Genomic DNA, 48,927 nt, shown 5'->3' with positions numbered 1-48,927 from the left:
ATTGCATTCAGTCAGCTAATCAATCGTCGCTGATGGTGATCAATCACTACACCGGGCGGATTCTGGAGATGGATGGCGGGTTGCGCATCTAGCAGCGTCACCACAAAACCACTGTGGGAGCGGGCTTGCTCGCGAAGGCGGCGGATCAGACAACTGATGGGTTGAATGACGCACCGCATTCGCGAGCAAGCCCGCTCCCACAATGGATTGCATTCAGTCAGCTAATCAATCGTCGCTGATGGTGATATTCGGCATCGCCGGCGTCGCCGCTTCCTGCAACACAATCCGCGCGCCGACATGGCGGGCCAGTTCCTGGTAGACCATGGCGATCTGGCTGTCCGGCTCGGCGATCACCGTCGGCTTGCCGCCATCGGCCTGTTCGCGGATCAGCATCGACAGCGGCAGCGAGGCCAGCAGTTCGACGCCGTACTGAGTCGCCAGCTTCTCACCACCGCCCTCACCGAACAGATGCTCGGCATGACCGCAGTTCGAGCAGATGTGCACCGCCATGTTTTCCACCACGCCCAGCACCGGAATGTTGACCTTGCGGAACATTTCCACGCCTTTGCGTGCGTCCAGCAACGCCAGATCCTGCGGGGTGGTGACGATCACGGCGCCGGCCACCGGGACTTTCTGCGCCAGGGTCAGTTGGATGTCGCCGGTGCCTGGCGGCATGTCGATCACCAGATAGTCCAGATCGCCCCACGCGGTTTGCGTGACCAGTTGCAGCAACGCGCCGGAGACCATCGGCCCACGCCAGACCATCGGCGTGTTGTCGTCGGTCAGGAACGCCATCGACATGACTTCGACACCGTGGGCCTTGAGCGGCACGAACCACTTCTGGTCCTTGACCTCAGGACGGGTGCGCTCGGGGATGCCGAACATGATGCCCTGGCTCGGGCCATAGATATCGGCATCGAGAATCCCCACCTTGGCGCCTTCGCGGGCCAGGGCCAGCGCGAGGTTGGCGGCGGTGGTCGACTTGCCCACACCACCCTTGCCGGACGCCACGGCGACCACGTTCTTGACGTTGGCCAGCCCCGGAATCTGCGCCTGGGCCTTGTGCGCGGCGATCACGCTATTGACCTCGACCTTGGCAATGACCACGCCATCGATATTCTCGATGGCCAGTTGCAGCAATTGCGCCCAGCCGCTCTTGAACAGACCGGCGGCGTAGCCGATTTCCAGCTGAACCTTGACGCGGTCGCCATCGATCTCGATGTTCTTCACGCATCCGGCGCTGACCGGGTCCTGGTTCAGGTAAGGGTCGGTGTATTGGCTGAGGACGGCTTCCACCGCTGCGCGAGTGACGGCGCTCATGGGCAACTCCGATAACAAGACTGGGAAAAGATGGCGGGTATCGTACGCTGGACGCAGATTTGTGGCGAACTGATTACTTGAGCCCGTTAACCCCTGTGGCGAGGGGATTTATCCCCGATCAGCTGCGAAGCAGTCGCAAAACCATCACCCGCGGTGTGTCTGATAGGCCCTGATATCTGGTTTGGGGGCGGCTTCGCCACCCATCGGGGATGAATCCCCTCGCCACAAATGCTCTCAAAGTAGGCAGCGGCACAGGGGTGAAAAATATGCGCCGGCGCTTTATAGTGGCCGACCTCCGTTTCATCAAGTAGCGAAGCCCCACATGTCCGAACCACGCAAGATCCTCGTCACCAGCGCCCTGCCCTACGCCAACGGTTCGATTCACCTTGGCCATATGCTGGAATACATCCAGACCGATATGTGGGTGCGCTTCCAGAAGCATCGCGGCAACCAGTGCATCTATGTCTGCGCCGACGACGCCCACGGTTCGGCGATCATGCTGCGCGCGGAAAAAGAAGGCATCACCCCGGAACAACTGATCGCCAACGTGCAGGCTGAACACAGCGCCGACTTTGCCGAGTTCCTCGTTGATTTCGACAACTTCCACTCCACTCACGCTGAAGAAAACCGTGAGCTGTCGAGTCAGATCTACCTCAAGCTGCGTGACGCCGGGCACATCGCCCAGCGCTCGATCACCCAGTATTTCGACCCGGAAAAGAAAATGTTCCTGGCCGACCGCTTCATCAAGGGCACCTGCCCGAAATGCGGCACCGAAGACCAGTACGGCGACAACTGCGAAAAATGCGGCGCGACCTACGCCCCGACCGATCTGAAGGATCCGAAGTCGGCCATCTCCGGCGCCACCCCGGTGCTCAAGGATTCCCAGCACTTCTTCTTCAAGCTCCCGGACTTCCAGCAGATGCTGCAGACCTGGACCCGCAGCGGCACCCTGCAGGACGCCGTTGCCAACAAGATCGCCGAGTGGCTGGATGCCGGCCTGCAGCAGTGGGACATCTCCCGCGATGCGCCGTACTTCGGTTTCGAGATCCCGGACGAGCCGGGCAAGTATTTCTACGTGTGGCTGGACGCGCCGATCGGCTACATGGCGAGCTTCAAGAACCTGTGCAACCGCACGCCGGAGCTGGACTTCGACGCGTTCTGGGGCAAGGACTCCACCGCCGAGCTGTACCACTTCATCGGCAAGGACATCGTCAACTTCCACGCCCTGTTCTGGCCAGCCATGCTCGAAGGCGCCGGCTTCCGCAAGCCTACCGGGATCAACGTGCACGGCTACCTGACGGTCAACGGCCAGAAGATGTCCAAGTCCCGCGGTACTTTCATCAAGGCCCGTACTTACCTGGATCACCTGTCGCCGGAATACCTGCGCTACTACTACGCGGCCAAACTGGGCCGTGGCGTCGATGACCTCGACCTGAACCTCGAAGACTTCGTGCAGAAGGTCAACTCCGACCTGGTCGGCAAAGTGGTCAACATCGCCAGCCGTTGCGCCGGTTTCATCCAGAAAGGTAACGGCGGCCTGCTGGTCGACAACAATGCCGCGCCAGAGTTGACCGAGGCTTTCCTCGCGGCTGCGCCAGGCATTGCCGACGCCTATGAAGCCCGCGACTTTGCCCGCGCCATGCGTGAAACCATGGCCCTGGCCGACCGCGCCAACGCGTGGATCGCCGACAAGGCCCCATGGTCGTTGAACAAGCAGGAAGGCAAACAGGATGAAGTCCAGGCGATCTGTGCCACCGCCATCAACCTGTTCCGCCAACTGGTGATCTTCCTCAAACCGGTGCTGCCGCTGCTGGCCGCCGATGCGGAGGCGTTCCTCAACGTCGCCCCGCTGACCTGGAACGACCACACCACGCTGCTGGCCAACCACCAGTTGAACGAATTCAAGCCGTTGATGACCCGCATCGACCCGGTAAAAGTACAAGCCATGAGCGACGCCTCGAAAGAAGACCTGACCGCCAGCCAGACCGACACCGGCGCTGCCGCACCTGCGGGCAACGGCGAACTGGCCAAGGATCCGCTGTCGCCGGAAATCGACTTCGACGCTTTTGCCGCCATCGACCTGCGCGTCGCCCTGATCGTCAAGGCCGAGCACGTGGAAGGCGCCGACAAGCTGCTGCGCCTGACGCTGGACATCGGTGACGAGCAACGCAACGTGTTCTCCGGGATCAAGAGCGCTTACCCGGACCCGTCCAAGCTCGACGGTCGCCTGACCATGATGATCGCCAACCTCAAGCCACGAAAAATGAAGTTCGGCATCTCCGAAGGCATGGTGATGGCCGCCGGTCCCGGCGGTGAAGAAATCTACCTGCTGAGCCCGGACAGCGGCGCCAAGCCGGGTCAACGCATCAAGTAAGGCCCAGCGGTAAAACGATCCCACAGGCATGTTCCGCAGGCCTGTGGGATTTTTCATATCTGGCCGGATAATGCCTAACCTTAAGAGACACTCGCCCGTTTCGCTGGCAGAACCATGACCGAACTTGCGCTTACGCTGATCAGTGCCGCCCTGCTCAACAACTTCGTGTTGCACTGGCCGCTGGGCGTCGATCCGTTGTTGGCCGGCAGCCGCCGCCAGGTGCATGCGTTGGGGCTGGCGACATCGTGCCTGATGCTGGTGACGGGCGTTACCGGTCACGCGATCTGGCATTGGCTGCTGGTGCCGTTGCAACTGCAGGCACTGCACCTGTTTGTGTTCCTGCCGCTCAGCGTGTTGCTGATCGCGCCGATGCTGAAACTGCTGGCGCGCTGGCTGCCTGACTGGCCCTTCGACGGACTGTGGCCGCTGTTGCTGGGCAATGCCGGCGTGCTGGGCCTGGCCTTGATCAATGCGCAAAATGATCGAGGCTTGTTGCAGGCAACGGCGCTGAGCATCGGCGCCGGGCTGGGTTTCTGGCTGGTGCTGAGCCTGTTCCGCGATTTGCGTGAGCGCACGGCCGACAACGACATTCCCCTGCCCTTTCGCGGCCTGCCGATCGATCTGATCGGCGCCGGACTGATCGCAGTGATTTTTCTCGGATTCAGTGGACTGATCAAAACATGAGTCTGATTCAACTCATCGATGCCCTCCTGCCGCAGACCCAATGCGGCAAATGCGGTCACCCCGGCTGCAAGCCCTATGCGCAAGGCATCGTCGACGGCGAACCGATCAACAAATGCCCACCGGGCGGCGACGAAACCATTGCCGCCCTGGCTGAGCTGTTGAATGTGCCGGTGCTGGAGCTGGACATCAGCCGGGGTTCGGCACCGCCACAAGTAGCCTACATCCGCGAAGCCGAGTGCATCGGCTGCACCAAGTGCATTCAGGCCTGCCCGATCGATGCCATCGTCGGCGCCGCGAAACTGATGCACACCGTGCTGATCGACGAATGTACCGGTTGCGACCTGTGCGTGGCGCCCTGCCCGGTCGATTGCATCGAGATGCATCCGCTGCCGCTCGGCACCTTGCCGGTGGTCGGCGGTCTGGCGTCCAGCCTGGAAGAGCAACGCGCGCGCACCGCCAAACGTGACCATGCTCGCCAGCGCTTCGAACGACGCAACGCCCGCCTGCAACGCGAAGAACAACAGAAACAGGCTGAGCGCGAAGCCCGGGCGCAACGTGCAGCGCAACCGGCTGTGGCAACCCTCGATCCGGTGCAGGCGGCCCTGGAACGCGTGCGCGCGCAGAAAGCCGCGACCGCCGACGCGGCGCTGAAAAAAGCCAGGATTGATGTCGCCATGAGCCGCGCGCAGTTGCACAAATCGCTGAAAGCCTTCGGCCATCCACCGACGTTCGAACAGCAGTCGCAACTGATTGTATTGCAACAGCAGTTCGAAGCTGCCGAACAGGCGTTGGCAAAACTCGAAGGCAGCGCCACCAGCGCACCAGCAACTGCGACCCCGCCCCCGGCGAAAGACGCGGACCTGAAACGAGCAAAAATCCAGCTGGCCATGCGCCGCGCCGAACTGAAAAAGGCCCAGACCGCCGAGGCGCCGCCGGAGCAGATCGCCACGCTGGAACAGGCCTTGCGTGACGCCGAGCAGGCGCTTCACGCTGCCGAAGCCGCCAGTGAGCAGCCGGCGCCTGACCTCATGCGCGTGGAAAAACGTCCGATCGACAGCCAACTGCGCCAGTTGAAAACCGAACTGGCCTACGCCCGCGCCGACCTGAGCAAACTCGAACACCGCGCCGACACACCGAGCGAAGTCCTCGACAAGGCCCGCGCCCGTCTGCACGACGCCGAGCGTCAGGTACACGACCATGTCGCCCCGTGACTCACCGGATGATCGCCTGCAACAGGCGATGAAACAGGTGCTGCTCGCCACGCTGCCGGGGCTGCTGGCGTTGTTCTGGCTGTACGGCTGGGGCGTGTTGATCAATCTGCTTCTGGCGGCGAGCACCGCGCTACTCGTCGAGGCAGGCGTCACCCGCCTGCGCCGACAGCCGCTGCAACCGACGCTGAGCGACGGCAGCGCACTGGTCAGCGCCACCCTGTTGGCGGCGGCCCTGCCGCCTTATTGCCCGTGGTGGTTGACCGTTATCGCGATCGCTTCGGGCCTGCTGTTCGGCAAACACCTGTACGGTGGCATCGGCAAGAATCCGTTCAATCCGGCCATGCTCGGCTTTGCGCTGGTGATGGTGCTGTTCCCGCAACCGATGACGCACTGGCCCGCGCACGGCATGAATCTGCTGGCAGCGTTTGAACAGGTTTTCAACCCGGGTCAGGCGCCGGACGCCTGGGTCCAGGCCACGGCGCTGGACAGCCTGCGCATCAACAAAAGCCTGACGATGGATGAGCTGTTCGCCGCCAGCCCGGCGTTCGGGCATTTCGGCGGACGCGGCGTTGAGTGGGCCAATCTGGCGTTTCTCGCCGGGGGGCTGTTGCTGTTGCAACGCCGGGTGATTGGCTGGCAAGCACCCGTCGGCATGTTGGTCAGCCTGTTTGTCGTCAGCCTGCTCTTTTGGAACGGCTCGGGTTCCGACTCCCATGGCTCGCCGCTGTTTCATCTGCTGAGTGGCGCGACCATGCTCGGCGCGTTCTTCATCATTACCGAACCGGTGTCCGGCGCAAAAAGCCCGTTGGCCCGACTGCTGTTCGGCGTCGGTGTCGGCTTGCTGACCTACCTGATCCGCACATGGGGCGGCTACCCGGACGGCGTTGCGTTTGCCGTGTTGCTGATGAATCTCTGTGTGCCGGCGCTGGAACGCTTCGCCGCTGCCCGCCAGGCACGGGTGACCCCATGAACCGCGCGACCTCGGTCATCACGCTGGCGCTGATAGCCGCTGCCGGTCTCGGCCTGGTCTATGGGGTGCAACGCGCCAGTGCGCCGCAGATTGCCATCGAGCAACACCTGCTCGACAGTCGCAAACTGCTGGATGTACTCACCGCCGACGCTTACGACAATCAGCCCCTGGAGCAACCGCTGGCGTTGGTTGACACGACGTTGCGCCGCAGCACGCTGCTGGGTGCTTACCGCGCCAGCAAAGCCGGGCAACCGGTGGCGGTGTTGTTGCGCACGCAGACCGAGGGGTATGCCGGCGCTATCGAATTGCTGATCGCCATTGATACCAATGGCAGACTGCTGGGCGTTAAAACCCTGCGGCAAAACGAAACGCCGGCGCTCGGCGGGCACGTCGGCGACTGGCCGAACAACTGGCTGGCAGGTTTTTCCGGAAAATCTGGCAGTGCACCCGATGATGCGGGCTGGGCATTGAAAAAGGATCAGGGACAGTTCGACCAGTTGGCGGGCGCAACCATCACTTCCCGTGCCACCGTCGATGCCATCCATGACGCCCTGCGCTACTTTGATGAGCACCGGTCAACCTTGCTGGGGATCGCACCATGAAGCGGCCGACGAATCCGGGCAACGCCTTGATGCTGGCGCTGTTGTTGGGCACCAGCACCACACTGGCCGGCGCGCTGGGGATGCTGTTGATGTCGAGCGTTGTCGTGACGGTTTACGCGGTGTGTATCGCTCCACTGCGTTCAAGACTGCACGACAGCGCTGCGTTGCTGGCCAGCTTGCTGCTGGCCGCCACCCTGACCAGTTGCGCGAATATCCTCGCGCAGCGCTGGGCGTTGCAGTGGCACCAGACACTCGGCCTCTATGCCGGGCTGATCGCCTTGCAGTGCGTGGTGCTGGAATACAATGGATTCTTTCGTCAGGCGCTAACCGAACGCCTGAAGTTTTTTGGCCTGTCGAGTGGACTGCTACTGATGCTGGCGGTTTTGCGTGAGCTGTTCGGTCAGGGCCATCTCGGTCGTGGTCTGTCAGAGCACTGGCAAGGTCTGATCCTGTTCAACGAAGGGCTGCACCTGGTCACACTGGTTCCCGGCGCGCTCATATTACTGGGACTGCTGCTGGCTGCCCGCCAGGCATGGACTCGCTCGAACGCTCTCTCCAAGGAAACACATCACCCATGAATGCCGCAAAACGCCTTGAGATTTTTCGTCGACTGCATGAAGACAATCCCGAGCCGAAAACCGAACTGGCCTACTCCTCGCCCTTCGAATTGCTGATAGCGGTGATTCTGTCGGCGCAGTCGACTGACGTGGGCGTCAACAAGGCCACGGCCAAACTGTTCCCGGTTGCCAATACCCCGGCAGCGATCCATGCGCTGGGCGTCGAAGGGCTGTCCGAATACATCAAGACCATCGGCCTCTACAACAGCAAAGCCAAGAACGTGATCGAGACCTGCCGCATGCTGGTCGAGTTGCACAATGGTGAGATCCCGCAAACCCGTGAAGAGCTGGAAGCCCTGCCCGGTGTGGGCCGCAAGACCGCCAACGTGGTGCTCAACACCGCGTTTCGCCAGTTGACCATGGCGGTCGACACGCACATTTTTCGCGTGAGCAACCGCACCGGCATCGCCCCTGGTAAAAATGTGGTCGAGGTGGAAAAGAAGTTGATGAAGTTTGTTCCTAAAGACTACCTGCTGGATTCTCACCACTGGTTGATTCTGCACGGTCGCTACGTGTGCCTCGCCCGCAAGCCGCGCTGTGGCAGCTGCCGGATCGAAGATTTGTGTGAGTACAAACACAAAACCTCGGACGATTGAGTGGCTATTGGAATTATTGATTCGTCGATTGAAAAAATCTTTTTTACCCGCAGCAGGAATATCGATATAAGGAGCGCCAAAGGCAGTCTTAGCCTGGAGTTCACCTTATGACTGACAGCAAAGAACAACTGGATGTAGATGAGGATTTCACCGCTGCAGAAACCGACGACGCCGAACCGGTGGTCGAAGTCGCCAAGACCAACCTGAGCAAACGCCGCACCATCGATAACCTGCTTGAGGAGCGCCGACTGCAAAAGCAATTGGCCGATTACGATTTTGATCTCTGACACTTGAAAGCCTCCCGAACCGGAGGCTTTTTACTGTCTGAAGAACCTGCCACCGGGCATCCCATGATCCTTCGGCAGTCCGGACCATCAGACAAGCCCGTTGCGTTGTGCCAGCTCGATCAGGTCCACCAGCGACCGGGCGTTGAGCTTCAATAACAGACGAGTCTTGTAGGTACTGACGGTCTTGTTGCTGAGAAACATGCCATCGGCAATTTCCTTGTTGGTCTTGCCACGTGCCAATTGCTGCAACACCATCATTTCGCGCCCCGAAAGACGGTCCACCATATCGGACTCACTGGCATTCCCCAGGCTGGTACGCACGGTATGCAGGGCCTGGTTCGGAAAATAGCTGTAACCGGACAGCACAGCTTTGATCGCACTGAGCAACTCTGTCAGATCCTGTTGTTTACAGACATCCCCCGCCGCACCCGACTGCATGCAGCGCATCGAAAAGTGCCCAGGCGCCTGCGAAGTCAGTACCAGAACTTTCAAGGGCATGGCTGTCGCGTTCAAGCGTGCAATAACTTCCAGACCATCCAGTTTCGGGATTCCAATATCCAGAATGACGATATCCGGCATCTGGTCGCGTGCAAGTTGTAACGCATCCACACCGTTATCTGTTTCGGCAATAACTTCGTAGCCATGACGTTCCATCAGCATACGCACAGCAAGACGAATGACGGGGTGATCATCCACGATCAGCACTTTATTCATGGGCAAGTCCAGTTTCGCTGTTCGAATTTTTAGAGCACGCACAATAGCGTAGTCGTCTACTGGGTGGCACATCAGAGCGATCCGGCACTTGCAGCGAAAGACATCCCCTACAAGCATTGAGGATTAATCCTACAAAAAACCTCTAGTTTGCTTGTGCGATTGAAAAAATATTCTCAACCTTCTCATTTCGCCGAGAAAATTTGCCGCGAAGTGTTTAAAGAACAGCCCCCTTCCACTCAAACTTCAACTTGATTAAACACTTCCGACACCCAAGTCATCCAGCTGCGCCCCACAGCCTGCCTTGAGGGTTGCCATCTGTACTCACGGCACGAAACCCATAGCAACTTCATAATTTACAGTCAGAACATTACAAAACTTCTAACCAGTAACTTTACTTGCTATAAACACCCACAAGACTTACAACAAAAATTCTTCACCAAACACCCCACTAAACCTTCACTCGAAAGAATGAGCAAACTATAAGCATGCTGAAACTCAAAAGAAAAATCACTAATCCAATGACAGTCATCGCCATATTTGCGGTTATATCCGAAACCTCTGCGGCGGTATCCCTACCCTTTCTCGCCAACAAGGAGCGTGAAATCTACGTCTGGTTTTTGATCAGTTTCCCGGTTTATCTATTGTTTCTTTTTTTTGTCACGCTGAACTTCAATTACCGGTCCCTTTATGCGCCCTCTGATTTCGGCAAAGACAAGAACTTTCTCAAGGCCGGAAAAGGGAGCCTCGACAAGCGCCATCCCGGCAATAAATCGCATCACGAGGATAAAGCATCACAAGGCGGTGCAATCTACCGGCGCACACAGCCGCAAGCCCCAGGCCATGGTGGTGACATGCGGCGCCCTCATAGCGTGCCTGATCCTCCAGAACCCGACGCACTGCCCCATGCCATCCTTCAACACCTGATTCACTTGCCGGCCTCAAAGAGTGATTTGTGTTTTATCGATGCACGCCAGACAACGCTCAAGAGCGATCTTGCCGCCATTCTGGCAAACACCGGTTCCCCGCATAAGAGAGCGACACGGGTCATCGTGTTGCTGTCCTGCCACACGTCGAACGAGTTGCTCAAACGCCATGTGGCCCGGCAACTCAAACAGCCAAGGAAAGGCACGATCACAACGCTCTGTATTATTTACAACGTGTGTTCGCAGGAACTGACGATACTGTGAAAACGCTGACGCCAACCTGTATCTGTGAGCAGAACGATTGAAAACCGATAAGCCGTATCGACCAAACAACGCAAAAAAAATGGCGGCCTGTTCGAAAACAGAGCCGCCATTTCTTAATGCGCCTGACGGTATCAGAACAACTTGCGACCCTTGTTGGCAGCAATACGCATGCGCAGCGCGTTGAGCTTGATAAAGCCCGCCGCGTCGGCCTGGTTGTAAGCGCCACCGTCTTCTTCGAAGGTCGCGATGTTGGCGTCGAACAGCGAATCGTCGGACTTGCGGCCGGTCACGATCACGTTGCCCTTGTACAGCTTCAGGCGAACCACGCCGTTCACGTTGACCTGCGAAGCATCGATCATCTGTTGCAGCATCAGACGCTCCGGGCTCCACCAGTAACCGGTGTAGATCAGGCTGGCGTATTTCGGCATCAGCTCGTCTTTGAGGTGAGCGACTTCACGGTCCAGAGTGATCGATTCAATGGCGCGGTGAGCGCGCAGCATGATGGTGCCGCCCGGGGTTTCGTAGCAGCCACGGGACTTCATGCCGACGTAACGGTTCTCGACGATGTCGAGACGGCCGATACCATGAGCACCACCGATCTTGTTCAGCGTCGCCAGTACGGTGGCCGGGGTCATTTCGACGCCGTCCAGCGCAACGATGTCGCCGTTACGGTAGGTCAGTTCCAGATACTGCGGCTTGTCAGGAGCGTTCTCTGGCGAGACGGTCCAGCGCCACATGTCTTCTTCGTGCTCGGTCCAGGTGTCTTCCAGCACGCCACCTTCATAGGAGATGTGCAGCAGGTTGGCATCCATCGAGTACGGGGATTTTTTCTTGCCGTGACGCTCGATAGGGATCGCGTGCTTCTCGGCGTAGTCCATCAGCTTCTCGCGGGACAGCAGGTCCCACTCGCGCCATGGAGCAATCACTTTCACGCCTGGCTTGAGTGCGTAGGCACCCAGTTCGAAACGCACCTGGTCGTTGCCTTTGCCGGTAGCGCCATGGGAAATGGCGTCGGCGCCGGTTTCGTTGGCGATTTCGATCAGGCGTTTGGCGATCAGCGGACGTGCGATGGAAGTACCCAGCAGGTACTCGCCTTCGTAAACGGTGTTGGCGCGGAACATCGGGAACACGAAATCGCGCACGAATTCTTCGCGCAGGTCATCGATGTAGATTTCTTTGACGCCCATGGCCTGAGCCTTGGCGCGAGCCGGCTCGACCTCTTCGCCCTGACCCAGGTCAGCAGTGAAGGTCACCACTTCACAGTTATAAGTATCCTGCAGCCACTTGAGGATCACCGAAGTGTCCAGGCCGCCGGAATACGCCAGAACGACCTTGTTTACGTCCGCCATGCCATCACTCCACGGGGTTCTACGGAAAGCCGAGGAGTCTACCGCTCAAATGCGATAATTTACAGAGGCGCGACAGCTTAAGACGACAAAGCGACAGAATCTGTCGAGAGCGCGACGATGACCGGCGAGTCAGGAAGTCGCCGCAGCATTGGCAGGCGTACTGGCTTGCGGCGCTGGAGCGGTGGTCGGTGCCACCCGAGCCAGCTTCACGCTGACCCGACGATTCTTCGCCCGGTTGGCCGCGCTGGTGTTCGGAACCAGCGGGTATTGCTCGCCATGGAAGCGCACGGTGATCTGCGATTCAGCGATGCCGTTGGCCTTGAAGAAGTCGACTACCGCCAGTGCGCGGCGACGCGACAGTTCGCGGTTGGTCAGCCGGTTGCCGCTGTTGTCGGAATGGCCGTCGAGTTCGATGTGATTGACCGTCGGATCGGCCTTCATGTACTCGAGCATCACTTGCAGCCTGGCCTTGGCGTCGGCATCCAGATCGGTGCCTTCGCCAGGGAAGCCTATCTGCGACTGTTTGACCTGATCGAAATTCTGCGGCAGCAATTTCGCCACACACGTCTGGTATTCGTTGAAAGCCTTGCTGAACTTGACGGGCAACAGGCGCACTTCAGACACCCTGCCATCCCCGGAAGCACGGCGCACCACCGGGCTGCGACCGTCGAGCAAACCGCTGATCAAGCCACCGGCCTGAGATTGCGAACTGTTGAACAGCACATTGCCGGTGCCGATCCTGACACTGCCCAGATTGATATCGTTGCGTCCTGGCTGCCATGGCGCCGCCGCCGCGAGCAAGGTCGCCGAACCACCGCCGAGCATGGCGTTGAACGCGTTCAGGCGAAAAGTCGCCTGCTCGCCGGCCTTGCGCACGAACTGGCCCGAGCCGAAATCGGTGATCGGCTGGGTCAGACGGCACTCGAACTTGTCGCCCTCGACCGTCCACTCAATGTTCTCCAGACGAGTCTGGTAGGTCAGCGCCATCGCGGGGAGGCTGGCAAACACACTGAGCAAGGCTAAATATCGCTGGCGCACGGGAGGCTCCATTGGCTTCTGTAACACAAAGACCGATTCACACTATGTTTACGGCATACCTACGGGATATCGGAAGGTTCCTGCAAAACTTGATAGCGAGTGCCTGCAAGAGTCTTTTCCGGTAGCATTCCCCTCAGTTTGACCCGCCTGGAATCCCCTCATGTCCGACCGCCTGACCCTGCTGCGTCCCGACGACTGGCACATTCATCTTCGCGATGGTGCCGTGTTGACCAATACCGTTGCCGATGTTGCGCGCACCTTTGGCCGCGCCATCATCATGCCCAACCTGGTACCACCGGTGCGCAACGCCGCCGAAGCCGACGGCTATCGCCAGCGGATTCTCGCTGCCCGCCCGGCCGGCAGTCGCTTCGAACCGCTGATGGTGCTGTACCTCACCGACCGCACCCAGCCCGAAGAAATTCGTGAGGCCAAGGCCAGCGGTTTCGTGCACGCTGCCAAACTGTACCCGGCCGGCGCCACCACCAACTCCGATTCCGGGGTGACCAGCATCGACAAGATCTTCCCGGCGCTGGAAGCCATGGCCGAAGTCGGCATGCCGCTGCTGATCCACGGTGAAGTTACCCGTGGTGATGTCGACGTCTTCGACCGCGAAAAGATTTTCATCGATGAGCACATGCGCCGTGTGGTCGAGCGTTTCCCGACGCTCAAAGTGGTGTTCGAACACATCACCACCGGCGACGCCGTGCAGTTCGTCAACGAGGCTTCGGCCAACGTCGGCGCAACCATCACCGCGCATCACCTGCTGTACAACCGCAACCACATGCTGGTGGGCGGAATCCGGCCGCACTTTTACTGCCTGCCGATCCTCAAGCGTAATACGCATCAGGAAGCCCTGCTCGACGCCGCCACCAGTGGCAGCGCGAAGTTTTTCCTCGGTACCGACTCGGCGCCACACGCCCAGCACGCCAAGGAAGCCGCCTGCGGCTGCGCCGGCTGCTACACCGCCTACGCCGCTATCGAGATGTACGCCGAAGCGTTCGAACAGCGTAATGCACTGGACAAGCTCGAAGCGTTCGCCAGCCTCAACGGCCCGCGCTTCTATGGCCTGCCGACCAACACCGATCACATCACCCTGGTTCGTGAAGAATGGACCGCCCCGACCAGCCTGCCATTCGGCGAGCTGAACGTTATCCCGCTGCGCGCCGGTGAAAAACTGCGCTGGCGCCTGCTGGAGGAACACGCGTGAGTGAAGACCATTTCGACGACGAACTGGACGGTCAAGGTGGCGGCGGCGGTTCCCGTCATCCAATGGCAGCGCGCTTTCGCGGTTACCTGCCGGTTGTCGTTGACGTAGAGACCGGGGGCTTCAATTCGGCCACCGACGCTCTGCTGGAGATTGCCGCGACCACCATCGCCATGGATGAAAAGGGTTTCGTTTACCCGGACCACACCTATTTCTTCCGCGTTGAGCCATTTGAAGGCGCCAACATCGAAGCAGCGGCGCTGGAATTCACCGGGATCAAACTCGATCATCCGCTGCGCATGGCGGTCAGCGAAGAGACCGCACTGACCGACATCTTCCGTGGCATTCGCAAGGCGCTGAAAGCCAACGGCTGCAAACGGGCGATCCTGGTCGGCCACAACAGTAGCTTCGACCTTGGCTTCCTGAATGCCGCGGTGGCCCGACTGGACATGAAGCGCAACCCGTTTCATCCATTCTCCAGCTTCGACACCGCGACGCTGGCTGGCCTGGCGTACGGTCAAACGGTGCTGGCCAAGGCCTGTCAGGCCGCCGACATCGACTTCGACGGCCGTGAAGCGCACTCTGCGCGTTACGACACCGAGAAGACGGCCGAGCTGTTCTGCGGCATCGTCAACCGCTGGAAACAGATGGGCGGCTGGGAAGATTTCGACGACTGATCCTCGTTCGGGCGAATCCCGCGCATAAAAAAACCGGCCACGTGGGCCGGTTTTTTGTTTAATGCTTATAGAGCTTAAATTCTCGATCAATCCACATAACATAAAAAATTCGATCGTTCTTGTATCCCACCATCGCTACGCGCTCAAAAGCCCGAAACACCAACAATCTGACATCATCTGTCAAAAATGGTGGGATCCCCACTTTCAGGCTGTTTCTTTCGATCGTCTCACAGCCATATCGATGTCTATGCTCTTGACGAAGATCCCTCCAAGGCATTTTCCCAAGGATTCTAAGTCGCTCAAGCATTTTTGACCGCTCGACGACCTCGCAATCTTGAATACACCAACCATTCTGCAGAAATTCAAATGAGAAAACCGGAGGCTTGGCTTCAGACGTATCGATCTCAACGGGTGCTGTCCTTGCCTTGACTTTACCCGCTGGTTCGCTTTCCCTGCGCTTTAACTTTCCCATTTGTCAGTTCACCAAATGATCCCGGAAATACTCCTGCATGTCGCTAGTTGGAATTTCTCTACTAAATTCTCCTTCCTTGAAGTGCTTACGCCAAGGCATCTCTTCATGTGTCAACTGTCGAAGCTTCCATGCCGAGAACTGACCATAAACATCAAACACCTCGTTGAGCAGACTTTGTTGTTCTGCAGTGAAAACACCGGGATTGAAGTCATTTGGTAGAGGAATGGGACCGGAGCCAAACTGGCTAAACTTACGATACAAATCCGGCACCACCGGTCCGTGCATCCATGCTTCCAACTTTTCAGGAAAAAGAGCTTTTCCATGGAGGGCCAGGCTGAATCCCTGAGCGTAATAGACCAGTTTTTGGATTTTGAGATTGGAAATCTCACCATCCTGCCCTTCCAAGCAAAGGAAATAATCCGCAACATCCAAGCTACTAGGCATTTGAATCCCCTTGTATATCATGCAAGTCCTTTGCATTTTCCATATCTAAAATGAGGCGCGATTCTGACCAAGTCAACAACAGTCGTCAATTTTGTATTGACAGGAGGCGCCTTACTTGTTCCAGCACAACCTTAATCGAATACTGTTTTTTTATCCAGCCCTCTGCATCCTTAAACGGCACCTACGGAACGCGGTTTTCTAACCCCGCGCATGAAAAAACCGGCCACTTGGGCCGGTTTTTTTGTACCGCGACGTTGCGCCTTACAGGGCAGCAGCGTTCTCGGTCAGGTAAGCCGCAACGCCTTCTGGCGAAGCGTTCATGCCTTTGTCGCCTTTCTTCCAGTTGGCAGGGCAGACTTCGCCGTGCTCTTCGTGGAATTGCAGAGCGTCGACCAGACGGATCAGCTCTTCCATGTTACGGCCCAGCGGCAGGTCGTTGATGATCTGCGAGCGGACAACGCCCTTGTCATCGATCAGGAACGCGCCACGGAAAGCCACGCCGCCTTCGGACTCAACGTCGTAGGCCTTGGCGATTTCGTGCTTCATGTCGGCAGCCATGGTGTATTTCACCTGGCCGATGCCGCCGTTGTTGACCGGGGTGTTGCGCCAGGCGTTGTGGGTGAAGTGCGAGTCGATCGACACCGCGACCACTTCCACGTTGCGCGCCTTGAAGTCGGCCATGCGGTTGTCCAGAGCGATCAGCTCGGACGGGCAGACGAAGGTGAAGTCCAGTGGGTAGAAGAACACCAGGCCGTATTTGCCTTTGATGGCCGAGGACAGGGTGAAGCTGTCAACGATCTCGCCATTGCCGAGTACGGCCGGGACGGTGAAGTCAGGGGCTTGTTTGCCTACGAGTACGCTCATGGATATCTCCTGGTGAATAACTTGAAGTTCAGGGTCCGGGCCAGCCTGCCACCCTCAGGCGACAGCCCTGTGACACGAACCCTCTTCGCAAGGGCCGACTATCATACACTGCGTTTTTCGCCTGTCCTTAACGGTTTTTGCCCAAAGCGGATAACGGGGCAGCATTTTCGGGGCCAGGCAAAAAGCCAGTAATCGCCGTTCGTCGGTCACGCCTGTCAATCAGCTGAAGCGCACAGAAAGCACTTTGACAATCATTCTCGTTAACATTAAGATCCATCGCAATTGAGTCTCAACCAGCGACGGTTCTCACTTATGTATGTTTGTCTCTGCACTGGCGTCACCGACGGACAGATCCGCGAAGCGATTTATGAAGGTTGCTGCAGCTATAAAGAAGTCCGCCAGGCCACCGGCGTTGCCAGCCAATGCGGCAAATGTGCCTGTCTTGCCAAGGAAGTGGTTCGCGAAACCCTGACCAAGCTGCAAACTGCCCAGGCTGCGATTCCCTATCCTGTAGAATTTACAGCTGCGTAATTACCCCCTATTTCAAAAAACCGGACTTATGTCCGGTTTTTTTATGCCTGCAAATCAAGCGGTTAGGCGCTAGACGCGGAACACAAACATTCTTATTCAGATTTAATTTCATTTATTATTCAATAACTTAGGTTTGACACTTATAAATACCAAGCTCAAACTCCGCCTTATATACAGCTATTACAGGGCAGGACTCCCATCATGAAAGGCGACATTACAGTCATCCAGCATCTCAACAAGATCCTTGCCAATGAGCTGGTCGCGATCAATCAGTACTTCCTGCATGCACGCATGTATGAAGATTGGGGCCTGAACAAGCTGGGCAAGCACGAGTACCACGAGTCCATCGACGAGATGAAGCACGCGGACAAGCTGATCAAGCGCATCCTGTTCCTCGAAGGCCTGCCGAACGTGCAGGATCTGGGCAAGCTGCACATTGGCGAGCACACCAAGGAAATGCTGGAGTGCGACCTGCGAATCGAGAAGACCGGCCACGCGGACCTGAAAGCCGCCATTGCACATTGCGAATCGGTAGGCGATTTCGGCAGCCGTGAACTGCTCGAAGACATTCTTGAATCCGAAGAAGAACATATCGACTGGCTGGAAACCCAACTGGGCCTGATCGATAAAGTCGGTCTTGAGAACTATCTGCAATCGCAGATGGGCGAAGAGTAAGTTAGCGCCTGCTAAACTCGCGACACTAAAAAGCCCCGCCCTCTTTCGAGGTGCGGGGCTTTTTATTGGCAAATCCGGGATCAGGCTTCGGACTTGTTCGCAGCTGCCGCTTCGACTGCAGCCTTGATGGTGCTTTGCAGCGAACCGTCTGCAGCCATCTCGGTCATGATGTCGCTACCGCCGACCAGCTCACCGCCGACCCACAGTTGCGGGAAAGTCGGCCAGTTGGCGTACTTCGGCAGATTGGCGCGGATTTCCGGGTTCTGCAGGATGTCCACGTACGCAAACTTTTCGCCACACGCCATCACAGCCTGCGCAGCTTTCGCGGAGAAGCCACACTGCGGGGCATTCGGCGAGCCTTTCATGTAAAGCAGAATGGTGTTGTTGGCAATCTGCTCTTTAATCGTTTCGATGATATCCATGGAGCACCTCGGCTGAACTTTCCGACTCATGGGTCGGCACGGTGACGCATTGTAACGGAATCCAGAGCGCCATGCTCGGTCTCCCCGACAGTCACTTTCAGGCCGCCGCCACCGTCACCGGCACACCATTAAGCGCCGCGTTGCCCGACAATTCATCGAGCTGACATTCATCGGTCAGATCGTTCGCGCTCGAACCTGGCTGGCCACTGGCAATCGCCATTTGCACACCCGGGCGCGCATGGCCCCAGCCGTGCGGCAGGCTGACCACCCCTTTCATCATGTCCAGACTGCCGAGCACTTCCACTTCAATCTGCCCGACCCGCGAACTGACGCGCACCAGTTGACCATCGTTGAGCCCGCGACTGGCAAGGTCATCCGGGTGCATCAGCAACTGATGGCGCGGCTTGCCCTTCACCAGACGGTGATAGTTGTGCATCCACGAATTATTGCTGCGCACATGTCGGCGGCCAATCATCAACAGTTCATCGGCGGCGGGCGCCTGCAAGGCCGCGAAGCGTGCGAGGTCAGCGAGGATCTCTGGCGGAGCGGCCTGCACTCGCTGACTCGGCGTTTTCAGACGCGCCGCCAGATTCGGTTTCAGCGCCCCAAGATCGACGCCATGAGGATGATCGAACAACGTCGCCAGCGACAACTTGTGCTCGGAGGCATCCCCGTACAGGCCCATGCGCAGGCCCATATCGATCATTTTCGCCGGTGGCATCGTCGGTTTCAGTTCCTTGCCGGTCTTTTCAGCAAAAGCCTTGGCCAGGCCGACGAAGATCTCCCAGTCATGCAATGCGCCTTCAGGCTTGGCGAGAATCGCCCGATTGAAGCGAGTGACATTGCGCACCGCGAACAGGTTGAACGTGGTGTCGTAATGATCGTTTTCCAGCGCCGAGGTCGACGGCAGGATCAGGTCGGCGTAACGCGTGGTTTCGTTGATGTACAGGTCAATGCTGAGCATGAACTCCAGCCCGTCCAGCGCCTGCTCCAGTTGCCGCCCGTTCGGCGTCGACAACACCGGGTTGCCGGCCACGGTGATCAACGCGCGAATCTGCCCTTGGCCCTCGGTGAGCATCTCTTCGGCCAGCGCCGACACCGGCAGTTCGCCGCCGTACTCGGGCCGCCCGGACACCCGGCTCTGCCACTTGTTGAAATGCCCGCCCGAGGTCGATGCCACCAGGTCCACCGCCGGTTCAGTGCAAAGCGCGCCGCCGACCCGGTCGAGGTTGCCGGTGACCAGATTGATCAATTGAACCACCCAGTGACACAGGGTCCCGAATGCCTGGGTCGAAACCCCCATGCGCCCGTAACACACCGCACTCGGCGCGGCGGCGAAATCCCGCGCCAGTTGGCGGATCTGCTCGGCCGGCACGGCGCACAGCGGACTCATGGCCTCAGCGGTGAACGTCGCCACCGCCGCGCGCACCTCATCAAGGCCTTCGACCGGCAGATGACTGTCACGCGTCAGCCCTTCGCCGAACAGTGTATTGAGCACCCCGAACAGCAGCGCCGCGTCGCCGCCGGGGCGCACGAACAGGTGTTGATCGGCCATGGCAGCCGTTTCGCTGCGACGCGGATCAACCACCACCACTTTGCCGCCGCGAGCCTGAATCGCTTTCAGGCGTTTCTCGACATCGGGCACGGTCATGATGCTGCCGTTGGAGGCCAGCGGGTTGCCGCCCAGGATCAGCATGAAATCGGTGTGATCGATGTCCGGGATCGGCAGCAACAAGCCATGGCCGTACATCAGGTAACTGCTCAGGTGATGGGGCAGTTGATCGACCGAGGTCGCGGAGAAGCGATTACGGGTTTTCAGCAGGCCGAGAAAGTAGTTGCTGTGGGTCATCAGCCCATAGTTGTGCACACTCGGGTTGCCCTGATAGACCGCCACCGCGTTCTGTCCGTGTCGTTCCTGAATCGCCGCCAGACGCTCGGCCACCAGCGCAAAGGCCTCGTCCCACTCGATCGGTAGCCATTCGCTGCCAACCCGGCGCATCGGCTGGCGCAGGCGGTCAGGATCATTCTGGATGTCTTGCAGTGCCACGGCCTTGGGACAGATATGCCCACGACTGAAGGTATCGAGGGCATCCCCCTTGATCGAGGTGATCGCGACGCTGCCCTCGGTTTCAGTGGTCTCGATGGTCAGGCCGCAGATGGCTTCGCACAGGTGGCAGGCACGGTGATGGAGAGTCTTGGTCATGGCCAGTCTCTGTCTTGTTCTGGGCAGGCAACGGTGATGCCTGCGGGAACAAAACTATGGCCCGTGTGCGCAAGCGATGCCAGCGACGTTCGTCTTGTGAATCGACGGCTATCAGGCGAGCCGATAGCCCGTCAGGATCAGTTGGACGGCAACTGCGGCGGCGCCTGCAACTGGATTTCCTGAATGGTTTCGATCTGCTCGTGGGCGACGTGCACGCCAGTGAGTTCGCCGATCAACCGCCAATGCTCGTCGAGGCCGGCACTGATGGTCGCCATGCGATCGATCATGTGGCGGCCGGCGGTCTTGACCACTTCGTCTTCGCTGCGCAGCAACTCGAAGGACATCGAAGTCACCGAAGCGGTGAGGTGAGTCAGTGAGCGAGCCGTGTGGCCCAGCAGTTCCATTAACAGTTTTTCTTTCGATTCCATGCGGGGGCTTCCTGCGTCGCTCGAAACTTATTTATAACCCAGCACTTTGCTTTAGCAAATGTTTCAGCCTGAACATCCGACCAAGCGAAACCGCAACCGTACAGTCTTGAACCGACCCGAGTGACACCCTCCCCGCCACGCCGGATTGCCAAGCCTGTCGGGGCCAGTGTACAAAGGGGCTCGCTGCTGTCCTGAACCCGGCTTCAAACGCGTGACCGCCACCGGCGGTTCGCCCTCCGAATCCCGCAAAAACCGTAGCCTATTGGAAAAACGCGACATTTAGTGTCAATATCGCGCCTTCCCCTATTTCGTCGCCCCGTGCGGCTTACGCCGCAGGTCTCGCCCGTTGTTCACTTAAACAAGGCTTTGAGCATCTGCGGTTTGTAGCAAAAAGGTAGTCAATGATGAGCGCAAGGCACTTTCTCTCCCTGATGGATTGCACGCCCGAAGAGCTGGTCAGCGTGATCCGTCGAGGCGTTGAGCTCAAGGACCTGCGTAACCGCGGCGTACTGTTCGAGCCGCTGAAAAACCGCGTCCTGGGGATGATCTTCGAGAAATCCTCGACCCGTACCCGGATCTCCTTCGAGGCCGGCATGATCCAGCTCGGTGGCCAGGCGATCTTCCTGTCGCCGCGCGACACCCAGCTGGGCCGTGGCGAGCCGATCGGCGACTGCGCCATCGTCATGTCGAGCATGCTCGATGCGGTGATGATCCGTACCTTTGCCCATAGCACCCTGACCGAATTCGCCGCCAACTCGCGCGTGCCAGTGATCAACGGCCTGTCCGATGACCTGCACCCGTGCCAGTTGCTGGCCGACATGCAGACCTTCCTTGAGCACCGTGGCTCGATCCAGGGCAAGACGGTGGCCTGGATCGGCGACGGCAACAACATGTGCAACAGCTATATAGAAGCGGCGATCCAGTTCGACTTCCAGTTGCGCGTTGCCTGCCCCGAAGGCTACGAGCCGAACCCTGAATTCGTGGCCAAGGCCGGCGATCGCGTGACCATCGTCCGCGATCCAAAGGACGCCGTGCGCGGCGCGCATCTGGTGAGCACCGACGTCTGGACCTCAATGGGCCAGGAAGAGGAAACCGCCAAGCGCCTGAAGCTGTTCGCACCATTCCAGGTCAATCGCGCCCTGCTCGACCTCGCTACCGAGGACGTGCTGTTCATGCATTGCCTGCCTGCCCACCGTGGCGAAGAAATCAGCCTCGACCTGCTTGATGACCCGCGCTCCGTCGCCTGGGATCAGGCAGAAAACCGTCTCCACGCACAGAAGGCCCTGCTCGAGTTCCTCGTCGAACCGGCATATCACCACGCATGAGCCATGAATTACTGCTGAACCTGCGCAACCTCGCTTGCGGCTATCAAGATCAACCCGTGGTGCAGAACCTCAATCTGCACCTCAACGCCGGTGACATCGGCTGCCTGCTCGGTTCGTCTGGCTGCGGCAAGACCACCACCCTGCGCGCCATCGCCGGTTTTGAACCGGTGCACGAAGGGGAAATCCAGCTGGGTGGCGAGACCATTTCCAGCGCCGGTTTCACCCTGGCCCCGGAGAAACGCCGGATCGGCATGGTGTTCCAGGACTACGCGCTGTTCCCGCACCTGAGCGTCGCGGACAACATCGCCTTCGGTATCCGCAAGCACCCGAACAAGGAACGCGTCACCGAAGAACTGCTGGAACTGGTCAACCTGAAAAACCTCGGCAAGCGCTTCCCGCACGAGCTGTCCGGCGGCCAGCAACAGCGTGTCGCCCTCGCCCGCGCCCTGGCACCGGAACCGCAACTGCTGCTGCTCGACGAGCCGTTTTCCAACCTCGACGGCGAGCTGCGGCGCAAGCTCAGCCACGAAGTGCGCGACATCCTCAAGGCCCGTGGCACCAGCGCGATTCTGGTGACCCACGACCAGGAAGAAGCCTTCGCCGTGAGCGATCACGTCGGCGTATTCAAGGAAGGTCGGCTGGAGCAGTGGGACACGCCTTACAACCTCTACCACGAGCCGGCGACACCGTTCGTGGCGAGCTTCATCGGTCAGGGCTATTTCATTCGCGGCCAGCTCAGTAGCCCGGAATCGGTGCAGACCGAACTCGGCGAACTGCGCGGCAACCGGGCCTATACCTGGCCAGTGGGCGGTGCGGTGGATGTACTGCTGCGTCCGGATGACATCGTTTACGCGCCGGACAGTGCGCTTAAAGCACGGATTGTCGGCAAGACCTTCCTCGGCGCCTCGACCCTGTATCGCCTGCAACTGCCGACCGGCGCGCAGCTGGAATCGATTTTCCCGAGCCATGCTGATCATCAGGTGGATGCAGAGGTCGGGATTCGTGTTGCCGCTGAACATCTGGTGTTGTTCCAGGCCAGCGGCAGCACTGCTGCGCAAATTCCAGCTGCCGAAAACGGCGTACGCCGCTACAGCGCAGCCCTCTGATCCAACACCATCCCCCTGTAGGAGTGAGCCTGCTCGCGATCGCGGTACATCCGTCACAGATAATTTGACTGATGTACCGCGATCGCGAGCAGGCTCACTCCTACAGGGGTTTTGCGTTAACCGAGGATCAGGGTGCCGCTGGCAACCAGCGTTGCATTGCCGCCAATCTTCACCCGCTCACCTTCCAGCCGGCAGAACAACTCCCCACCCCGCGCCGAACGCTGACACGCAGTCAGGCTCGATTTGCCCAGACGCTTGGCCCAGTACGGAATCAGGCTGCAGTGCGTCGAACCGGTCACCGGGTCTTCATTGATGCCGATCGCCGGGGCGAAATAACGCGAGACGAAATCATGCTGGTTGCCGCGCGCCGTTACGATCGCACCGAGCCAAGGCAATTTCGCCAGGGCAACCATGTCCGGTGTGCAGTCGAGCACTGCCTGCTCCGACTCCAGCACCACGAACAACTCGTTGGAGCCGAGCACATCCACCGCCTCGACACCCAACGCGCGCTCGACATCCAGCGTCACGCCAATCTCTGAAGGCACGATCGACGGGAAGTCCAGCCACAGGCGATCACCCTCGCGACTGACGCTCAACGGCCCGGACTTGCAGATGAAGTCCAGGCGCTCGGTGTTTTCCTTATAAACCTCGAACAACACGTAGGCGCTGGCCAGCGTCGCATGCCCACACAACGGCACTTCAGTGGTCGGGGTGAACCAGCGGATATGCCACGCCGCGCCTTCGCGCACCACGAAAGCAGTTTCCGCCAGGTTGTGTTCGGCGGCGATCTTCTGCATCAAGTCGTCCGCAAGCCAAGTATCCAGCCGATAGACCATCGCCGGATTACCACTGAACGGCCGATCACTGAACGCGTCGACCTGATGAAACTCGAGCTGCATAACCTTCTCCCTGAGTCAGTCGGCAGAGCATGCAGCTCGAGCCGGATTAGCGCCAGTGACAGAACCGGTCAATTTTCTTGATACAGAGAGCAGCGTTACGCACGACCGATGTCGGCGAATTTGGCCTGGGTGTGTTCGGCCAGCACCGCAGGCGCCAGTTCGACTTCCAGCCCACGCCGGCCGGCACTGACATAAATAGTCGCAAAACCCTGAGCCGAGTTATCGATGAAGGTCCGCAGGCGTTTTTTCTGCCCCAGCGGGCTGATGCCGCCCAGCAGGTAACCCGTGGAACGCTGCGCAGCGGCCGGGTCGGCCATCTCGACTTTTTTCACCCCTGCGGCGTGCGCCAGGCCCTTGAGGTCGAGACTTCCGACGACCGGCACGACGGCCACCAGCAATTCACCTTTTTCACTGGCGGCCAACAGCGTCTTGAACACCTGCGCCGGCTCCAGTGCCAGTTTTTCCGCGGCCTCCAGCCCATAGGACGCGGCCTTCGGGTCATGTTCGTAACTGTGCACGCGATGTTCGGCACGAACTTTTTTCAACAAGTCCAACGCAGGGGTCATGGCAGCTCCAGGCTCGGCATCCACAGAAAAAACCTGTGCCGGATTCTAGGCCATCACATCGTAAAAGGCTCTACCGCAAGCCCCGATTCCCGGGCTTTGCAGGGAAAGCGCAGGGTTATCGTCGCGGTCATCCGCAGGATCATTCAGCCGACTGATAGTTTAATTGTGACCGATGGTTCACTTTCGACCTTTGACAGGTTTGTTTCTTGTCTATATTTTTTCGAATCTGAATAATGTAAGAATTATCGTCACCGCAGCACCCAGCAGTAAACCGGGAACAGGATGGGGATCCTGCCCCGGGGAAAATCGCGCTCTGCCCAGACGGCAAACGCGCCAGACAACAACAAAAACCGAGGTTTTCAATGACAACTGCTTTACAGCAACCATCGCTTTCGAGCCAATGCATGGCCGAGTTTCTGGGTACTGCACTGCTGATCTTTTTCGGCACTGGCTGTGTCGCCGCGCTCAAAGTCGCGGGTGCCAGCTTCGGCCTGTGGGAAATCAGCATCATCTGGGGCGTCGGCGTGAGCATGGCGATCTACTTGACCGCCGGGGTCTCCGGCGCACACCTGAATCCCGCCGTGAGCATCGCCCTGAGCATTTTCGCTGACTTTGAAAAGCGCAAACTGCCGTTCTACATTCTGTCGCAGATCGCCGGCGCCTTCTGCGGCGCGCTGTTGGTTTACACGCTGTACAGCAACCTGTTCTTCGATTACGAACAAACCCACCACATGGTGCGTGGCTCGGCCGCCAGCCTTGAGTTGGCCTCGGTGTTCTCGACATTCCCCAATCCAGTGCTGTCCACCGCTCAGGCATTCCTGGTCGAGGTGATCATTACCGCGATCCTGATGGGCGTGATCATGTCCCTGACCGACGACAACAACGGCCTGCCGAAAGGCCCGCTGGCGCCGCTGCTGATCGGTTTGCTGATCGCGGTGATCGGCAGCTCGATGGGTCCGCTGACCGGTTTTGCGATGAACCCGGCGCGTGACTTCGGTCCGAAACTGATGACTTTCTTCGCCGGCTGGGGTGAAATTTCCTTCACTGGCGGCCGCGATATTCCGTACTTCCTGATTCCGATTTTTGCACCGATTGTCGGTGCCTGCCTCGGCGCTGCCGGGTATCGCGGGCTCATCGCCCGTCACCTGACCGGCGCCACACCTGCTACAAAGGATGCAGAACCGGCCATTGACGGCAAACCAAGAACTTCTTGAAACAGTCGGCGCGGGCTCCTGCCAATCCGAGCCCGCGCCACGGCCCACTCTCCCTTATTTCGTCCAAGGCAATCGACATGACCGACATTCAAAATAAGAACTACATCATTGCCCTCGACCAGGGTACGACCAGCTCCCGCGCGATCATTTTCGACCGCGATGCGAACGTGGTCTGCACCGCCCAGCGCGAATTCGCTCAGCACTACCCGCAAGCCGGTTGGGTCGAACACGATCCGATGGAAATCTTCGCCACCCAGAGCGCGGTGATGGTTGAAGCGCTGGCCCAGGCTGGCCTGCATCACGACCAGGTGGCCGCCATCGGCATCACCAACCAACGTGAAACCACCGTGATCTGGGACAAGACCACCGGCCGCCCGGTGTACAACGCGATCGTCTGGCAGTGCCGCCGCAGCACCGAGATCTGCCAGCAGCTCAAGCGCGATGGCCACGAAGAATACATCCGCGACAACACCGGCCTGGTCACCGACCCGTACTTCTCCGGCACCAAGCTGAAGTGGATCCTCGACAACGTCGAAGGCAGCCGCGAGCGTGCGCGCAACGGCGAACTGCTGTTCGGCACCGTCGATAGCTGGCTGATCTGGAAATTCACCGGCGGCAAAGTGCACGTCACCGACTACACCAACGCCTCGCGCACCATGCTCTTCAACATCCATTCGCTGGAATGGGATTCGAAGATGCTGGAAATCCTCGACATCCCGCGCGAGATGCTTCCGCAAGTCAAAGCCTCCTCGGAAATCTACGGCCGCACCAAGAGCGGCATCGCCATCGGCGGGATCGCCGGTGACCAGCAAGCGGCCCTGTTCGGCCAGATGTGCGTCGAGCCGGGTCAGGCGAAAAATACCTACGGCACCGGCTGCTTCCTGTTGATGAACACCGGCGACAAAGCGGTGAAATCCCAGCACGGCATGCTCACCACTATCGCTTGCGGCCCGCGTGGCGAAGTCGCTTATGCGCTGGAAGGCGCAGTGTTCAACGGCGGTTCCACCGTGCAATGGCTGCGCGATGAACTGAAGATCATCAACGACGCCCACGACACCGAATATTTCGCCAACAAAGTGAAGGACAGCAACGGCGTGTACCTGGTACCGGCGTTCACCGGTCTCGGCGCTCCGTACTGGGACCCGTATGCCCGTGGCGCGCTGTTCGGCCTGACCCGTGGTGTACGCGTTGACCACATCATCCGCGCCGCACTGGAGTCGATCGCCTACCAGACCCGTGACGTCCTCGACGCCATGCAGCAGGACTCCGGCGAACGCCTCAAGGCCCTGCGCGTGGATGGCGGTGCGGTGGCCAACAACTTCCTCATGCAGTTCCAGGCCGACATCCTCGGCACCCAGGTCGAGCGTCCGCAAATGCGCGAAACCACGGCACTCGGTGCCGCTTACCTGGCCGGTCTGGCGTGCGGTTTCTGGGGCAGCCTGGACGAACTGCGCGGCAAGGCAGTGATCGAGCGTGAGTTCGAGCCGAGCCTGGACGAAGTCGAAAAAGAGAAGCTGTACAAAGGCTGGAAAAAAGCTGTCAGCCGCACCCGTGACTGGGCGCGTGAGGACGCTGAATAAGCCAACCTGAGGATTGAATAAAGCGGTCCAAACAGCGTGAAAGCGTAGCGAGCGAAGGAAAGACAAGGCAAAAACAGGCGAGGACCGGCTGGGGTCGCACTCGACTTTACGGGTTTGTAAATGAGCAGTCCGAGCCTGTGTTTAACGCAGTATTTCCGAGCGCAGTAGCTTTCACGTTGTCTGGAAACTGGTAGGGAGCGGATTCCTGCGTCATCATGGGCAAATTTTGCACGGCAGCCCAAAGGAAGCCCCATGAATCTGCCTCCCCGTCAGCAGCAAATCCTCGAGCTGGTCCGCGAACGCGGCTATGTGAGCATCGAGGAAATGGCCACGCTGTTCGTTGTTACCCCGCAAACCATCCGCCGCGACATCAATCAGCTCGCGGAAGCCAATCTGTTGCGTCGCTACCATGGCGGCGCGGCCTACGATTCCAGCGTCGAAAACACTGCCTATGCGATGCGCGCCGACCAGATGCGCGACGAAAAACAACGCATCGGTGAAGCCATCGCTGCGCAGATCCCCGATCACGCCTCGCTGTTCATCAACATCGGTACCACCACCGAATCGATTGCCCGCGCCCTGCTCAACCACAATCACCTGAAGATCATCACCAACAACCTGCACGTCGCCTCGATGCTCAGCGCCAAGGATGATTTCGACGTGCTGCTGACCGGCGGCAACGTACGCCGTGACGGTGGCGTGGTCGGTCAGGCGAGCGTGGACTTCATCAATCAGTTCAAGGTTGATTTTGCCCTGGTGGGCATCAGCGGTATCGACGAAGACGGCAGTCTGCTCGACTTCGACTATCAGGAAGTGCGCGTCTCCCAAGCGATCATCGCCAATGCACGGCAGGTAATCCTGGCGGCGGACTCCAGCAAGTTCGGGCGCAATGCAATGATTCGCCTTGGCCCGATCAGCCTGATCGATTGCCTGGTCACCGATCAACAGCCAGTGCCGGCATTGGCGCAGTTGCTAAGCCAGCACAAGATTCGTCTGGAGGTCGTTTAACCCTTTTGCACTTCACTGTTTGCAAGAACCTCTTCGCGAGCAAGCCCGCTCCCACAGTGGGATGAGAGGGGCTGACAAATCTTGTGGCTGGTTCAAATACCTGTGGGAGCGGGCTTGCTCGCGAAGAGGTACTTACAAACAGCACATCTCTAGCGCTCTTGCGCGCCTCTAATGTTCGAAAATTTTCTTTTAACCGCCCTTCGATGAGTTTTTTCAATCGAACGTGACTGGCTGTGCGCGTCTTTATGGGCTACCATTTTCGCAAATGAACATTTATGTTCGATTTCCAAGACAGAAAATCAAAAGAGTCCGAGGCCAGCCGATGTCCACATCTACCTTGCGTACGCCCCCTATCGCCGAGATCTATGATGTTGCCGTGATTGGCGGCGGGATCAATGGAGTGGGGATCGCAGCGGATGCCGCCGGTCGCGGTCTTTCGGTGTTCCTTTGCGAAAAGGATGACCTGGCCAGCCACACCTCGTCGGCCAGCAGCAAGCTGATCCACGGTGGCCTGCGCTACCTCGAACATTACGAATTCCGTCTGGTGCGTGAAGCACTGGCCGAGCGCGAAGTGCTGCTGGCCAAGGCGCCGCACATCGTCAAACCGATGCGTTTCGTGCTGCCGCACCGCCCGCACCTGCGTCCAGCGTGGATGATTCGTGCCGGCCTGTTCCTCTACGACAACCTCGGCAAACGCGAAAAACTCCCGGGTTCGAAAAGCCTGAAGTTCGGCGCCGACAGCGCGCTGAAAAGTGAAATCACCAAGGGTTTCGAATACTCCGACTGCTGGGTCGATGACGCCCGCCTCGTGGTGCTGAACGCCATGGCCGCCCGGGAAAAAGGCGCCCACGTGCACACCCAGACCCGTTGCGTCAGCGCCCGCCGCGCCAAGGGCCTGTGGCACCTGAACCTGGAACGCGCCGACGGCAGCCTGTTTTCGATCACCGCCAAAGCGCTGGTGAACGCCGCCGGCCCGTGGGTCGCCAAGTTCATCCGTGACGACCTGAAGATGGAATCGCCGTACGGCATCCGCCTGATTCAGGGCAGCCACATCATCGTGCCGAAACTGTACGAAGGTGATCACGCACACATCCTGCAAAACGAAGATCAGCGCATCGTCTTCACTATTCCGTACCTGAACCACTTCACCCTGATCGGCACCACTGACCGCGAATACACCGGCGACCCGGCCAAAGTGGCGATCACCGACGGCGAAACCGATTACCTGCTCAAAGTGGTCAATGCCCACTTCAAGAAGCAGATCAGCCGCGACGACATCCAGCACAGCTACTCGGGCGTGCGCCCACTGTGCAATGACGAATCCGACAACCCTTCGGCCGTGACCCGCGACTACACCCTGGCCCTGTCCGGCAGCGCAGAAGAAGCGCCATTGCTGTCGGTGTTCGGCGGCAAGCTGACCACCTACCGCAAACTCGCCGAGTCGGCGATGGCCCAACTGATGCCGTACTTCACCCAGATGCGTCCAAGCTGGACGGCCACCGCCACCCTGCCCGGCGGCGAAGACATGACCACGCCGCAAGCCTTGAGCGCGCTGATTCGTGACAAGTTCGACTTCGTGCCGACCGAGATCGCCCGCCGCTGGTCCACCACCTACGGCAGCCGCACCTGGCGCATGCTCGAAGGTGTGGAAACCCTGGCCGACATGGGCGAACACCTCGGCGGCGGGCTCTACACCCGTGAGGTCGACTACCTGTGCAGCGAAGAATGGGCAACCACCGCCCACGACATCCTGTGGCGCCGCAGCAAGCTGGGCCTGTTCACTACCCCGGCCGAGCAAGAGAAGCTGGCGGCGTACCTGGGCAAGGTCGAGCAGAACCGCAAGATTGAAGCGGCCTGATCCACCGGCCGATTGATAAGAAGCCCCTGAGTCTCACGATTCAGGGGCTTTTTTATAGGTCGTACGCCCTCCCCCTGTAGGAGTGAGCCTGCTCGCGATAGCTGTCTGGCATTCAACATCTGCGTTGGCTGACACTCCGCGATCGCGAGCAGGCTCACTCCTACAGGGAAGTCGCAGGAACTACGTTCGGATTTCCGAACGCGACCTTACGGTCGATTCGGTAAACCGGATCAGATCAGCCAAAAATAACCGACACAAAACTTTAATAACTTTCAAAATCAAGCAGTTAACTATTGTCGACTGGTCTGGCACGACTCATGCTCTACACTCTCTCGACGAATGACTGCCGTGCCAACACTTCAGGAGCCGTCAGGCATTCGAAGCACAAAAGGGCCGACGAACTGGCTCCATAAAAAAAACAATTCGAGGAAAATTTGATGCGCATCGTTCCCCATATCCTGGGCGCAGCCATTGCGGCCGCTCTGATCAGCACGCCAGTTTTCGCCGCCGAACTCACCGGCACCCTGAAGAAAATCAACGATTCCGGCACCATCACGCTCGCTCACCGCGACAGCTCCATTCCGTTTTCTTACATCGCGGATGCTTCCGGCAAACCCGTGGGCTACTCCCACGACATTCAAGTGGCCATCGTTGAAGCCCTGAAAAAAGACCTGAACAAGCCAGACCTGCAGGTCAAATACAACCTGGTGACCTCGCAAACCCGTATCCCGCTGATCCAGAACGGCACCGCGGATATCGAGTGCGGCTCCACCACCAACAACGCCGAACGCGCCCAGCAAGTCGACTTCACCGTCAACATCTTCGAAATCGGCACCCGTCTGCTGGTCAAGAAAGACAAGGATGGCAAGCCGTCCTACGCTGACTTTGCCGACCTGAAAGGCAAAAACGTCGTGACCACCGCTGGCACCACGTCCGAGCGCATCATCAAAGCGATGAACGCCGACAAGCAGATGGGCATGAACATCATCTCCGCCAAAGACCACGGCGAATCCTTCAACATGCTGGAAAGCGGCCGCGCCGTTGCCTTCATGATGGACGACGCCCTGCTGGCCGGTGAAGAAGCCAAGGCCAAGAAGCCGGCCGACTGGATCATCACCGGTACGCCGCAGTCCTTCGAAGCCTACGCGTGCATGGTTCGTAAAGACGACCCGGCCTTCAAGAAGGCTGTGGATGACGCCATTGTCGGCCTGTACAAGTCTGGCGAGATCAACAAGATCTACAGCAAGTGGTTCGAAAGCCCGGTTCCACCAAAAGGCCTGAACCTGAACTTCCCGATGAGCGACAAGGTTAAAGATCTGATCGCCAACCCGAGCGACAAGCCGGCGCCGGACGTAAAAATCTGATTCCTGACTAACCTGATCGCCTGAGGGAGCCACCCTCCCTCAGGCGTCTGTTACTACCTGCGAGCTTTACTGTGGAACACTCGACCTGGCGGTTTCCGAGCCGATCGCGTGTGCCTGGCGTTCAACGTCGGGCGGGAAAGGATCTTCCCCAAGCGGGTGCTTGTACATCGATCGATTTCGAGGGGAGACCCTAATGAATTACAACTGGGACTGGGGCGTGTTCTTCAAGTCCACCGGCGTTGGCAGCGAGACGTATCTCGACTGGTACATCGCCGGCCTGGGCTGGACCATTGCCATCGCTGTCGTGGCATGGATTATCGCCTTGCTGCTGGGCTCCATTCTGGGGGTCATGCGCACCGTGCCGAACCGCCTCGTATCAGGCATTGCGACCTGCTACGTGGAACTGTTTCGTAACGTGCCGCTGCTGGTTCAGCTGTTCATCTGGTACTTTCTGGTACCCGATCTGCTGCCGCAAAACCTGCAGGACTGGTACAAGCAGGACCTCAACCCGACCACCTCGGCCTACCTGAGCGTCGTCGTGTGCCTGGGCCTGTTCACCGCTGCCCGCGTCTGCGAACAAGTGCGCACCGGCATCCAGGCGTTGCCACGCGGCCAGGAATCCGCCGCCCGCGCCATGGGTTTCAAGCTGCCGCAGATCTACTGGAACGTGCTGCTGCCCCAGGCCTACCGCATCATCATTCCGCCGCTGACCTCGGAATTCCTCAACGTCTTCAAGAACTCCTCCGTGGCGTCCTTGATCGGCCTGATGGAACTGCTGGCGCAAACCAAACAGACCGCCGAATTCTCGGCCAACCTGTTTGAAGCGTTCACCCTGGCCACGCTGATCTACTTCACCCTGAACATGAGCCTGATGCTGCTGATGCGCATGGTCGAGAAGAAAGTCGCGGTGCCCGGCCTGATCTCCGTGGGGGGTAAATAATGGACTTCGATTTCAGCGGCATCATCCCCGCGATCCCGGGCCTGTGGAACGGCATGGTCATGACCTTGCAGTTGATGGTCATGGGCGTGGTCGGCGGCATCGTGCTGGGGACCATCCTCGCGCTGATGCGCCTGTCGTCCAGCAAACTGCTGTCGCGTGTGGCCGGCGCTTATGTGAATTACTTTCGCTCGATCCCGCTGCTGCTGGTGATCACCTGGTTCTACCTGGCGGTGCCGTTCGTGCTGCGCTGGATTACCGGCGAAGACACCCCGATCGGCGCGTTCACCTCCTGCGTCGTGGCCTTCATGATGTTCGAAGCCGCGTACTTCTGTGAAATCGTCCGGGCCGGCGTGCAGTCGATCCCCAAAGGCCAGATGGCCGCCGCGCAAGCGATGGGCATGACCTATGGCCAGACCATGCGTCTGATTATCCTGCCCCAGGCGTTCCGCAAGATGACCCCGTTGCTGCTGCAACAGTCGATCATCCTGTTCCAGGACACCTCGCTGGTCTACACCGTGGGCCTGGTGGACTTCCTCAACTCCGCCCGCTCCAGCGGCGACATCATCGGTCGTTCCAACGAGTTCCTGATCTTCGCCGGTGTCGTCTACTTCATCATCAGCTTTTCCGCCTCGCTGCTGGTCAAGCGTCTGCAAAAAAGGTTCGCCGTATGATCTCTATCAAAAACATCAACAAGTGGTATGGGGACTTCCAGGTGCTGACTGATTGCAGCACCGAGGTCAAAAAAGGCGAAGTGATCGTGGTCTGCGGCCCGTCGGGTTCGGGCAAGTCGACCCTGATCAAGTGCGTCAACGCGCTGGAGCCATTCCAGAAAGGCGACATCGTCGTCGACGGCACCTCGATCGCCGACTCGAAGACCAACCTGCCGAAGCTGCGCTCGCGCGTCGGCATGGTGTTCCAGCACTTCGAACTGTTCCCGCACCTGACCATCACCGAAAACCTGACCATCGCGCAGATCAAGGTACTCGGCCGCAGCAAGGAAGAGGCGACCAAAAAAGGCCTGCAACTGCTCGAGCGCGTAGGTCTCTCGGCGCACGCCCACAAGCACCCGGGGCAACTGTCCGGCGGTCAGCAACAGCGTGTGGCGATTGCCCGTGCGCTGGCGATGGACCCGATCGTCATGCTGTTCGACGAACCGACCTCGGCACTCGACCCGGAAATGGTCAACGAAGTGCTCGACGTGATGGTGCAACTGGCCCACGAAGGCATGACCATGATGTGCGTGACCCACGAAATGGGCTTCGCCCGCAAAGTGGCCGACCGCGTGATCTTCATGGACGCCGGCAAGATCATCGAAGACTGCCCGAAAGAGGAGTTCTTCGGCGACATCAGCGCCCGCTCCGAACGCGCGCAGCATTTCCTCGAGAAAATCCTGCAACACTAAAAACCACACACCGCTCCCACATTGGATCGATGACGATCCTGAGTTTTGTGTGGTGGTTGACCCAAGGCAACTGTGATGAAATGCGACCCCAATCTCTATCGCGCAGCGCCGCCATCACTTGCCGTGAAGCCCCGTCTGATTCGCCATTTGTTCCTGCCGCCGCTGATCATCGTGCTGATGATCGGGTTGGGTTACGTCGGCTTCTGGACCAGTGAACATTTCGGCATCCGCAGCCTCAGCGAAAACGGCCAGCGCCAGCTGGAACTGCACGCGCGCACGGTCGAAAGCGAGATCAGCAAGTACACCTACCTGCCCAGCCTGCTGGAACTGGAAACCAGTGTCCCGCAACTGCTGGCCGACCCGACGCCGGAACACCGGCAAACGGTCAACGCCTACCTTGAAGGCCTGAACCGGCGCAGCCGCAGTCGGGCCATCTACGTCATGGACACCACCGGCCGGGTGATGGCCACCAGCAACTGGCGCGACGTCGACAGTTATCTGGGTGAAGACCTGTCCTTCCGCGCCTATTTCCAAAGAGCCGTGCGCGGCGAACCCGGGCGTTTCTACGGGATCGGCAGCACCAGCGGCGAACCCGGTTATTACCTGGCCCATGGCCTGGAAGAACACGGCAAGATCATCGGCGTCGCCGTGGTCAAGGTGCGTCTCGAAGCGCTGGAGGAGCGCTGGCAACGGGCGCGCCTCGAAGCCTTCGTCAGCGACGAGAACGGCATCATCATTCTCTCCAGCGATCCGGCGCGGCGCCTCAAATCCGTCGTACCGCTGAGCGACGAGACCAAAGAGAAACTCGCCCGCAGCCTGCAGTATTACTGGTTCCCGCTCAACGAACTGCAACCGCTGGCCCGCGAAACCCTGGACGAGGGTGTGGAGAAACTGACCTTCCCGGCCAACAGCGAACTGAGCGCCGACGACGACAGCATCAGTTACCTGGCGCAGACCCGGCCGCTGAGCGACACACCGTGGAACTTCACCCTGCTCACGCCGTTGCAGGACTTGCGGCGCGAGGCGATCAACCAAGGGATTCTGGTGTCGGTTGCCTTCGCCCTGGTGGCGTTCCTGCTGATTGCCTGGAACGAGCGGCGCAAGGTCCTCGCCACCCGCCTCGCCGCCCGCGAAGCCTTGCAGGAAGCCAACAATCAGCTGGAGCGTCGGATTACCGAACGCACCACCGACCTGCGCGCCAGCAACGAACGCCTCAAGAGCCAGATCCGCGAACGGCGGCAGGCCGAAGAAACCCTGCGCCGCGCCCAGGATGAACTGGTGCAGGCCGGCAAACTCGCGGCCATCGGCCAGATGTCGACCAGCATTGCCCACGAATTGAACCAGCCGCTGGCGGCGATGCGCACGCTATCGGGCAACACCATTCGTTTCCTCGAACGCGGTCAGCTCGACGTCGCCAGCACCAACCTCAAGACCATCAACGACCTCATCGACCGCATGGGCCGGATCACCGCCAGCCTGCGCTCGTCCCCCCGCCGTGGTGACGACAAGGGCCAGGCCAGTCTTGGCAAAGCGGTGGACGCGGCGCTGCAATTGCTCGGTGCGCGGGTGGACAGCATGGCGCTGCAGTTGCACCGGCAGTTCATCGACGTGCAGTTGCAGATCGACCAGACCCGCCTCGAACAGATTCTGGTCAACCTGATCGGCAACGCCCTCGACGCCATGCAAGCACAACCGCAGCCGGAACTGTGGCTGGAAGGCGAAGAGTTCAACGGCAAATATCGTCTGCGGGTGCGTGACAACGGCCACGGCGTCGATGCCGAAGCGCGCAAGCACCTGTTCGAACCGTTCTTCACCACCAAACCCGGCGAGCAGGGTCTGGGCCTCGGCCTGACCCTCTCCGCCAGCCTCGCTGCCGCCACCGGCGGCCACCTGGGTGTCGAACACCCGGCCAGCGGTGGCACCACCTTCGTCCTCAGTTTACCGTTGGTAAGCCCTACTCCTGCCGAGCCAATATGAACCACGACCTTAGTGTGCTGATCGTCGAAGACGACCCCCATGTGCTGCTTGGCTGCCAGCAGGCGCTGACCCTCGAAGACATTCCCTGCATCGGCGTCGGCAGTGCCGAAGAAGCGCTGGAGCAGGTCGGCGACAACTTTGCCGGCATCGTCATCAGCGACATCCGCCTGCCCGGCATCGATGGCCTCGAACTGCTGACCCGTCTCAAGCAACGCGACCGCAGCCTGCCGGTGGTGTTGATCACCGGTCACGGCGACATCTCCATGGCCGTCGGCGCGATGCAGAAAGGCGCCTACGACTTCATGGAGAAACCCTTTTCGCCGGAGCGTCTGGTGGACGTCGCCCGGCGTGCGCTAGAGCAACGCAGCCTCGCCCGGGAAGTCTCCTCGCTGCGGCGACAACTGGCCGAACGTGATTCCCTGGAAGGCCGGATCATCGGTCGTTCGCCAGCGATGCAGAACCTGCGCGAGCTGATCGCCAACGTCGCCGACACTTCGGCCAACGTGCTGATCGAAGGCGAGACCGGCACCGGCAAGGAACTGGTCGCGCGCTGCCTGCACGACTTCAGCCGGCGCCACACCAAGCAGTTCGTCGCGCTGAACTGCGGCGGCCTGCCGGAAAACCTCTTCGAAAGCGAGATCTTCGGTCACGAGGCCAACGCCTTCACCGGTGCCGGCAAACGGCGCATCGGCAAGATCGAACACGCCGACGGCGGCACGCTGTTCCTCGACGAAGTGGAAAGCATGCCACTGCCGATGCAGATCAAACTGCTACGGGTATTGCAGGAGCGCACTCTCGAACGCCTCGGCTCGAACCAGAGCGTGGCGGTGGATTGCCGGGTGATTGCGGCGACCAAGTCCGACCTCGACGAAGCAAGCAAGGCTGGCGAGTTCCGCAGCGACTTGTACTACCGCCTCAACGTGGTGACCCTGGAACTGCCGCCACTGCGCGAGCGTCGCGAAGACATCCTGCAACTGTTCGAACACTTCTCCCAGCAGTCGGCGCTGCGTTTCGACCGGGTGTTGCCGGAGCTGGACAACCAGACCCTGTCGAACCTGATGAGCCACGACTGGCCGGGCAACGTGCGTGAACTGCGCAACGTCGCCGAACGCTTTGCCCTCGGCCTGCCGGCGTTCAAGAAGTCCGGCGCTGGCAGTGCAGGCCAGAGCCTGGCGTTCGCCGAAGCGGTGGAAGCGTTCGAGCGCAACCTGCTCAACGACGCCTTGCAACGCAGCGGCGGCAACCTGACCCAGGCCAGCCTGGAGCTGGGAATGGCCAAGACCACGCTGTTCGACAAAGTGAAAAAGTACGGGTTGAGCCACTGATGGATCTGATTCTCAAAGCGGCACTCGGCGCGGCAGTCGTGGTGATCCTTGCCGCGCTGTCGAAGACCCGAAACTATTACATCGCCGGGCTGGTGCCGCTGTTTCCGACCTTTGCCCTGATCGCCCATTACATCGTCGGCAAGGGCCGCTCGATCGACGATCTGAAGGCGACCATCGTGTTTGGCATGTGGTCGATCATTCCGTACTTCATTTATCTGGCGACGCTGTACGTGATGGTTGACCGCATGCGCCTTGAAGCTTCACTGGCGGTGGCGGTTGTCGCCTGGCTGATCGCGGCGACCGTGCTGGTCTCGGTCTGGGTGCGCCTGCACGCCTGAGGCAGCGGCTGGCCCGTCCCTTGCATTTACCCCCAAAGCCCTGCCCGGCTGGCCCTCATGATCGATGAGGCCGGTGTCTGGCAGGGTCTGCCAAGGGTGAATAGCGACCTTGAACATTTTAGATCTCGACCACAGCCTGACTGCCCAGGCGCCGATTGCGCGACTGCTCGACAGTGGCCGCGCCAGACGCCTGGACTTGCTCGACCTCGGCCCGAAACTCCGGCTCTGGTCCAGCGAACGCACCTGGCGGCGTTTCGCCGAGCGCTTGCAGCAACGGCCGCGACACAGCGGCCCGGCGCCGGAAATCTTCTTCGTCGGCTCCGGTGATTATCACCACCTGACCCCGGCCTTTCTCACCGACCTGCCCGAGCCGGTCAGCCTGATCCACTTCGACAATCACCCCGACTGGGTGCGTTTTGCGCCGCGCAGGCATTGCGGCTCGTGGGTCAATCAGGCGCTGAAACTGCCGAACATTCGCCGCATCGTGACCCTGGGACCGTGCAGCGATGACCTGCAAAACCCGCAGTTGAAGGGCGGTAATCTTGCGGCCCTCAGACGCGGGGTTCTGCAGCTGTTTCCGTGGCAGCACGCGCCCTCCAAAGTCTGGGGACGCATCGGCGATGGCGCCGGTCATGAACAGCAGGAAAACATGCTGCACTGGCACAACCTGTCACAAGTGGACTGGCCGCTGTTCCTCGACAAGATGATTGCCAGCCTGCCGACCGATGCGGTGTGGATCACCATCGACAAGGACGTGCTCGCCAGCGAAGACGCTGCCACCAATTGGGATCAGGGCGGCATGCGCCTGAGCCATATGCTGCTGGCCCTGCGCGCGCTGGCGGCGAGCAAGCGGATCATCGGCATCGACATCTGCGGCGAATACGCCCGCCCGGCCTTCAGCAACCTGCTCAAACGCTGGGAGGCGAAGACCGACCAGCCGCCGGCCGAGCGCTGGAGCGACGCCGACATCCTGCGTAATTCAGCGACCAATCAAGCCTTGATCGAGCTGTTCGAGGAACTGTTTCCATGACCGTAACCGTAATTGTGCTGGTGGCCCTGTCCATTGTGCTGGATGTGGCCGGCCAGCTGTGTTTCAAACTGGGCCTGGATCGACTGCCGGAGCTGGAAGGTGGCTTTCGCCTTCAGCTTTTCTGGGGCCAGGTGTTCAACGCGCCGCTGCTGTGGGCCGGGATCGGTGCTTACGCCATCGAGTTTTTCGTCTGGCTCGGCGCCCTGTCGCGGGCACCGCTGAGCCTGCTGTTTCCCGCCGCAGCACTGGCTTATTGCGGCGTGGTGCTGGCGGGCAAACTGGTGCTCGGTGAAACCGTCAGCCGGCGCCGCTGGCTAGGCACTCTGGTGATTACGGCGGGCGTCATGCTCGTGTGTGCCGGCCATGTCTGAAGCTCGCCTGGAACTGCAAGGGAACGACGCGATGCATTGGCTGCACGGGCGCCTGGGCACCATTGTGCTCTGGGCGTTGTTAATCATTCTGGAAAGTGGCGGGCAGATCGCGAGCAAGGTCGGCGGCGATCAGTTGGGCCAGGTCGACTTCACCCTGCAATGGCTGCAAGGCATCGTCATGACGCCCGGCGTGTGGGTGGCGATTGCCTGCTATATCGGCGCGTTTTTTGTCTGGATGCTGATCCTGCGCCGCAGCAGCCTGTCGCTGGCGTTCCCCCTGAGTTCGCTGGTGTTTGTCGGCGTGCTGCTGGGATCGTGGCTGGGGTTGGGCGAGCAGATCAGCCTGCTGCACTGGGTCGGCGTGGCGGTAATCATGGGCGGCATTGCCCTGCTCGCCGAAGGCGAAGAGCACTGAGGGCACTGATCGATAAGCGCTCCTGAGGGGAGCGGTTATTCGCTCGCACGGGTAATCAGTCGAACTTGTAGGCGATAGCTGCCTGCACTTCGCCTTGATTGGTATCGCCCACCGCTTTGACGATGCTGCTGTCTGCCGCCGAGCGGGTCAGGTGGATCCAGCTTGCGCTGGTGACCAGCGACCAGTGCTGCGCCAGGGGAAATTCGAAGCTCTGGGTCAACGTCACGTTCTGCAAACCGCCGCCGGCGTTGTAGGCGCGAAACCCCGAGGCCTGGGCTTCCTTGTCGCTGACGCCGAAGAAGGTCTGCGTGCCCTGCGCATCGGCGAAATGCGCGGTCAGGTTACTGCTGCCGATCACCCCGCCGCCCAGCGGATAACCGATTTCACCACCCACACGGGCAAACACGCCGCCCTGACCACCGCCACCGCCGATGGCCTGGCCGACCGAGGCAAACACCCGCCAGAAATCGGCCGGGGCGTACTGCACGAAGCCGCCAGCCTCGGCCATGTCCGGCACATCACGCAGGCCGCGCAACTCGCCGTTGGCGGTGCGCCCGGACAAGTAATTGAGATACGGCCCGGCGCTGAAACCGTTGGTTTTCAAGGCGCTCCAGGTCAGCCCGTCGTCGGTACTGAGGCTGACATCGCCCCAGTCCAGATCCAGATACGGGATCGGCCGCGTTTCGTAACGGCTGCCGGTCGGATCATGGGGCTGATAGCCCAGCCCCAGGCCCGCTTCGCCAGTGATGCCATCCGCCACGGCGGCCCCGGAAAAGCAGGCCAGTGCGCTCAATAGCGCCAGTGTCTTCCTCTGCATGAGGTCATTTCCTTTTCTGAACTTGCGCGCATCAATCCCCGGATAGAGCCCTTGGCGCAAGCACTCATGTTGTTTGTAGCAAGCTACAAAAATTGTAGCTCCACTTTGCGAAAAAACCGCATCAGACCCGTCATTACGGGGCTTCGGCCATTTGGCACAGTCCCTGCTGTCCCCCTTGCCAGGCGCAGACCGCGCACCCTGACAACTGCCTCGACCCAACAGGTACTGCAGATGATTGACTGGCATATCGTGTGTGACTTCGACGGGACCATCACCCGTACCGATGTGATCGACAGCATCCTTGAACGCTTCGCCGACCCGAGCTGGGAAGCCATCGAAAACGAATGGCTGGAGGGCAGGATCGGTTCCCGCGAATGCCTCAGCCGTCAACTGGCGCTAATCCAGGCCACGCCCTCGCAACTGCTCGAGTTCTTCGACAGCATCGAGATCGATCCCGACTTCCCTGATTTCGTCGACCACGTGATCGGCCTCGGCGCTTCGCTGGAAGTGGTCAGCGACGGCATCGAGCAAGGCATCGCACGGATCCTCGCACGCAACTACGTGACCTTGCTGCCGATCCTCGCCAATCGCCTGCGCCAGATCGATCACGACAAGTGGCGCATCGATTTCCCCTACGCCAGCGACGCCTGCCGCGCCGCGTCTGGCAACTGCAAATGCAAGTCCACCCCCAGCAGCAAACGCGTGCTGGTGATCGGAGACGGCCAGTCCGACATGTGCGTGGCGGCCACCGCCGACTTCGTCTTCGCCAAGGATCGCCTGGCCGAGCACTGCGAACGCAACGGCATCGCCTACGCGCGTTTCGACAGCTTCGCCGAACTGCCACAACTGCTGGCCCGCCTGCCGCTGGCCCCGGCCGCCAACGCCGTCTCTTTCAGTACCGAATCCACTTCTGAAGCACAGGAAACCCTGCACCATGTCTGATATCCGCATTGCGACAGCCGAAGACCAGGTCCTTCTGGAAAAAGAAGCCAAATACTGCTCCTACGGCGACACCGTTCACTACATCGAACCGCCGCGCATCTTCAGTCGCTGCGAAGGCTCCTATGTCTGGGACACCGAAGATCAGGCCTACCTCGATCTGCAGATGTGGTACTCGGCGGTCAACTTCGGTTACGCCAACCCGCGCCTGAACAATGCCCTGAAACAACAGATCGACACCCTGCCGCAGATCGCCAGCCAGTACCTGCACAAGGGCAAGATCGAGCTCTCGGAAATGATCGCGGTCGACGCCAAGAACAAGTTCGGCCTCGACGGCCGCGTGCACTTCAACGTCGGCGGCTCGCAGTCGATCGAGGACTCGCTGAAAGTCGTGCGCAACGCCACCAACGGCAAGAGCCTGATGTTCGCCTTCGAGGGCGGTTATCACGGGCGCACCCTCGGTGCTTCGTCAATCACCTCCAGCTACCGCTATCGCCGCCGCTACGGCCACTTCGGCGAGCGTGCGCAGTTCATCCCGTTCCCGTATCACTTCCGCGGCCCGAAAGGCATGACCAAGGAAGAGTACGGCAGCCACTGCGTGCAGCAATTCGCGCGGTTGTTCGAGACCGAATACAACGGCGTCTGGGACCCGAAAGTCGGCCAGAGCGAATACGCAGCCTTCTACGTCGAGCCGATCCAGGGCACCGGCGGCTACGTGATTCCACCGATGAACTTCTACAGTGAACTCAAGCACGTGCTGGATCAGCACGGCATCCTGATGGTGGTCGATGAAATCCAGATGGGTTTCTATCGCACCGGCAAGCTGTGGTCGATCGAGCACTTCGACGTCAAACCCGACGTGATCGTCTTCGGCAAGGCGCTGACCAACGGCCTGAACCCGCTGGGCGGCATCTGGGCCCGTGAAGAGCTGATCAACCCGAAAGTATTCCCGCCAGGCTCGACTCACTCGACCTTCGCCTCCAACCCGCTGGGCACCGCCGTGGGTCTGGAAATGTTCAAGATGACCAGCGAAGTCGACTACGGCGCGATGGTCATGGCCAAGGGCAAATACTTCCTCGACGGCCTGCAGGACCTGAAAAAACGCTACCCGATCATTGGCGATGTCGACGGTCTGGGCCTGGCGCTGCGCTGCGAGATCTGCACCGAAGACGGCTTCACCCCGGACAAGGCCACCCTGGACTTCATGGTCGAGGAAGGCATGAAGGGCGACATCGAAATCGACGGTCGCCGCCTGGGCCTGATTCTCGATGTGGGCGGCTACTACAAGAACGTCATCACCCTGGCACCGTCGCTGGAAATCAGCTATCCGGAAATCGACCTGGGCCTGGCCCTCCTCGACCGCCTCCTGCATCGGGCGATGAAACGATGAACGACTCTGAGATCGACATGGGCGAAGGCAACGCCGGTTTCGTTCTCGGCAGTGGCGAGGTCGCGGTGTTGTTGATCCACGGCCTCACCGGCACCCCGACGGAACTGCGTCGGGTGGCCGTGGGCCTGGCGAAAGCCGGGCACACGGTCTACGTGCCGACCCTGGCGGGGCACTGCGGCGGCAATGCCGACCTGCAGGCCACGGGCTGGCGCGACTGGTACGAAAGCGCGCGCAACACCTTCGTCGGCGTGCGCCGCAAGCATCACAAGGTTTACGTCGGTGGCTTGTCCATGGGCGCGGTGCTGTCGATGTACCTGGCCGCCGAACACCCGGGGCAGATCGAAGGCTTGCTGCTGTATTCGACGACTCTGCGTTACGACGGCTGGAGCATCCACAAGCTGGCGTTCCTCACCCCGTTGCTGATGAGAATCCCGTTCGGCGTGCACTTGTGCAGCTTCGAAGAGAAGCCGCCCTACGGCATCAAGAACGAGCGCCTGCGGGCCATCGTCGAACGCCAGATGAAAGAGGGCCAGAGCAGTCAGGCCGGGTTGCTGACCATGGAAGGCGTCACCGTGCGCGAACTGCACCGGCTCAACGCCGTGGTGAAAAAAAGCATGCCGTCGATCACTACCCCGGCGCTGGTGCTGCACTCCATCGAGGACGACATCACCAGCCGCTGGAATGCCGATTACGTCGAACGCAAACTCGGCGGGCCGGTGACCAAAGTGTTGCTCGACGACTGCTACCACATGATCACCGTGGACTTGCAGTACCGCCGTGTCGTGGAGTTGAGCGCCGATTTCATCCAGCGTGGCGTCATGCCGCCGATCGCTGATCCCGGGACCTCACCGCTGGAAACCCGGCAACGGGCTTGAGCAGTCGCCGCCGTCCGTATTAACGCGACTCGCCGACACAAGGAACCGACGTGATCACCGCTCAAGCCTTTTCAACCATCGAAGCGATCGATCGCTGTGCCTGGAATGACTGCTTCGCTGATGAGCTGGAAGACTGGGATTACTACCGCGCGGTCGAACGCGCGGGGATTGACGGTTTTCACTGGCGGTATCTGACCCTGCAAGAAGACGGTCGGGTAATCGCGGCTGCCGTGGCGTTCACCACCGCCTACTCGCTGGACACCACGTTGCAGGGCACGGGCAAACGCGTCAGCCAATGGCTGCGCCGGGGCCTGCCCGGGCTGTTCGACATCCGTTTGTACGCCCTCGGCTCGCCAGTGGCCGAGCAGTGCCATGTCGGTACGGCGTCGCACGTGGATCAGGTTCAGCGTCCGGCGTTGCTCGCCCAGTTGCTGGCGCTGGCGAAACACGACGCCGACCAGCTCGGTATTGGCCTGTTCGCGGTCAAGGACGCCTCGCACCGCGATCCTCAGTGGCTCAAGGTGTGCCGCCAAGCCGGCCTGCAAAGCATGCCCGGCCTGCCCGGCGCCGAGTTGCCCATCACGTTCGCCTCGGTGGATGCGTACCTGGGCAGCCTCGGCAAATCGACGCGCAAGGACCTGCGGCGCACCTTGCGCAACCACGGCCCGCGCATCGAATGGCGGCGTTCGGTACATGACTTGCTGCCACGCATGATGGAGCTCTACGAAGCCACCCTCGCCCGCAGTGACCTGACCTTCGAATGCCTGCCCGCCGCGTACTTTCGCGAAGTGCTCAATCATCTCGATGAGCGGGCGGCGTGCGTGCTCTATTGGCTCGGTGATGAACTGGTGGCGTTCAACCTGGTACTGCTCGATGGGCGTCGGATGGTCGACAAGTTTTTTGCCCACGATCTGGCCCGCACGCGCCAGTACAACCTTTACAGCCGTAGCTGGCTGGTGAATGTCGACTACTGTATTGAACACAAACTGGCGATCTACGCATGCGGACAGGCCGGCTATGCCAGTAAGCTGCGCCTGGGTTGCTCGTTTGTCGGTAACACGGTGTTCTTCCGCCACCGCAATCCATTGGTCGACCGACTGCTGGGACTGGTGAAAATGTTTGTTCGACCGGATCGCTCCGACCCTGCCATGGCTGCTGCAATAAGCGAAACCCAATGACCAATGACCGACGCGCCACGCCCCGACCTTTCGCCCTCTCCGGCTGGAGCCTGCAACGCAAACTGGTGCTGGCGTTCTGGCTGGTGAGCGTGATTCCGACCATGATCGCCGCGGAGCTGGCGGCCACCACGCTGTCGCAGATCTTCGACAGTAACGTGCGCATCTGGCTGCAGGAATCCTCGAAAATCGTCGAAGACGAAATCAGTGAAATCCTCCGTGAAAACGCCCGGGCCGCGAAGCTGTTCATGCGTCACACCCGCCCGCCCTCCGATCGCCAATCCGCCAGGCACGACAAGCTGACCGCCGACATCGCCGACTCGATGGGCATCGATGTGGTGACGCTGATCCGCAGCAGCGATAACAAAGTGGTGTTCAGTACCGCCGACGACAATGTCGTCAGTCAGATCAGCACCGCCCCCAAGGCCGTACTGCAGACCCTGCAAGTCGCCGGCGTCGCCACCGGCACGGTGATTTCGACCTTCGAAACCGATCAGGGTGGCGTCGACTACAAGCTGGTCATCGGCACCTTTCTGGACAACAGTTTTCTGACCAGCGTTGCCGATGTGCACTCGCTGGACCTGCGCCTGTATCTGGCCAAGGGCGATGACTTTTCGGAGATTTTCTCGACCCAGCGCTTCCAGGATCACCCTCTGCAAGTGCCGAAAAAAATCGAGCAGACCCTGCGTGAAACCAAAGGCCCGTTCGAGCAATTCACCAATAACTACAGCGGCATCTACCGACCGATCTTCAACGAAAACGGCCAACTGCAAGGGGTGATCTTCAGCGGTCTGCTGCGCCACACCAGCCTCGTTGGCCTGGTCAATCAGAGCAACCTGTTCATCCTGATTTTCCTGCTCAGCTCGGCGGCGTCACTGGCGGTCGGCTGGCTGGTCTCGCAGCGTCTGACCAAGCCGTTGCGTGGTCTGGCCCGAGGCGTACAAGCGGTGATCGCCGGCGATTATCATCAGCGCCTGCGCGTGAATGGCGGCGACGAACTGGCAGAGCTGAGCAGCACGTTCAACCACATGAGCCAGCGTCTGGAAGAGTTGCAGCATCTGGAGTCGCAACTGCGCCGTCGTGACCGTTTGCACGCGCTGGGCGAAGTCGCCATGGGCCTGGCCCATGAAATCCGCAATCCGCTGGGCATCATCAAGACCGCCACGCAACTGCTGCACCGGCGCGCCGATCTGCCGGAAACCGACAAGCGTCATCTCGAATACGTGGTCAAGGAAGTCAGCCGGATCAACGACCTGATCACCGAGTTCCTCGACTTCGCCAAACCCAGCGCGCCGATCCGTGCCACCCAGTCAGCCCGTGCACTGGTGGATGAACTGGCCGGGTTCTGCGAGCCGGAATTGTCCAGCCACAACATCGATCTGCATATCGACGATCAGGCACCCGGCGCCACGCTCTACGCCGACGCCAAGCAGCTGAAACAGGCCGGCCTGAACCTGATCGTCAACGCCATCGACGCGATGCCCGATGGCGGCCGACTGACCCTGAGCATCGCCTGCGATGCCAAATACACCATCATCAGCGTCGCCGACACCGGCCAGGGGATTGAAGCCGACATGCTCGAACGCATTTTCACCCCGTTCGTCACCACCAAGGCCTCGGGCACCGGGCTGGGGCTGGCGAAAGTGTTTTCGGTCATGGAAAACCATAACGGGCACGTAGAATGCGTCAGCGAAAAAGATGCCGGCGCCACCTTCAGCCTGTACATTCCGGCCAATGGCGAGGATTTCGACGAGACCGACGATGACGCATAACATTCTGGTGGTGGACGACGAACCGAAACTCTGCGACCTGCTGGCCTCGGCCCTCGGTCAGAACGGCATCAGCGTGTTTACCGCCGGTAATGGCCTGCATGCGCTAAAGGTGCTGGAGAGCGAAGACATCGACCTGCTCATCAGCGACTGGCGCATGCCCGGCATGGGCGGGCCGCAGTTGCTGGCGGAAGTGAAAACCCGCTATCCACAGATGCCAGTGATTGTCATGACCGCCTACAGCACGGTGAAAAATGCCGTGGAATCGATGCGCAACGGCGCGTTCGACTACATCGCCAAGCCGTTCGACATCGACGAACTGGACATCACCGTCAGCAAGGCCCTGCAGTTTCGCGACATCCTCAAAGACAACCAGCGCATGCGCGCCGAACTCGACGAACATCAGCAGATCGACAGCCTGATCGGCGACAGCCCGAGTTTCCGCAGCGTGTTGCAAGCAGTGGACTCGGTGCGCGAAAGTGCCGCGACCGTGCTGCTCAGCGGCGAGAGTGGCACCGGCAAGGAAATGGTCGCCAGGGCCATCCACAAACACGGCAATCGCGCCGACAAACCGTTCGTTGCGGTAAACTGCGCGGCGATTCCCGAGGGGCTGCTCGAAAGCGAAATGTTCGGCCACCGCAAAGGCGCGTTCACCGGCGCCGTGGCTGATCGTATCGGGCGATTTCAGCAGGCCGACAAAGGCACGCTGTTTCTCGATGAAATCGGCGAAATGCCCCTGGCGCTGCAGGCGAAAATCCTCCGTGCCCTGCAGGAGCGGGTGATCGAGCCGGTGGGCGATACCAAGGAACGCAAAGTCGATGTACGGGTGATTGCCGCCACCAATAAAGACCTGCTGCAAGCGGTGGCCAACAAGGAGTTTCGCGAGGACCTCTACTACCGCCTCAACGTCTTTCCCATTCCCCTGCCGGCGCTACGCGAACGGGTCGAGGACATCGCGCCGCTGGCCCGGCATTTCGCCCTCACGCTCGGCGCCGCCGCTGGCAAGCGCATCAGCGGTTTCAGCGCGCAAGCCTTGCAGGCCATGACCCGCTATTCATGGCCGGGCAACATTCGTGAACTGCAGAACTGCGTGGAACGGGCGACCATCGTTGCGTCCGCCAACATCATCGAAGAGCAGGATCTGCCGGCGTATCTGTTCGCTGCGCAAGCCTCTGACAGCAGTGGCCCGCTGAGCGAAATCAACGGTGTGCCGGCGGACCTGGACGCGGCGCTGGCAGACGTCGAGAAAGCCTACATTCTCGCGGCCCTGCAACAGAGCAACGGCGTCCAGGCCGCTGCCGCGCAGTTAATCGGGATCTCCGAGCGCAGCTTCTGGTATCGCCTGAAGAAACTCGGGATCCACGTCGACAAGATCGTGCGTTGAGGTTGTGGTTTTAGCTGACTGCGCCGCCCCGGGCTTCACTCATGATCTGCCGGATCGCCCCGACAAACGTGTCCACCGGTTGCCCGCCCGTCACCGCGTACTGACCGTTGAACACCACGGTCGGCACTGAACTCACGCCACGTTGCAGCCAGAGTTGTTCTTCTTCGCGCACCTCATCGGCAAACTCGTCGGAGGCCAGAATCGCCACCGCGCGCTGGCGATCCAGACCGACGCTTTCGGCAATCTGCGTGAGTTGTGCGTGATCGGACGGATTGCCGCCATCAGTGAAATACGCCTTGAACAGCGCCTCCTTCAACGGCAATTGCAAACCCTCAAGCCCGGCCCAATGCAGCAAGCGGTGTGCATCGAAGGTGTTGTAGATGCGGCTGTTGCCGTCGGTGCGAAAAGCGAAACCGACGTCGGCACCACGGGCACGAATCGCTTCGCGGTTTTTCTGCGACTGCTCCGGGGTCGAACCGTACTTCTCGCCGATGTGCTCGGTGATGTTCTGCCCCTCGGGGCCCATCTTCGGGTTCAATTCGAACGGCTGGAAATGAATCTCGGCCTGCACTTCATCGCGCAGAATCTCCAGCGCCTGCAGCAGACCGTACAGACCGACAACGCACCAGGGGCAGGATACGTCGCTGACAAAATCGATTTTCAGAGCGGAACTCATCACACACCTCGCAGACGGAAAACGTGCGGAAAAGTCTGCACGATACACCTGCCCAGCATTGCACTGACAGTGATGCCCCCTTCGCGAGCAAGCCCGCTCCCACATTGAAATGCCGTTCCCTTGTGGGAGCGGGCTTGCTCGCGAAGAGGCCCGAATCAACACCGCCAAGACCTCGCCTGCAGCAGGTTACCGCTCGGACGGAAATCGGGCGCAAAGGTCTGCACGATACACCTGCGCGGCATTGCACTGACAGTGATGCCCCCTTCGCGAGCAAGCCCGCTCCCACATTGGAATGCCGTTCCCTTGTGGGAGCGG

General features: G+C 59.9%; 49 protein-coding genes. 35 read left to right on the top strand and 14 right to left on the bottom strand.

Annotated features, from left to right (window positions below; translation table 11 throughout):
* Positions 1-225 precede the first annotated feature (225 nt).
* Complete coding sequence (gene apbC / locus PseAD21_RS06380; protein ID WP_102354959.1) at positions 226-1,320, bottom strand: iron-sulfur cluster carrier protein ApbC; 1,095 nt, start codon at positions 1,318-1,320, stop codon at positions 226-228.
* Between the two features lie 322 nt (positions 1,321-1,642).
* Between apbC and metG the strand changes: the two genes are divergently transcribed.
* The 8 genes from metG (at position 1,643) to PseAD21_RS06340 (ending at position 8,661) form a co-directional block, all read left to right on the top strand.
* Positions 1,643-3,694 (top strand): methionine--tRNA ligase, encoded by a 2,052-nt coding sequence (metG, locus tag PseAD21_RS06375; RefSeq protein WP_102354958.1) that lies wholly within the window; start codon positions 1,643-1,645, stop codon positions 3,692-3,694.
* 114 nt (positions 3,695-3,808) lie between these two features.
* The gene (locus PseAD21_RS06370; protein ID WP_102354957.1) at positions 3,809-4,378 is read left to right on the top strand and encodes an electron transport complex protein RnfA; all 570 of its coding nucleotides are present in this window, start codon (positions 3,809-3,811) and stop codon (positions 4,376-4,378) included.
* Positions 4,375-5,589, top strand: coding sequence for an electron transport complex subunit RsxB (gene rsxB, locus PseAD21_RS06365; protein WP_102354956.1), 1,215 nt, complete (start codon positions 4,375-4,377; stop codon positions 5,587-5,589). The genes PseAD21_RS06370 and rsxB overlap by 4 nt, the downstream gene beginning before the upstream one ends.
* The gene (locus tag PseAD21_RS06360) at positions 5,576-6,559 is read left to right on the top strand and encodes an RnfABCDGE type electron transport complex subunit D (protein WP_102354955.1); all 984 of its coding nucleotides are present in this window, start codon (positions 5,576-5,578) and stop codon (positions 6,557-6,559) included. Before rsxB ends, PseAD21_RS06360 begins: the two co-directional genes overlap by 14 nt.
* Positions 6,556-7,161 (top strand): RnfABCDGE type electron transport complex subunit G, encoded by a 606-nt coding sequence (locus tag PseAD21_RS06355; protein ID WP_102354954.1) that lies wholly within the window; start codon positions 6,556-6,558, stop codon positions 7,159-7,161. Before PseAD21_RS06360 ends, PseAD21_RS06355 begins: the two co-directional genes overlap by 4 nt.
* On the top strand, positions 7,158-7,739 hold the full coding sequence (locus tag PseAD21_RS06350; protein WP_102354953.1) for an Rnf-Nqr domain containing protein: 582 nt from the start codon (positions 7,158-7,160) through the stop codon (positions 7,737-7,739). The genes PseAD21_RS06355 and PseAD21_RS06350 overlap by 4 nt, the downstream gene beginning before the upstream one ends.
* Positions 7,736-8,374 (top strand): endonuclease III, encoded by a 639-nt coding sequence (nth, locus tag PseAD21_RS06345; RefSeq protein ID WP_102354952.1) that lies wholly within the window; start codon positions 7,736-7,738, stop codon positions 8,372-8,374. The genes PseAD21_RS06350 and nth overlap by 4 nt, the downstream gene beginning before the upstream one ends.
* A 107-nt stretch (positions 8,375-8,481) precedes the next feature.
* The gene (locus PseAD21_RS06340; RefSeq protein WP_102354951.1) at positions 8,482-8,661 is read left to right on the top strand and encodes a PA3496 family putative envelope integrity protein; all 180 of its coding nucleotides are present in this window, start codon (positions 8,482-8,484) and stop codon (positions 8,659-8,661) included.
* 87 nt (positions 8,662-8,748) lie between these two features.
* On the opposite strand, the gene PseAD21_RS06335 is transcribed toward PseAD21_RS06340, so the two are convergent.
* The gene (locus PseAD21_RS06335) at positions 8,749-9,375 is read right to left on the bottom strand and encodes a response regulator transcription factor (RefSeq protein ID WP_102354950.1); all 627 of its coding nucleotides are present in this window, start codon (positions 9,373-9,375) and stop codon (positions 8,749-8,751) included.
* A gap of 485 nt (positions 9,376-9,860) precedes the next feature.
* Between PseAD21_RS06335 and PseAD21_RS06330 the strand changes: the two genes are divergently transcribed.
* Complete coding sequence (locus tag PseAD21_RS06330) at positions 9,861-10,562, top strand: hypothetical protein (protein ID WP_102354949.1); 702 nt, start codon at positions 9,861-9,863, stop codon at positions 10,560-10,562.
* A 131-nt stretch (positions 10,563-10,693) separates the two neighbouring features.
* On the opposite strand, the gene PseAD21_RS06325 is transcribed toward PseAD21_RS06330, so the two are convergent.
* Together PseAD21_RS06325 and PseAD21_RS06320 are read right to left on the bottom strand one after the other, a co-directional pair.
* On the bottom strand, positions 10,694-11,911 hold the full coding sequence (locus tag PseAD21_RS06325; RefSeq protein ID WP_102354948.1) for an argininosuccinate synthase: 1,218 nt from the start codon (positions 11,909-11,911) through the stop codon (positions 10,694-10,696).
* A gap of 129 nt (positions 11,912-12,040) precedes the next feature.
* Positions 12,041-12,949, bottom strand: coding sequence for an OmpA family protein (locus tag PseAD21_RS06320; RefSeq protein ID WP_102354947.1), 909 nt, complete (start codon positions 12,947-12,949; stop codon positions 12,041-12,043).
* Positions 12,950-13,109: 160 nt separating this feature from the next.
* Here PseAD21_RS06320 and pyrC point away from each other — a divergent pair, with 160 nt between their 5' ends.
* Positions 13,110-14,156, top strand: a complete 1,047-nt coding sequence (gene pyrC, locus PseAD21_RS06315) for a dihydroorotase (protein WP_102354946.1) — start codon at positions 13,110-13,112, stop codon at positions 14,154-14,156.
* Positions 14,153-14,830, top strand: a complete 678-nt coding sequence (rnt, locus tag PseAD21_RS06310; protein WP_007963973.1) for a ribonuclease T — start codon at positions 14,153-14,155, stop codon at positions 14,828-14,830. The genes pyrC and rnt overlap by 4 nt, the downstream gene beginning before the upstream one ends.
* Before the next feature lie 58 nt (positions 14,831-14,888).
* Here the strand turns inward: rnt and PseAD21_RS06305 are convergent, their stop codons facing one another.
* The 3 genes from PseAD21_RS06305 to PseAD21_RS06295 all read right to left on the bottom strand — a co-directional run bounded on the left by PseAD21_RS06305 (position 14,889) and on the right by PseAD21_RS06295 (position 16,610).
* The gene (locus PseAD21_RS06305; protein WP_102354945.1) at positions 14,889-15,302 is read right to left on the bottom strand and encodes a hypothetical protein; all 414 of its coding nucleotides are present in this window, start codon (positions 15,300-15,302) and stop codon (positions 14,889-14,891) included.
* A 3-nt stretch (positions 15,303-15,305) separates the two neighbouring features.
* Positions 15,306-15,746 carry a Panacea domain-containing protein gene (locus tag PseAD21_RS06300; RefSeq protein ID WP_178082097.1) on the bottom strand — a complete coding sequence of 147 codons (441 nt, stop codon included), beginning with the start codon at positions 15,744-15,746 and terminating at the stop codon, positions 15,306-15,308.
* Positions 15,747-16,007: 261 nt separating this feature from the next.
* Entirely contained in the window at positions 16,008-16,610 is a 603-nt protein-coding gene (locus PseAD21_RS06295) for a peroxiredoxin (protein ID WP_007963972.1), read from the bottom strand.
* A gap of 312 nt (positions 16,611-16,922) precedes the next feature.
* Between PseAD21_RS06295 and PseAD21_RS06290 the strand changes: the two genes are divergently transcribed.
* Complete coding sequence (locus PseAD21_RS06290; RefSeq protein ID WP_003227725.1) at positions 16,923-17,141, top strand: bacterioferritin-associated ferredoxin; 219 nt, start codon at positions 16,923-16,925, stop codon at positions 17,139-17,141.
* Between the two features lie 201 nt (positions 17,142-17,342).
* Positions 17,343-17,816 (top strand): bacterioferritin, encoded by a 474-nt coding sequence (gene bfr, locus PseAD21_RS06285; protein WP_102354943.1) that lies wholly within the window; start codon positions 17,343-17,345, stop codon positions 17,814-17,816.
* 80 nt (positions 17,817-17,896) lie between these two features.
* On the opposite strand, the gene grxD is transcribed toward bfr, so the two are convergent.
* From grxD to PseAD21_RS06270, 3 genes are all read right to left on the bottom strand, one after another.
* Positions 17,897-18,238, bottom strand: coding sequence for a Grx4 family monothiol glutaredoxin (grxD, locus tag PseAD21_RS06280; RefSeq protein ID WP_016773402.1), 342 nt, complete (start codon positions 18,236-18,238; stop codon positions 17,897-17,899).
* Between the two features lie 97 nt (positions 18,239-18,335).
* Positions 18,336-20,441 carry a molybdopterin oxidoreductase family protein gene (locus tag PseAD21_RS06275; RefSeq protein ID WP_102354942.1) on the bottom strand — a complete coding sequence of 702 codons (2,106 nt, stop codon included), beginning with the start codon at positions 20,439-20,441 and terminating at the stop codon, positions 18,336-18,338.
* Positions 20,442-20,578: 137 nt separating this feature from the next.
* On the bottom strand, positions 20,579-20,869 hold the full coding sequence (locus PseAD21_RS06270; protein ID WP_102354941.1) for a hypothetical protein: 291 nt from the start codon (positions 20,867-20,869) through the stop codon (positions 20,579-20,581).
* Between the two features lie 404 nt (positions 20,870-21,273).
* On the opposite strand from PseAD21_RS06270, the gene argF reads away from it, so the two are divergent.
* Together argF and PseAD21_RS06260 are read left to right on the top strand one after the other, a co-directional pair.
* Entirely contained in the window at positions 21,274-22,194 is a 921-nt protein-coding gene (gene argF, locus PseAD21_RS06265; RefSeq protein WP_102354940.1) for an ornithine carbamoyltransferase, read from the top strand.
* Positions 22,191-23,300, top strand: a complete 1,110-nt coding sequence (locus PseAD21_RS06260) for an ABC transporter ATP-binding protein (RefSeq protein WP_102354939.1) — start codon at positions 22,191-22,193, stop codon at positions 23,298-23,300. Before argF ends, PseAD21_RS06260 begins: the two co-directional genes overlap by 4 nt.
* Before the next feature lie 116 nt (positions 23,301-23,416).
* Here the strand turns inward: PseAD21_RS06260 and PseAD21_RS06255 are convergent, their stop codons facing one another.
* Together PseAD21_RS06255 and ybaK are read right to left on the bottom strand one after the other, a co-directional pair.
* Positions 23,417-24,199, bottom strand: coding sequence for a PhzF family phenazine biosynthesis protein (locus tag PseAD21_RS06255; protein WP_102354938.1), 783 nt, complete (start codon positions 24,197-24,199; stop codon positions 23,417-23,419).
* A gap of 95 nt (positions 24,200-24,294) precedes the next feature.
* Complete coding sequence (ybaK, locus tag PseAD21_RS06250) at positions 24,295-24,765, bottom strand: Cys-tRNA(Pro) deacylase (protein ID WP_003227741.1); 471 nt, start codon at positions 24,763-24,765, stop codon at positions 24,295-24,297.
* Positions 24,766-25,127: 362 nt separating this feature from the next.
* Between ybaK and PseAD21_RS06245 the strand changes: the two genes are divergently transcribed.
* From PseAD21_RS06245 to PseAD21_RS06175, 14 genes are all read left to right on the top strand, one after another.
* Positions 25,128-25,979, top strand: coding sequence for an MIP/aquaporin family protein (locus PseAD21_RS06245; protein ID WP_102354937.1), 852 nt, complete (start codon positions 25,128-25,130; stop codon positions 25,977-25,979).
* Positions 25,980-26,056: 77 nt separating this feature from the next.
* The gene (glpK, locus tag PseAD21_RS06240) at positions 26,057-27,559 is read left to right on the top strand and encodes a glycerol kinase GlpK (protein WP_102354936.1); all 1,503 of its coding nucleotides are present in this window, start codon (positions 26,057-26,059) and stop codon (positions 27,557-27,559) included.
* Positions 27,560-27,811: 252 nt separating this feature from the next.
* The gene (locus PseAD21_RS06235; protein ID WP_007916700.1) at positions 27,812-28,567 is read left to right on the top strand and encodes a DeoR/GlpR family transcriptional regulator; all 756 of its coding nucleotides are present in this window, start codon (positions 27,812-27,814) and stop codon (positions 28,565-28,567) included.
* 322 nt (positions 28,568-28,889) lie between these two features.
* Positions 28,890-30,425 (top strand): glycerol-3-phosphate dehydrogenase, encoded by a 1,536-nt coding sequence (gene glpD / locus PseAD21_RS06230; protein ID WP_102354935.1) that lies wholly within the window; start codon positions 28,890-28,892, stop codon positions 30,423-30,425.
* Positions 30,426-30,862: 437 nt separating this feature from the next.
* On the top strand, positions 30,863-31,789 hold the full coding sequence (locus tag PseAD21_RS06220; RefSeq protein WP_102354934.1) for a glutamate/aspartate ABC transporter substrate-binding protein: 927 nt from the start codon (positions 30,863-30,865) through the stop codon (positions 31,787-31,789).
* Positions 31,790-31,982: 193 nt separating this feature from the next.
* The gene (locus PseAD21_RS06215; protein WP_007963952.1) at positions 31,983-32,729 is read left to right on the top strand and encodes an amino acid ABC transporter permease; all 747 of its coding nucleotides are present in this window, start codon (positions 31,983-31,985) and stop codon (positions 32,727-32,729) included.
* A complete protein-coding gene (locus tag PseAD21_RS06210; protein ID WP_003227756.1) occupies positions 32,729-33,400 on the top strand; it encodes an amino acid ABC transporter permease in 672 nt (223 codons plus the stop codon). The genes PseAD21_RS06215 and PseAD21_RS06210 overlap by 1 nt, the downstream gene beginning before the upstream one ends.
* Positions 33,397-34,131, top strand: coding sequence for an amino acid ABC transporter ATP-binding protein (locus PseAD21_RS06205; RefSeq protein WP_007963947.1), 735 nt, complete (start codon positions 33,397-33,399; stop codon positions 34,129-34,131). The genes PseAD21_RS06210 and PseAD21_RS06205 overlap by 4 nt, the downstream gene beginning before the upstream one ends.
* Positions 34,132-34,206: 75 nt before the next feature.
* A complete protein-coding gene (locus PseAD21_RS06200) occupies positions 34,207-36,108 on the top strand; it encodes an ATP-binding protein (protein ID WP_102354933.1) in 1,902 nt (633 codons plus the stop codon).
* Positions 36,105-37,433 (top strand): sigma-54 dependent transcriptional regulator, encoded by a 1,329-nt coding sequence (locus PseAD21_RS06195; protein WP_102354932.1) that lies wholly within the window; start codon positions 36,105-36,107, stop codon positions 37,431-37,433. Before PseAD21_RS06200 ends, PseAD21_RS06195 begins: the two co-directional genes overlap by 4 nt.
* Positions 37,434-37,441: 8 nt before the next feature.
* Positions 37,442-37,771, top strand: a complete 330-nt coding sequence (locus tag PseAD21_RS06190) for a GlpM family protein (RefSeq protein ID WP_178082099.1) — start codon at positions 37,442-37,444, stop codon at positions 37,769-37,771.
* Between the two features lie 109 nt (positions 37,772-37,880).
* On the top strand, positions 37,881-38,801 hold the full coding sequence (locus PseAD21_RS06185; RefSeq protein ID WP_102354930.1) for an arginase: 921 nt from the start codon (positions 37,881-37,883) through the stop codon (positions 38,799-38,801).
* The gene (locus tag PseAD21_RS06180; RefSeq protein ID WP_102354929.1) at positions 38,798-39,172 is read left to right on the top strand and encodes a transporter; all 375 of its coding nucleotides are present in this window, start codon (positions 38,798-38,800) and stop codon (positions 39,170-39,172) included. The genes PseAD21_RS06185 and PseAD21_RS06180 overlap by 4 nt, the downstream gene beginning before the upstream one ends.
* Entirely contained in the window at positions 39,165-39,587 is a 423-nt protein-coding gene (locus tag PseAD21_RS06175; RefSeq protein WP_256588100.1) for a transporter, read from the top strand. The genes PseAD21_RS06180 and PseAD21_RS06175 overlap by 8 nt, the downstream gene beginning before the upstream one ends.
* 55 nt (positions 39,588-39,642) lie before the next feature.
* Here the strand turns inward: PseAD21_RS06175 and PseAD21_RS06170 are convergent, their stop codons facing one another.
* Positions 39,643-40,404, bottom strand: a complete 762-nt coding sequence (locus tag PseAD21_RS06170) for a MipA/OmpV family protein (protein WP_102354928.1) — start codon at positions 40,402-40,404, stop codon at positions 39,643-39,645.
* A gap of 231 nt (positions 40,405-40,635) precedes the next feature.
* On the opposite strand from PseAD21_RS06170, the gene PseAD21_RS06165 reads away from it, so the two are divergent.
* The 6 genes from PseAD21_RS06165 to PseAD21_RS06140 are packed head-to-tail and all read left to right on the top strand — an operon-like array spanning position 40,636 to position 47,936.
* Positions 40,636-41,346 (top strand): HAD-IB family phosphatase, encoded by a 711-nt coding sequence (locus tag PseAD21_RS06165; protein ID WP_102354927.1) that lies wholly within the window; start codon positions 40,636-40,638, stop codon positions 41,344-41,346.
* Positions 41,339-42,733: an aspartate aminotransferase family protein gene (locus PseAD21_RS06160; protein ID WP_025112402.1), complete on the top strand. Its 1,395-nt coding sequence runs from the start codon at positions 41,339-41,341 to the stop codon at positions 42,731-42,733. Before PseAD21_RS06165 ends, PseAD21_RS06160 begins: the two co-directional genes overlap by 8 nt.
* A complete protein-coding gene (locus tag PseAD21_RS06155) occupies positions 42,730-43,608 on the top strand; it encodes a carboxylesterase (protein WP_102354926.1) in 879 nt (292 codons plus the stop codon). The genes PseAD21_RS06160 and PseAD21_RS06155 overlap by 4 nt, the downstream gene beginning before the upstream one ends.
* Before the next feature lie 50 nt (positions 43,609-43,658).
* The gene (locus PseAD21_RS06150; protein ID WP_102354925.1) at positions 43,659-44,786 is read left to right on the top strand and encodes a GNAT family N-acetyltransferase; all 1,128 of its coding nucleotides are present in this window, start codon (positions 43,659-43,661) and stop codon (positions 44,784-44,786) included.
* A complete protein-coding gene (locus tag PseAD21_RS06145; RefSeq protein ID WP_102354924.1) occupies positions 44,783-46,555 on the top strand; it encodes an ATP-binding protein in 1,773 nt (590 codons plus the stop codon). Before PseAD21_RS06150 ends, PseAD21_RS06145 begins: the two co-directional genes overlap by 4 nt.
* Positions 46,545-47,936, top strand: coding sequence for a sigma-54 dependent transcriptional regulator (locus PseAD21_RS06140; protein ID WP_102354923.1), 1,392 nt, complete (start codon positions 46,545-46,547; stop codon positions 47,934-47,936). Before PseAD21_RS06145 ends, PseAD21_RS06140 begins: the two co-directional genes overlap by 11 nt.
* A gap of 10 nt (positions 47,937-47,946) precedes the next feature.
* Here the strand turns inward: PseAD21_RS06140 and PseAD21_RS06135 are convergent, their stop codons facing one another.
* Positions 47,947-48,612: a DsbA family oxidoreductase gene (locus PseAD21_RS06135; protein WP_102354922.1), complete on the bottom strand. Its 666-nt coding sequence runs from the start codon at positions 48,610-48,612 to the stop codon at positions 47,947-47,949.
* Positions 48,613-48,927: the final 315 nt, after the last annotated feature.

This window comes from Pseudomonas sp. AD21, assembly GCF_002878485.1.
Classification (GTDB): domain Bacteria; phylum Pseudomonadota; class Gammaproteobacteria; order Pseudomonadales; family Pseudomonadaceae; genus Aquipseudomonas.
Note: the sequence above shows the minus strand (reverse complement) of the source record. Positions and strands in the feature narration are given on the sequence as shown.

Excerpts from the sequence above, each read along its gene's own strand:
- apbC (WP_102354959.1), bottom strand. The coding sequence starts at position 1,320 with ATGAGCGCCGTCACTCGCGCAGCGGTGGAAGCCGTCCTCAGCCAATAC.
- metG (WP_102354958.1), top strand. The coding sequence starts at position 1,643 with ATGTCCGAACCACGCAAGATCCTCGTCACCAGCGCCCTGCCCTACGCC.
- PseAD21_RS06370 (WP_102354957.1), top strand. The coding sequence starts at position 3,809 with ATGACCGAACTTGCGCTTACGCTGATCAGTGCCGCCCTGCTCAACAAC.
- rsxB (WP_102354956.1), top strand. The coding sequence starts at position 4,375 with ATGAGTCTGATTCAACTCATCGATGCCCTCCTGCCGCAGACCCAATGC.
- PseAD21_RS06360 (WP_102354955.1), top strand. The coding sequence starts at position 5,576 with ATGTCGCCCCGTGACTCACCGGATGATCGCCTGCAACAGGCGATGAAA.
- PseAD21_RS06355 (WP_102354954.1), top strand. The coding sequence starts at position 6,556 with ATGAACCGCGCGACCTCGGTCATCACGCTGGCGCTGATAGCCGCTGCC.
- PseAD21_RS06350 (WP_102354953.1), top strand. The coding sequence starts at position 7,158 with ATGAAGCGGCCGACGAATCCGGGCAACGCCTTGATGCTGGCGCTGTTG.
- nth (WP_102354952.1), top strand. The coding sequence starts at position 7,736 with ATGAATGCCGCAAAACGCCTTGAGATTTTTCGTCGACTGCATGAAGAC.
- PseAD21_RS06340 (WP_102354951.1), top strand. The coding sequence starts at position 8,482 with ATGACTGACAGCAAAGAACAACTGGATGTAGATGAGGATTTCACCGCT.
- PseAD21_RS06335 (WP_102354950.1), bottom strand. The coding sequence starts at position 9,375 with ATGAATAAAGTGCTGATCGTGGATGATCACCCCGTCATTCGTCTTGCT.
- PseAD21_RS06330 (WP_102354949.1), top strand. The coding sequence starts at position 9,861 with ATGCTGAAACTCAAAAGAAAAATCACTAATCCAATGACAGTCATCGCC.
- PseAD21_RS06325 (WP_102354948.1), bottom strand. The coding sequence starts at position 11,911 with ATGGCGGACGTAAACAAGGTCGTTCTGGCGTATTCCGGCGGCCTGGAC.
- pyrC (WP_102354946.1), top strand. The coding sequence starts at position 13,110 with ATGTCCGACCGCCTGACCCTGCTGCGTCCCGACGACTGGCACATTCAT.
- PseAD21_RS06305 (WP_102354945.1), bottom strand. The coding sequence starts at position 15,302 with ATGGGAAAGTTAAAGCGCAGGGAAAGCGAACCAGCGGGTAAAGTCAAG.
- PseAD21_RS06300 (WP_178082097.1), bottom strand. The coding sequence starts at position 15,746 with ATGCCTAGTAGCTTGGATGTTGCGGATTATTTCCTTTGCTTGGAAGGG.
- PseAD21_RS06295 (WP_007963972.1), bottom strand. The coding sequence starts at position 16,610 with ATGAGCGTACTCGTAGGCAAACAAGCCCCTGACTTCACCGTCCCGGCC.
- PseAD21_RS06290 (WP_003227725.1), top strand. The coding sequence starts at position 16,923 with ATGTATGTTTGTCTCTGCACTGGCGTCACCGACGGACAGATCCGCGAA.
- bfr (WP_102354943.1), top strand. The coding sequence starts at position 17,343 with ATGAAAGGCGACATTACAGTCATCCAGCATCTCAACAAGATCCTTGCC.
- grxD (WP_016773402.1), bottom strand. The coding sequence starts at position 18,238 with ATGGATATCATCGAAACGATTAAAGAGCAGATTGCCAACAACACCATT.
- PseAD21_RS06275 (WP_102354942.1), bottom strand. The coding sequence starts at position 20,441 with ATGACCAAGACTCTCCATCACCGTGCCTGCCACCTGTGCGAAGCCATC.
- PseAD21_RS06270 (WP_102354941.1), bottom strand. The coding sequence starts at position 20,869 with ATGGAATCGAAAGAAAAACTGTTAATGGAACTGCTGGGCCACACGGCT.
- argF (WP_102354940.1), top strand. The coding sequence starts at position 21,274 with ATGAGCGCAAGGCACTTTCTCTCCCTGATGGATTGCACGCCCGAAGAG.
- PseAD21_RS06260 (WP_102354939.1), top strand. The coding sequence starts at position 22,191 with ATGAGCCATGAATTACTGCTGAACCTGCGCAACCTCGCTTGCGGCTAT.
- PseAD21_RS06255 (WP_102354938.1), bottom strand. The coding sequence starts at position 24,199 with ATGCAGCTCGAGTTTCATCAGGTCGACGCGTTCAGTGATCGGCCGTTC.
- ybaK (WP_003227741.1), bottom strand. The coding sequence starts at position 24,765 with ATGACCCCTGCGTTGGACTTGTTGAAAAAAGTTCGTGCCGAACATCGC.
- PseAD21_RS06245 (WP_102354937.1), top strand. The coding sequence starts at position 25,128 with ATGACAACTGCTTTACAGCAACCATCGCTTTCGAGCCAATGCATGGCC.
- glpK (WP_102354936.1), top strand. The coding sequence starts at position 26,057 with ATGACCGACATTCAAAATAAGAACTACATCATTGCCCTCGACCAGGGT.
- PseAD21_RS06235 (WP_007916700.1), top strand. The coding sequence starts at position 27,812 with ATGAATCTGCCTCCCCGTCAGCAGCAAATCCTCGAGCTGGTCCGCGAA.
- glpD (WP_102354935.1), top strand. The coding sequence starts at position 28,890 with ATGTCCACATCTACCTTGCGTACGCCCCCTATCGCCGAGATCTATGAT.
- PseAD21_RS06220 (WP_102354934.1), top strand. The coding sequence starts at position 30,863 with ATGCGCATCGTTCCCCATATCCTGGGCGCAGCCATTGCGGCCGCTCTG.
- PseAD21_RS06215 (WP_007963952.1), top strand. The coding sequence starts at position 31,983 with ATGAATTACAACTGGGACTGGGGCGTGTTCTTCAAGTCCACCGGCGTT.
- PseAD21_RS06210 (WP_003227756.1), top strand. The coding sequence starts at position 32,729 with ATGGACTTCGATTTCAGCGGCATCATCCCCGCGATCCCGGGCCTGTGG.
- PseAD21_RS06205 (WP_007963947.1), top strand. The coding sequence starts at position 33,397 with ATGATCTCTATCAAAAACATCAACAAGTGGTATGGGGACTTCCAGGTG.
- PseAD21_RS06200 (WP_102354933.1), top strand. The coding sequence starts at position 34,207 with ATGAAATGCGACCCCAATCTCTATCGCGCAGCGCCGCCATCACTTGCC.
- PseAD21_RS06195 (WP_102354932.1), top strand. The coding sequence starts at position 36,105 with ATGAACCACGACCTTAGTGTGCTGATCGTCGAAGACGACCCCCATGTG.
- PseAD21_RS06180 (WP_102354929.1), top strand. The coding sequence starts at position 38,798 with ATGACCGTAACCGTAATTGTGCTGGTGGCCCTGTCCATTGTGCTGGAT.
- PseAD21_RS06175 (WP_256588100.1), top strand. The coding sequence starts at position 39,165 with ATGTCTGAAGCTCGCCTGGAACTGCAAGGGAACGACGCGATGCATTGG.
- PseAD21_RS06170 (WP_102354928.1), bottom strand. The coding sequence starts at position 40,404 with ATGCAGAGGAAGACACTGGCGCTATTGAGCGCACTGGCCTGCTTTTCC.
- PseAD21_RS06165 (WP_102354927.1), top strand. The coding sequence starts at position 40,636 with ATGATTGACTGGCATATCGTGTGTGACTTCGACGGGACCATCACCCGT.
- PseAD21_RS06160 (WP_025112402.1), top strand. The coding sequence starts at position 41,339 with ATGTCTGATATCCGCATTGCGACAGCCGAAGACCAGGTCCTTCTGGAA.
- PseAD21_RS06155 (WP_102354926.1), top strand. The coding sequence starts at position 42,730 with ATGAACGACTCTGAGATCGACATGGGCGAAGGCAACGCCGGTTTCGTT.
- PseAD21_RS06145 (WP_102354924.1), top strand. The coding sequence starts at position 44,783 with ATGACCAATGACCGACGCGCCACGCCCCGACCTTTCGCCCTCTCCGGC.
- PseAD21_RS06140 (WP_102354923.1), top strand. The coding sequence starts at position 46,545 with ATGACGCATAACATTCTGGTGGTGGACGACGAACCGAAACTCTGCGAC.
- PseAD21_RS06135 (WP_102354922.1), bottom strand. The coding sequence starts at position 48,612 with ATGAGTTCCGCTCTGAAAATCGATTTTGTCAGCGACGTATCCTGCCCC.